The organism is Streptomyces sp. NPDC000345, assembly GCF_042898825.1.
GTDB lineage: Bacteria > Actinomycetota > Actinomycetes > Streptomycetales > Streptomycetaceae > Streptomyces.
This window is the reverse complement of record NZ_JBIAZE010000003.1, coordinates 506,360-562,985: the sequence shown is the minus strand read 5'-3', so window position 1 is coordinate 562,985 and position 56,626 is coordinate 506,360. Positions and strand designations below refer to the sequence as shown.

The window sequence follows — 56,626 nt, the reverse complement described above, 5'->3', positions numbered from 1 at the left end:
GTAGCGCCGCCGGCCGTACAGCGCCACCACGGCGGCGGCGACGAGGAACAGGGCGGCCCCGGCCAGGACCCCGATCCGGCGGCCGGTGAGTCCGGCCGGCAGCACACCGACCCCCGCCGCGAACACCCCGCACCACCACAGCGGCGCGGCCCCGGCCCGTACGACGACGGCCACCCGAGCCAGCCCCTGACCTCCGCGTGCCACGTCCGCCTCCTCGTCACTCCGGCACTGTTCTGATGACGGTTCAGACTAGTGAGCGAACGTGAGACGAATCTGAAAAAACGGCCCTACTCGACGAACAGCCCCCGTGCCGCCGCCCGCGCGTCGAACTCCTCCAGCCGGGCCTGCGCCTCGGGCAGGTCGTCGCACATCGCCTCCAGCAGGACCCGGCCCAGCAGCATCGGCGCGCAGGCCGTGTCGAATGCGAGCCCGGTGCCGACGGCGGCCGGCAGCAGCAGGTCGGAGACCTTGGCGACCGGCGCGAACGCGGAGTCGGCGACCGTGACGACGGTCAGCCCGGCCTCCTTGGCGTAGGCCAGCGTGTCCAGGACCTCGCGCGGATGCCGGGGCAGGGCGAAGCACAGCAGCGCGGTGGCGCCCGCGCGCACGGCGGCGTCGATCCGGTCCTGGATCATGGTGCCGCCCTCGTCGAGCAGCCGTACGTCCGGGTGGACCTTGGCGGCGAAGTACGAGAAGCCGTACGCCTGGGAGGCGGCGGCGCGCAGTCCGAGCACCGGCAACGGGCGGGAGGCGGCCAGCAGACGGCCGGCCCTGCGCACCGGGCGCGGGTCGGCGAGCAGCTCGGCGAGGTGCCTCAGGTTCTCGATCTCGGCCTCGACGGCCTGCTGGTAGGCGTTGTACGACGCCGCGCCGGCCGGCTGTTCGGCGGGCGCGACCTCGCGCAGGTGCCTGCGCAGGGCGGGGTAGCCGTCGAAGCCGAGCGCGACGGCGAACCGGGTCACGGAGGGCTGGCTGACCCCGGCCAGCTCGGCCAGCTCCACGCTGGACAGGAACGGCACGTCGGCGGCGCGACGCACCATGCTGTGGGCGATGCGCCGCTGGGTCGGCGTCAGCCGGTGCCCCTCGAAGAGCGCCTGCAGCCGTCCGGCGGGAGTGTCCGCCACACCCGTGTCGCCCATGTCGGTCTCCGCGCTCATGCCGCGCTCCCCCTCCAGATGTCCGTGAACCGTTCCGGCGGCCCGGGCCGCCGTGCGGCGGCGACGCGTGCGCAGCCGATCACGAGACGGTACGCGCCGCCCGCGTGCGGTGGCCCACTCCAGCGGAGTATTCAGTCTCCAAGAACTCTGCATGACCCTATGCAGGCAGGCAAGCCCCGAGGGCACGGCACGGCCCCGCGCCGCTCGGGTCCCTCGCGGCGAACCCGACCCCGAAGAGGGGGGATATCCCCAGTGCGAGGGGTCCGCCCGCTCCTTACCGTTGAGGTCCTGACGGGACGGGAGACCACCATGGACGCGCGCGACATCGACCTGAAGAAGGAACTCGACGCCACCCTGCAGACCCGCAGGGAGCTGGGCGAGGAGTACGAGTCCGCGCTGGTGGACTCCTTCCTGGAGAAGGTCGACCAGCGCATCGACGCGGCGGTCGAGCGCCGGGTGCGCCGGGGGTTCGCGGAGGCGCAGACGGCGACCGCCCGCGACGCCCGCTCGCCGAGGGCCACGGACTCCTGGGGCGAGCGCTTCGGCTTCGGCATCGTCTCGCTGGTGCTGGCGGTCCCGCTGTCCGCGATCGGCGCGGGCACCGCGCATCTGCCCGGCCTGATCGTCTCCTGGGTGGGCATCGTCGGCGTCAACGCCGTCCAGGCCGCCCGCAGCCACCCCGGCCTCTTCGGCGGCCGCCGCCGCTCCCCGAAGGACGGCGACTGGAAGGACTGACGGGCACCGGCTGACTCCCGGGGGCCTTCGCCGTCTCAGCCGCGGAACGTGCCGGTCTCGTCGGCGAAGTCCGCGAAGTCCAGGTTGGCGATGGAGAGGTTCGCGGACACCTCGGGGAACCAGGCGGGCACCGGGGACTGGCATCGGGGCCGGGGAAGTCCGGCCGGGGAGCTCAGGCCGGGGAAGTCCGGGCCGGGGAGGCCCGCCCGGGGAGTCGGGCCGGAAGGAACCTATGCGCGGGGACCGCCGCACCCCCGTTGCCGGGGGGCGGGACGACGGCGGTCCCCGCGAGGGACGCGGGCCGGGTCAGGCCGGGCTTGCGCGTCCGTGGCGCCTGTGGAGGTCCGGGAGCCGCTCCGGAGGTCCGTGACGCCGTTTCGGTTGCCGGCCGGGGCGGGGAGCCGCTCCCGCCCTGCCGACACCCACTAATGTGCCGGACGCGTGTTAAGCGAGTGCTGCGCGGACGTGACACGCTCGTACCACTTCCGCGAAGTCCACCACTTCGGTAGGCAAGCGGAAGTTCGGCGGCCGGACGGGCGGTTCACGGGAAGTTTCCCGGGGGTTTCGGCCCCGGACGCCGGCAGGTCACACCCACGCTCCGGGCCCCGGACCGCGTCCCCCGCCGCGCGCCCGCGCGCCGTCGAGGTGCCGGCTACTTGCCGCCCTTGGCCAGGAAGGCCAGCAGGTCCTGGCGGCTGACGACCCCGGTCGGCTTGCCCTCGACGAGCACGATCGCCGCGTCCGCGCTGCCGAGCACCGACATCAGGTCGCCGACCGGCTCACCGGAGCCGACCTGCGGCAGCGGGGCGGACATGTGCTTCTCCAGCGGGTCGGAGAGGGAGGCCCGCTGGGTGAACAGCGCGTCCAGCAGCTCCCGTTCGACGACCGAGCCCACGACCTCCGCCGCCATGACGTCCGGGTGACCGGCGCCCGGCTTCACGATCGGCATCTGCGAGACGCCGTACTCGCGCAGCACCTCGATGGCCTGCCCGACCGTTTCGTCCGGGTGCATGTGGACGAGGGACGGCATGGCGCCGTGCTCCTTGTCGTTGAGGACGTCGGCGACGCGGGCGCTGGGGCCCTCGTCCTCCAGGAAGCCGTAGTCGGCCATCCACTCGTCGTTGAAGATCTTGGAGAGGTAGCCGCGGCCGCTGTCGGGGAGCAGGACCACCACGACGTCGTCGGGGCCGAGCCGCTCGGCGACCCGCAGGGCGGCCACGACGGCCATGCCGCAGGAGCCGCCCACCAGCAGGCCCTCCTCCTTCGCGAGCCGGCGGGTCATCTGGAAGGAGTCCTTGTCGGACACCGCGACGATCTCGTCGGCGACGGTCCGGTCGTAGGCGGTCGGCCAGAAGTCCTCACCGACGCCCTCGACCAGGTACGGCCGCCCGGAACCGCCGGAGTAGACGGAGCCCTCGGGGTCGGCACCGATCACCTGCACCCTGCCGTCGCTGACGTCCTTCAGATAGCGCCCGGTGCCGGAGATCGTGCCGCCGGTGCCCACGCCCGCCACGAAGTGGGTGATCCGCCCCTCCGTCTGCTCCCACAGCTCGGGGCCCGTGGAGTGGTAGTGGGAGAGGGGGTTGTTGGGGTTGGAGTACTGGTCGGGCTTCCACGCGCCCGGCGTCTCGCGCACCAGCCGGTCGGAGACGTTGTAGTAGGAGTCCGGGTGCTCCGGGTCCACGGCGGTGGGGCAGACGACGACCTCCGCGCCGTACGCCCGCAGGACGTTGATCTTGTCCGTCGACACCTTGTCGGGGCACACGAAGATGCACTTGTACCCCTTCTGCTGCGCCACGATGGCCAGCCCTACGCCGGTGTTCCCGCTGGTCGGCTCGACGATCGTGCCGCCCGGCCTGAGCTCCCCGCTCTTCTCGGCGGCCTCGATCATGCGCAGGGCGATGCGGTCCTTCACGGAACCACCCGGGTTGAAGTACTCCACCTTGGCCAGGACGGTCGCCCGGATGCCCTTGGTCACGCTGTTGAGCTTCACCAGCGGGGTGTTGCCGACGAGGCTGATCATCGAGTCGTGGAATCGCACCGTTGTCTCCGGTTGCTTGCAAAAACAGTGGTCGTAGTGGTGACGCCAGCCTACGGCCCGGCCGCGAGGTTCACTCCCCGTCGAGATTGGGCGACGGTCCGTACGGGGCAAGGAGTGGGTGTACGGACACGAGGAGGTGGCGTCGAGGCATGACGAGCATGTCGAGGGCGAGAGTGGCCCGGCGCATCGCGGCCGGCGCGGCCTACGGCGGCGGCGGTATCGGCCTGGCCGGGGCGGCGGCGGTGGGGCTGCTGCTGGCGGAGGCGCACATGGCCCGGCGTCACGTGAACGGCATCGGCGAGCATCCCCGGGTCCCGCACGCGGACGGCCGCTACGGACGCGCCTACGACGCTCCCGGCACCCCGGCCGCGGAGCCCCTGCGCCTGGTGCTGCTGGGCGACTCCACGGCGGCGGGCCAGGGGGTCCACCGCTCCGGCCAGACGCCGGGCGCGCTGCTGGCGTCCGGGCTCGCGGCGGTGGCGGAACGCCCGGTCGATCTCCGCAACGTGGCGCTTCCCGGCGCCCAGTCCGACGATCTCGACCGTCAGGTGGCGCTGGTGCTGGGCACCTTCGACCAGGTGCCCGACGTCTGCGTGATCATGATCGGGGCGAACGACGTCACGCACCGCATGCCGCCGACGCGCTCGGTGCGCCATCTGTCCGCGGCGGTACGACGGCTGCGGACGGCCGGCACGGAGGTGGTGGTCGGCACCTGCCCCGACCTCGGCACGATCGAGCCGGTCCCGCAGCCCCTGCGCTGGCTGGCCCGCAGAGCCTCCCGCCAGCTGGCGGCCGCCCAGACGATCGGCGTGATCGAACAGGGCGGCCGCACCGTGTCGCTGGGCGATCTCCTCGGCCCCGAGTTCGAGGCGAACCCCCGCGAGCTGTTCGGGCCCGACCACTACCACCCCTCGGCGGAGGGGTACGCGACGGCGGCCATGGCGGTGCTCCCGACCGTGTGCGCCGCGCTGGGACTGTGGCCCGCGGAGGAGGAGCGCCCGGACGTCTCCCGCCGCGAGGGCTTCCTGCCGGTGGCACAGGCGGCTGCGGAGGCGGCCTCGGAGGCCGGTACGGAGGTCACGGCGGCCATGCCGACGGGCCCGCGCGGCCCCTGGGCCCTCCTCAAGCGCCGACGCCGCCGCAGGGTCCCCGAGCCGGAGCCGGCCTCGGTCCCGCAGTCACCGTGAGGGGCGCGCCCGGGCGGCCTGGAGGGCGCCGTCCGGGGATCGCGGGCAGGATGGAGAAGTGCCCGGCAACGGCCGCGGCGCGGCAAGAGGTGCGCGAGGGGCGAGGTGCGTGATGGGCGAGGTACGGGTCTCACCGCCGGTCTCCGAGGTCCACGTGTCGCTCGGCGACGAGATCGTGGTGCAGCTGCCGGAGAACGCCACCACCGGCTATCTCTGGTCGGTCCAGCGGGTCGACGGCGCCCTGCAGGTGACCGGGGACGCGTACGAGGCGCCGGGACAGCCGTTGCCCGGGGCCGGCGGGAAGCGGCTCGTGCGCATCCGGCCGACCGCGGTCGGCGAGGCGTCGGTGGGGCTGGTGCTGAAGCGGCCCTGGGAGGATCACGTCGAGGACCGGGTCAGTGTCCGGGTCTCCGTGGGCGGCTGAGGCACCGCGGGTTCGGGCATGCGGAGCCGCGGGCACGGAAAGGCCCTGCGGCGGAGGGGAACACGGGCAGGGCCGCCCCGTCGGGGTCGGCCCTGCCGAATGCGCGGCGGATTCACCACAGGTAGATCTCGTGGACCGTCCCGTCCGCCTCCTCGCGGAAGCTGATCGGCCGTCCCGTCTCACGGGCCTGGGACGCCAGCGTGGTCAGCGCCGTGAACGCGGCGTCCGAGCCGTTGTAGATCTTCTTCCACACACCGCCCTTGACGTGCAGGTGCGCGTTGCGGGGCTGGTCCATGCACCACATGCCGTCGACCATGACGTTCTGGGTCCACACGCCGGTGACGGACCCGCCCGCCTGCATGGCCTGGATGGCCTGGATGGCCTGTTCGGTCGCCCTGGCGTCGGGGTGGACCAGGGGCCGGGCCTCACCGACGGCCGTCTCCTCGAAGCGGACCGCCATGGCGTCGGCCTTCGGCTTGCCGAACTCGGTGACCGGGATCGCCGAGAGGCCGACCTCCACGCCCGGAGGCGGCATGACCGGCTTGCCGACACCGCCGCCGTCCATGGGGGCGGTCCTCGCGCCGTAACCCGTGCGTGCCCTGGTGGTGGAGGGCGCTTCCAGCGTGCTCGTCTGCTGTGGACTCATCGTGTACCACTCCTGCTGTCGCGTACGGTCTCGTTGCTCGTCGGGGGGTGTCACCAGGCGTAGACCTGGCGGACGCTGCCGCTGTCCTCGAACAGGCCCACCTTGGTTCCGGCGGACTTGGAGGCGGCGAGTTCGGCGAGCATCGCCGAGTCGGTCGCGGCCACGTTGCCGCCGAGGCTCAGCCAGCCGCGGAGCTCTCCGTAGGCCCACACGTTGGCGTCCGCCTCGTTGCTCCACAGGCCGAGGATGCGCTGGTCGGCGAGCCAGGCACGGAGGCTGACGCCCTGGACGCCGCAGGTGTGCCAGCTCTCGATGCCGCACTCCCCGTAGCCGATCCGGAAGAAGCCCTGCTCACCCCAGTCGAGGCCCCAGCTGTTCTTGGCGATCCAGCAGGACTGGGCGTCGTCGTAGCCGACCAGGCAGACGCAGTGACCACCGGCGAGCTCGCCGCTCTGATGCCGGTAGACACCGCCCCCGTAGCTGAAGAAGTCCTGGTAGACCTCGAAGCAGGCGACGACGGAGCCGTAGGTGGCGATGTTGCGCTTGATCGCCACGGGGTCGTTGGTGTCGTTCGTCCAGTTCACGACGTTGGCGCGGCGGTTGGGCCAGTCCGGGTTGAGCTTGCTCCCGTCCTGGTTCTGCGGCGTGTAGGGGAAGTAGTCGTCGAAGGTGATCCCCGCGTCGCGGGCCTTCTCCAGCAGCGGTTCCGGGAGCCAGCCGGTCTCGCACGTCCTCCCCTCCGCGCGGCCGTGCACGAAGAACGCGTGCGCCTCGGAGAAGTCGGCCGGCAGGTAGGGCGCGCGGTCGATGTAGCGGACCACGTGCTCCATGGTCGCCACCGTGCCGAACGCCACACAGGAACCGCAGGTCCCCTGGTCCTTCACGGGCGTCGTGTAGTCCAGGCCTCCGATGTTGCGGAGGTCGAACGCCGCGGGCAGGTCCGCCGCCTGGGACGCGGCTGCCTGCGCGGCCTCTATGTGCTGGTCCCGGGCCGCCATGAGCTCGGTGTGCTCGGCCTCGTCGATCGGCACACCGAGCCGCTTGACGCGCTGCTCCTCGGTCAGCCGGGTGATGGAGTTGCTGGTCGACCGCCAGGGGTTGCCGGCGTTCTCCAGGGTCGCTCGGAGTTCTGCGAGGTCGATGGGTTCGTTCACAGGCATGCGAACGCCTCTCGTGCGTCGGGGAAGATGGGGCGAAGCGGGCCCGAGAAGTGGGGCGGGCCGGGGCCGTCCCGCAGGGCGGCTCGGCGGCTTCGCCAACGGGCACCAGTGGACACTCCGGCGTGGGGGTTCGCCACTCGGGGCGACGGCGCGGACGCGTTCCGACACGCGTCCGGCGTGCGGCCCGCCCGTTCACACGGGCGCACACCACGCGCCGGGCACGTGGTGTGCGCTGTTACGCCGTCGGGACGATGGCGACTCGCTCAGCTCCGTCCCGTGAGCCCCGCCGGGCCGGCGCCGGACAGCTCGAGCTGACCGGCGACGGCGGCCGGGAGCGCGGTGACAGCTCTGGTGGGCGGGTTGAGGTTGACGGTTCCGGAACGGACCTTGACCGTGCTGACCACCCGGCTCTCGGTGTTGCCGATCAGCAGGCAGGAGTCGAACGCCTCCGCGGTGACGTAGATCCGGGGGCCGTTCTCGTCGGTCCACAGGGTGCCGTCGGCGGCTTCCCCGTAGATGTACGACCAGGTGTTGTTGGTGTCGAGGACGTACGCCTCGCCGCCGGGCGGGATGTTCCACCAGCCGCGCGTCCCCCAGCTCCCGTACTCGGCACAGGTGTCGGGGCTGTAGAAGAGGATGCAGGTGGAGACGGTCAGGTGGTACCGGTTGCGGATGCGGAGTTCCATGGTCAGCGCCTTCCTTCCTGGAACCGGACGCGGAGCGGCCTGTGGTCGAAGGGCTCGCCGTCGGACGGGAGTTGATGGTTCGTCACCCCGTCGGCGGCGGTCCCCCGGGACGCCGACGGGGTGACGCCGAAGGCGGACGTGGGGTCCGTCGGCCGTGGCTCACCGGCTCCCTGCTGCCCCTGGAACCGCCGGCGCAGCGGTGTGAGGTCGAGGGGCTCGTCGTCCGGCGGAAGCTGTTCGTCCGTCGGTACGGCGGAACCCTTGGCGGCCCCTGGGGAGGGGCCGGCGTCCTGCGGGGACTCGCCGCCCTGGGCCGCGTGGAACGCCGCCCACAGGTCGGTGTCGGTCCGCTGGGAGGCGGCTTCGAGATCGAAGTCGCCGGTGGGGTCGGGCTGCTTTCGCAGCGCGGAGTCGCTCATTTTTCCTCCCTGTGTCCGACGGGGGCGTCGCACGCCGCCGAGGGCGGTACGGGAAAGGAGAGGAGAGGAATCGCTGACGGACAGACGAACGCCGTCAGGCGGAGACGGGGCGCGTCAGCACCACGGGTGGAAACACGCGCCACATGGGAATCAAACGCACCACTCATCATGATAAGCCGGTCATCTCCACCCGGCACCAGCGGGAGAAGGGCCAAGCAAGCGCTTAGAAAGTGCGGCCAGGGTCACATGGCAACCATCGTGACCGCGGCCATACGGCCGGGTAACTTCCCAAGCAGTCCTGCCCGTAGAGCCCCCAAGAACCCGGGACTCACCCGTACGCCAATGGAGCCGTGATGCCCGAAGCCGTCATCGTCTCGACCGCCCGCTCCCCGATCGGCCGTGCCGTCAAGGGCTCACTGAAGGACCTGCGCCCGGACGACCTCACCGCCACGATCATCCAGGCCGCCCTGGCGAAGGTCCCCGAACTGGACCCGAGGGACATCGACGACCTGATGCTGGGCTGCGGCCTCCCGGGCGGCGAGCAGGGCTACAACCTCGGCCGGATCGTCGCGGTGCAGATGGGCATGGACCACCTGCCCGGCTGCACGATCACCCGCTACTGTTCCTCGTCCCTCCAGACCAGCCGCATGGCGCTGCACGCCATCAAGGCCGGTGAGGGCGACGTCTTCATCTCGGCCGGTGTCGAGACGGTCTCCCGGTACGCCAAGGGCAGCTCCGACGGCCTCCCGGACACGACGAACCCGCTGTTCGCCGAGGCACAGGCCCGCACCGCCGCCACGGCCGCGTCGGAGGGGTCCACCTGGCACGACCCGCGCGAGGACGGCCTGCTCCCCGACCCCTACATCGCGATGGGGCAGACCGCGGAGAACCTGGCCCGGTCCAAGGGCATCACCCGCCAGGACATGGACGAGTTCGGCGTCCGCTCGCAGAACCTCGCCGAGGAAGCCATCAAGAACGGCTTCTGGGAGCGCGAGATCACCCCGGTGACCCTTCCCGACGGCACGGTCGTCAGCAAGGACGACGGGCCGCGCGCCGGCGTCACCCTGGACGCCGTCCAGGGCCTGAAGCCGGTCTTCCGCCCGGACGGACTCGTCACCGCCGGCAACTGCTGCCCGCTCAACGACGGCGCCGCCGCGGTCGTCATCATGTCCGACACCAAGGCCCGCGAGCTGGGCCTGACCCCGCTCGCCCGCATCGTGTCCACCGGTGTTTCCGGCCTCTCCCCCGAGATCATGGGCCTCGGCCCGGTCGAGGCGAGCAAGCAGGCCCTCCAGCGCGCCGGTCTCACCATCGACGACATCGACCTGGTCGAGATCAACGAGGCCTTCGCCGCGCAGGTGATCCCCTCCTACCGCGAGCTCGGCATCGACCTCGACAAGCTGAACGTCAACGGCGGCGCCATCGCCATCGGCCACCCCTTCGGCATGACGGGCGCCCGCATCACCGGCACGCTGATCAACTCCCTCCAGTTCCACGACAAGCAGTTCGGCCTGGAGACGATGTGCGTCGGCGGCGGCCAGGGCATGGCGATGGTCATCGAGCGGCTGAGCTGACCGCCCGCCGAACGCTCGCCGAGCGCCCCTGCGTAACCGTTTCGGCACCTGCCGTCACGTCATGGCCCGGAGTCCGGGAAACACCTGGACTCCGGGCCGTTTTGTGATCCAATCTCCCCCAGGATGTGACCTATCTCCCTTGCTCGGGGATTTACGCAGCTCAGCGCCTTTCAGCACCAAACCCCAGGCTCCATATCCTGTCCGTTTCGTGATGTTACGCACTGACAGCTGGATAGTCCGCCCTTCAAGCTGATGTAGGAAGTCGGGGGTCGACTTTGAACCGGGAGTACGTCAGTGAGCGCCATGCCGATCGCCTTGCTGGTCACCACGGCCGCCACGGGCGCCGTGGGCGTCGCCGTCCTGCGCACCCTCATGCAGCTGCGCCGGCAGGTCGCCGCCCTGCACACCCAGCTCGCCGAGAACCACGCGACTGAGACACGGGGCTTCGTGCCGGCCGCCCGCACCGCGGCCGACACCGCCGAGATACGCGCCGCCGTCGCCGAGGCGCTCGCGGAGGAGCGGGAGCGGGAACTGGCCGAGGCGCGCGCCTTCTGGGCCGCCCAGGAGGCCCGTGACGCCTCCGACGCCCCCTCCCTGCTGGGTCTGCCGGACAGCGAGCTGTTCCTGCCGCGCCAGGCCGACTTCGCGGGCCTGGAGCCGCTCGAGCCGGTGGCCGAACCGACCTCGGACGCCGACGAGTTCGCCGGGGAGTCGCCCGAACTGGCCGCGGCCCGCCGCCGCCACCCGTCCCACCCGGACTTCGTACCGGTCCAGTCACCGGTCGTGAACGACCACGAGCGCACGGTCGCCGCGCTCGAGGAGCTGGCCGCGTCCCGGGTCGAGCTGACCGACGTGCGCCCCGGCCCGCTCGGCACCCTCGACGTGTACGTCTTCGCCGACGGCACCACCTTGTGCATGACGCCCGGCCACCGGGAGACCGCGGACCGCCTCAGCGCCGCCCTGACGGCCGGCGAGACCCCGTTCCTGCTGGGCGGCTCGGGCATCTCGGGCGCCTACACGCTGACGTTCGCGTGCGGCGAGGAGAACGTCTACATCCTGGCGGACCGGGTCATAGCCTCCCTCTGAGCCGGCTCCGCACCGGCCTCAGACCCCCGCCCGCTTCTGCGCCTCCTCCACCAACCGCACGGCCTCACCGACCTCGGCCTCACTGGTCAGCACCACGGCCAGATCATGCACGGCCACGGTGATCTGATCAGCGGCGGCGAACATCCCGGCGTCGGGCATCTCGCGCGGCTCCACCCCGGGTTCCTCGACGCGCTGCGCCCATCGGGCCAGCTCACGGGCCAGGCCCAGCGCCTCGGCGGCTGCTCCCCGCTGCAGCCGGCTCTGCGGGGCGGCACGCAGACGATCGGCGAAGTGATCCACCGCACGGGTCAGGGACGTCGTATCAACCACGCCGTGAGCGTACGCGTCGCACCGGGACTGTTGCCAACGGGCGAACGCTCAGGCACCGTGACCTGAAGGACCGGCTTACATCCCCTTTGCAACCGGAGGCGCCGATGTCCCATGTCCTCTCCGAGGAGACCCACCGCAACATGCTCGCCCGCATCCCGCACTGCACCGGTCGTGAAGTCTCCGACTGGCTGCGTACCGTCGACGAAGGCCCCGCTCTCCGCTTCGAGGAGAAGGTCAGCTGGCTGCGCCATGAGTACGACCTCGCGTACGGCCACGCCAAGGCGATCATCCACGAGTACGAACTGAGGAGGGCAGCGCGCAAATTCCTGTAGGGCGCGCGGACGACGAAGGGCCCCGGCCGAGGCCGGGGCCCTTCCGTGCTCGCGTCGCGCGCTAGTCGTTGCTGTTCAGGATCGCCAGGAGCCGCAGGAACTCCATGTAGATCCACACCAGCGTCAGCGTGAGGCCGAAGGCGGCGAGCCAGGCCTCCTCGCGCGGGGCGCCGTAGGTGATGCCGTCCTCGACCTGCTTGAAGTCCAGGGCGAGGAAGCAGGCACCGAGGATGATGCCGATGACGCCGAAGACGATGCCGAGGGCGCCGCTGCGGAAGCCGAGGCCGTCACCGCCGCCGAAGACGGTGAACAGCAGGTTCACGGCCATCAGCAGGACGAAGCCGAGCGCGGCGGCCATGACGAAGCCGTAGAAGCGGCGGTTGACGCGGATCCAGCCCGCCTTGTACGCCACGAGCACACCGGCGAAGACCGCCATCGTGCCCATGACCGCCTGGGCGACCACGCCGTCCGCGATGTACGTGGACACCGCCGACGAGATCACGCCGAGGAAGACGCCCTCGAGGGCGGCGTACGACAGGATCAGCGCGGGGGACGGGCGGCGCTTGAAGGACTGCACCAGGGCCAGCACCATCGCGACCAGACCGGCGCCGACGGCGATGCCGTAGGACTTGCCGAGGTTGGCCTCGTCGACGGGCAGCAGCAGCCAGGACAGGACCGCCGTGAGGACCACGGTGCCGAGCGTGGTCGCGGTGCGCGCGACGACGTCGTCCATGGTCATGGCGCCGGGGGTGACCGGGGCCTGGGGCGGCGCGCCCTGCTGGAGGCCCTGCTGGGCGTAGGGGTTCTGCGCGTAGGGGTTGCCCGCCTGCTGAGCGTAGGGGTTGCCCTGCGCGTACGGGTTGGCCTGCGTGCCGACAGCGGGTCCCCCGGCCTGCGGCGCCGCGTTGAAGCCCGCGTAGCCGTTGTCGCGGCTGAACCCCCGTCGCGAGAAGACCGGGTTTCTGCTCCTCATTTCACTCCTCCATGGCCACACAGCGCGGCCTTGGCGTCAAGAGTAATAGGTAGGCAAAGGATTGACCCTAGTGCTTGAGAAGGATCTTTCCCTCGTCGTGCTGCGCAACACGCTACGTGGCGTCCTGATTCCCGGTACCGGACGCCCTCATTCATGACCAAGCTGGGACATGGCCGGAACCGGCCGGAGACCGGACGGTCGATCACCCGAACGAGAAGCCGGTGTACGCCTCGGCCAGGTCGGTCTCGGCGGCGCGCGAGGAGGCGATCCGCTCCAGCCGGGCCAGCTGGAGCCGGTCCTCGAAGGGGGTGGCGTCGGGCGCGCGGTGCAGCAGGGTCGTCATGTCGTAGGAGAACCGCTCGGCCTGCCAGACGCGGCGCAGACAGGTCGCCGAGTAGGCGTCGAGCAGTTCGGCCGAACCGGTCTCCCTCCGGTGCGTCAGGGCCCGCGCGAACGTCACCACGTCCCCCACGGCCAGGTTGAGCCCCTTCGCCCCCGTCGGCGGGACGATGTGGGCCGCGTCCCCGGCGAGGAAGAGCCGGCCGTGCCGCATGGGCTCGTGGACGTAGGAGCGCATGGGGGTGACCGACTTCTGGGTGATGGGGCCGCGCCGCAGCGTCCAGTCGTCGTCGGTCTCGAAGCGGCGCTCCAGCTCGTCCCAGATCTCCTCGTCGCCCCACGCCCCGGCGTCGGTGCCCTCGGGCACCTGGAGGTAGAGGCGGGAGACGGACGGCGAGCGCATGGACAGCAGGGCGAAGCCCCGGTCGTGGCGGGCGTAGACCAGCTCGTCGTGCGAGGGCGGCACGTCGGCGAGGATGCCCAGCCAGCCGAAGGGGTACGTCCGTTCGAACACCCGGGTCAGCTCGTCCGGGACCGCCTTCCGGGAGACCCCCCAGAAGCCGTCGCAGCCGACGACGTACTCGCACTCCAGGACGTCCTCGACGCCCTCGTGCCGGAAGCGGACGCGCGGGCTGTCGGTCTCCGCCCCCTCCACGGCCAGGGCCTCCGCCTCGAAGAGCAGCGGGCCGCCCTCCTTCAGCTGGAGGGCGATGAGGTCCTTGCACACCTCGGTCTGGGCGTAGACCATCACGGACCGGCCGCCGGTCAGGGCGGGGAAGTCGACACGGTGGCGCTTCCTGTCGAAGCGCAGCTCGATGCCGTCGTGGCGCAGCCCCTCCCGGTCCATGCGCTCGGCGGCGCCGGCCGCGCGCAGCACGTCGACCGTGCCCTGCTCCAGGATCCCGGCGCGCTGGCGGTGCTCGACGTAGGCCCGGTCGCGGCTCTCCAGGACGACCGAGTCGATGCCGGCGTTGTGGAGCAGTCGGGCGAGGAGGAGGCCGGCCGGGCCGGCGCCGATGATGCCGACGGTGGTGCGCATCGGGCGTTCCCTTCGTGTTCGCATAGTGAAGTTTTCTTCACTCTTGCCATGCGTGAGTCTGCGCCCGGGCTCATCCGGTGTCAACGGTCGGGGTGTGGCGTCAACGCCTCAATGGAGCATGCAGCGATCGCCGAGGCGTCGGAAGTGCCCAGAGCCGGACTTGAACCGGCACGCCCGCGAAGGGGCAGCGAGGTTTAAGCTCGCCGTGTCTGCATTCCACCATCTGGGCAGGCCTTGGGCTCCGCGTTGAGCTTCCGACCCTATCGGGATCCGTCCCCCGAACAGCCGAAGAGCAGACCGATGTTGTCTTATTTTATTGAGGTCTGAGGGAGCATCAGCACCTGGAACTGGCCATCCGCACTTGCCAGTAGCCTGGCGCGCGACCACCGCGCGCGTATGCGGAATGACGGAATTTCACCGTACGAACGAGGGTGCTCCACCGGTTCTTGACGAACCGTCCCTCAGGGGACGGGGTCATCCCCAGGTATGACACGGCGGTCCGGGGTCCGCCCCGAGTCTGCCTTCAGAACCGGAACAGCGACTGACTACAACCCCGCGCCCTGCCGGAATGCTGGTTCACGTCCCCCAGACCAGACCACCGTCCCGTCAGGAGCGCGTTTCCGTGACCACCAGCCCCCTCGCCGAACGGACCACCGCCGTGGCCGCACGCGCCACGGACCTGTCGAAGATCTACGGGCAGGGCGAGACCCAGGTGGTCGCCCTGGACCGCGTCTCCGTCGACTTCCGGCAGGCCGAGTTCACCGCGATCATGGGCCCCTCCGGGTCCGGCAAGTCCACGCTGATGCACTGCGTGGCCGGCCTCGACACCTTCTCGTCCGGTTCCGTGCGCATCGGCGACACCGAGCTCGGCTCGCTGAAGGACAAGCAGCTCACCAAGCTCCGCCGGGACAAGATCGGGTTCATCTTCCAGGCGTTCAACCTGCTGCCGACGCTGACAGCGCTGGAGAACATCACCCTTCCGATGGACATCGCGGGGCGTAAACCGGACAAGCAGTGGCTGGACACCGTGATCCAGATGGTGGGCCTCAAGGACCGGCTGAGCCACCGCCCCGCTCAGCTCTCCGGCGGCCAGCAGCAGCGCGTCGCCGTCGCCCGCGCCCTGGCCTCCAGGCCCGACATCATCTTCGGCGACGAGCCGACCGGGAACCTCGACTCGCGCTCCGGCGCCGAGGTGCTGGGCTTCCTGCGCAACTCCGTGCGGGAGCTGGGCCAGACGGTGGTGATGGTGACCCACGACCCGGTGGCGGCGGCGTACGCGGACCGGGTGGTGTTCCTCGCGGACGGACGGATCGTCGACGAGGTGTACGGGCCGACGGCGGATGCGGTGCTCGACCGGATGAAGCAGTTCGACGCCAAGGGCCGCACCAGCTGACGTCCGGTCACCGACCTTCGGAGTAGACACCCTCATGTTCCGCACCGCCCTGCGCACCGTCCTCGCGCACAAGGCCCGGCTCCTGATGACCGTTCTCGCCGTGATGCTCGGCGTGGCCTTCGTCTCCGGGACCCTCGTCTTCACCAACACCATCTCCGACGCCTTCCAGAAGAGCTCCGCCAAGGGCTTCGACCAGGTCGACGTCGCCGTCACCGCCGAGGTCCAGGAGGACGTCGGCGACCGCATCGTCAAAACGCCCGAACTGACCGAGGCGCTGCGCGAGAAGAGCGCGAAGGTGCCCGGCGCGGCCTCCGCCGTGGGCGTCGTGAGCGGCTTCACGGCCATCGCCGACAAGGACGGCAAGCTCGTCGGCGGCGGCTTCCAGTCGCAGGGCGGCAACTACTGGGGCGCCGAGGACGCCCGGTACCCGCTGAAGGAGGGCGCCGCCCCGCGGGGGAAGGACGAGGTCGTCATCGACTCCGAGACCGCCCGGCGGGCCGGCTACGAGGTCGGCGACACCGTACGGATCTCGGTCGACGGGCCGGTCCTCACCCCGAAGATCACCGGCATCTTCACCACGGACGACGGCAACGTGGCCGCGGGCGGCAGCCTCGCCCTGTTCGACACGGCGAGCGCGCAGCAGCTGTTCGGCAAGGCCGGCACGTACGACGAGATCGACGTGAAGGCCGCCGCCGGCACCTCGCAGACCGCGCTGAAGGCCGCCCTGGACGCCGCCCTGCCCCGGGGCGAGGTGGAGACCACCACGGGCGAGCGGCTCGCCGCCGACCAGGCCGAGATGATCTCCGCCTCGATGAGCGGACTGAAGCAGGGCCTGCTGGTCTTCGCCGGGATCGCGCTGTTCGTCGGCACCTTCATCATCGCCAACACCTTCACCATGCTGGTCGCCCAGCGCACCAAGGAACTCGCGCTGCTGCGCGCCGTGGGCGCCTCGCGCCGGCAGGTGACGCGGTCGGTGCTGATCGAGGCGTTCGTGGTGGGCGTGGTGGCCGGCGTGACGGGTCTGGTGGCCGGTATCGGCATCGGCGCGGGACTGCGGTCGCTCATGAACACGCTCGGCGCGACCGTCCCCGACGGCCCGCTGGTGATCTCGCCGGGCACGGTCGGGGCCTCCCTCGCGGTCGGTGTCGTCATCACCATGCTGGCCGCGTGGCTGCCGGGCCGCCGGGCCGCGAAGATCCCGCCGGTCGCGGCGATGAGCAGCGTGCACGCCAAGGCGACCACCAGGTCGCTGGTGCTGCGCAACACGCTGGGCGCGCTGTTCTCCGCGGCGGGCGTCGCGGTGGTCCTGACGGCGACGACGATGGAGGGCTCCGACGGCCAGGCCCCCATGGGTCTCGGCGCGGTTCTGCTGATCATCGGCGTGTTCATCCTGACCCCGCTGCTGTCCCGCCCGCTGATCGCGGGCGCGGCACCGGTCCTGCGGATCTTCGGGGTCTCCGGCAAGCTGGCCCGGCAGAACTCGGTGCGCAACCCGCGCCGTACGGCCGCCACCGCCTCGGCGCTGATGATCGGCCTCACGCTGATCACCGGTATGACGGTGATGGCGGGCAGCCTGCAGAAGTCGATCGACAAGATGGCGTCCTCGGCGATCCGCGCCGACTACGTGGTGTCGATGGCGAACGGCAACGGGCTCTCCCCCGACGTCGAGAAGAAGCTGAAGTCCACCGACGGCGTGACCGCCACGAGCCCGATGCGCAACGCGCCCGGCCGTGTCGAAGGCACCACCGAGTACCTCACCGGTGTCAACGGCGCCGCGTTCGGCGAGCTGACCGACCTCCCGGTCGAGGACGGCACCTTCGAGGTGGACGGCGCGCGGGTCGTCGTGGACGAGGACACGGCCAGGTCCCACGGCTGGAAGGCAGGTTCGGACTTCACCGTCTCCTACGAGGACGGCGAGAAGCAGCGGCTGACGGTCGCCGGCGTGTACGAGGCCAACGAGCTGATCGGGGGCATCCTGCTGGACAGCGCCGCGCTCTCCCCGCACCAGGAGGACCCGGCCGACATGCAGGTCATGGTCAAGACCTCCGGCGGTGCCTCGGACGCGACCAAGGACCGGCTGGAGAAGGCCCTCGGCTCCAACCCGGCCATCAAGGTGCAGAGCAGGAAGGACCTGTCCGACAGCATCGCGCAGATGTTCACGCTGATGCTGAACATGCTCTACGGCCTGCTGGCCATGGCCGTGATCGTCGCGGTCCTCGGCGTGATCAACACCCTGGCCATGTCGGTCTTCGAGCGCTCGCAGGAGATCGGCATGCTGCGGGCGATCGGCCTGGACCGCCGCTCGGTCAAGCGGATGGTCCGTCTGGAGTCCCTGGTCATCTCCCTCTTCGGCGGGGTGCTCGGCATCGGCCTGGGCGTGTTCTTCGGCTGGGCGGCCGGTGAGCTGCTCGGCACGAAGATGGCGACGTACGAACTCGTCCTGCCGTGGGGCCGGATGGCCCTGTTCCTGCTGCTGGCCGCCGGCGTGGGCGTCCTGGCGGCGCTGTGGCCGGCGCGGCGGGCGGCCCGGCTGAACATGCTGGCGGCGATCAAGTCGGAGTAGCCGGCGTCCGGTCGGGGCCCCGTGTCATGGGACGCGGGGCCCCTTTTCCGTGTGCTCAGTTCCAGGTACGGCTGCGCAGGGGCATCCCGGAGTCCCCGGGCTCGGCTGTCCGGACGGCGAGGACCTGGTTGACGCCGATGCGGTTGCGTTCGAAGGCGACGGCGGAGGCGGCCATGTACAGCCGCCAGACACGGGCCCGTCCGGGGCTGGTGAGCCGGACGGCGCGCGCCCAGTCGTCCTCCAGCCGGGCCACCCAGCGGCGCAGGGTGAGGGCGTAGTGCTCACGGATCGACTCGACGTCACGGACCTCGAAGCCGGCGCGTTCGAGCTGGGTGACGGTGGTGCCCAGGGGCGCCAGCTCGCCGTCGGGGAAGACGTAGGCGTCGATGAACTCGTCGACGTGATAGGTGGATTCGTCGCGCTGGGGCCGGCGGGCGATCTGGTGGTTGAGCAGCCGCCCGCCGGGCGTGAGGAGCTCGCGCAGGACGGTCGCGTACTCCAGGTACTTCTCGGCCCCCACGTGTTCGGCCATGCCGATGGAGGAGATCGCGTCGTAGGGACCGTCGCCGACGTCCCGGTAGTCCTGCACCCGGATCTCGACCCGGTCGGTGAGACCGGCGTCGGCGACGCGTTTGCGGGCGTAGGCCGCCTGCTCCTGCGAGAGGGTGATGCCGACGACGCCCACCCCGTGCTCGCGGGCCGCGTGGACGGCCAGGGATCCCCAGCCGCAGCCGACGTCGAGGAGCCGCCGGCCGGGGGTCAGGCCGAGCTTGCGGCAGACGAGTTCGAGCTTGTCCCGCTGGGCCTGTTCGAGGCTGCTGTCGGGGCCGGGCCAGTAGGCGCAGGAGTACACCATGGACGGGCCGAGGACGATCTCGTAGAAGTCGTTGCCGACGTCGTAGTGGTGGCTGACGGCCCGTCGGTCGGTGTGGCGGGTGTGGAGGTGTCCGGTGCGGCGCACCTCCTCCTCGGGCGGCACGGGCGGCAGCGGGGGTCCCGCCATCTTCAGCAACCCGCGGACGGCCGCACGGAACTGGGGGTCGCGCAGGGCCTGGGCGAGGCCTCGGGCGTCCTCGTCCCGTTCCCAGAGGAGCCCTGAAAGAAGGCCGAGGGTGACGTAGAGATCGCCCTCGACGTCCAGGTCGCCTGCGACCCAGGCGCGGGCGAGGCCCAGTTCGCCCGGTTTGAAGAGCAGACGGCGCAGGGCTCTTCGGTTGCGCACCACCACGGTGGGCGCGTCGGGCGGGCCCGCCTGCGAACCGTCCCAGGCGCGCACGCGCACCGGGAGCGGGACTCCCAGCAGCTGTTCGACGAGGGCGTGGAGCCGCGGCGCGGCATGGGTCATGGAGCACACCTCCGTGACGGTGATCCCGGACTGTCCTGACTCCACGTAAACACCTTGCGGGCCTGGACGCAGTCCCCCACGCGCGTCATGGCTGGGCAAACTCCGCGGACGTCACCAGGGGGCCGAGCCGTCCGGAACAGCCGTAGGGGCCGCCCGCACCACGGATGGCGGACGGCCCCTACGGGGTGTGCTGTCAGGCGGAGATCAGGAGGCGTTGGCCTTCTCGTTCTCCGGCTTCGCCCCGGCCGCGGCCGGGGCGGGGGCCGGCTTGGCGGCCTCGTAGAACTCCTCGCGCGGGTTCTCCATGGCGCCGAGGGCGACGACCTCGCGCTTGAGGAACATGCCGAGCGTCCAGTCGGCGAAGACGCGGATCTTGCGGTTCCAGGTCGGCATCGCCAGACCGTGGTAGCCACGGTGCATGTACCAGGCGAGACGGCCCTTGAGCTTGATCTTCATCTTGCCCATGACGATCATCGCGACGCCCTTGTGGAGGCCGAGGCCCGCCACCGCACCCTTGTTGGAGTGCGCGTACTCCTTCTGCGGGAAGCCCCGCATGCCGGAGACCACGTTGTCGCCGAGGACCTTGGCCTGGCGCAGCGCGTGCTGGGCGTTCGGCGGGCACCAGGCGTTCTCGACGCCGGCCTTGCGGGCGGCGACGTCCGGGACCTGGGCGTTGTCGCCGGCGGCCCAGATGTAGTCGGTGCCGGTGACCTGGAGGGTCGGCTGGGCGTCCACGTGGCCGCGGGGGCCGAGCGGGAGGCCGTAGCGGGCCAGGACCGGGTTGGGCTTGACGCCGGCGGTCCACACGATCGTGTTGGAGTCGACCTCGAGGCCGTTCTTCAGGACGACGTGGCCGTCCACGCAGGAGTCCATGGAGGTGGAGAGGTAGATCTCCACACCGCGGCTCTCCAGGTGCGCCTTGCCGTACTGGCCGAGCTTCGGGCCGACCTCCGGCAGGATCTTGTCGGCGGCGTCGACGAGGATGAAGCGCATGTCCTCGCGGGACACGTTCTTGTAGTACTTGGCCGCGTCGCGGGCCATGTCCTCGACCTCACCGATGGTCTCCGCACCGGCGAAGCCGCCGCCGATGAAGACGAAGGTGAGCGCCTTGCGGCGGATCTCCTCGTCGGTGGTGGAGTCGGCCTTGTCGAGCTGCTCGAGGACGTGGTTGCGCAGGCCGATGGCCTCCTCGATGCCCTTCATACCGATGCCCTGCTCGGCGAGGCCGGGGATCGGGAAGGTGCGGGAGACCGCGCCGAGCGCGATCACCAGGTAGTCGAAAGGCAGCTCGTACGCCTCGCCGACCAGCGGGGCGATCGTGGCGACCTTGCGGTCCTGGTCGATGGTGGTGACCCGGCCGGTGAGGACCTCCGCCTTCGGCAGCACGCGTCGCAGCGGGACGACGACGTGGCGCGGGGAGATGTTGCCGGCGGCGGTTTCGGGGAGGAAGGGCTGGTAGGTCATGTACGACCGGGGGTCGACGACCGTGACGGTCGCCTCGCCGTAGCGCATCTTCTTGAGGATGCGCCGAGCTGCGTACAGGCCTACGTACCCACCGCCTACTACGAGGATCCTGGGACGCTCCGTGGTGCTCATGGCATCGAGTATCCACCCGCCTGAGGGGGGTCGCTCGTGCGCCCCTTCACAAGCTTCCGGAGGGTGTGTGCTATCCTCCGCGGCCCGCGTGATCCACGTCATGGCGCGGAGGGGGAACCTGCGTGTAGGGCGGGGCGTTGTCAATGCCGCGTGAGCTGCCTCTCCGGGTGATGAGGGGTGGGGTGAGGGGTCCGAAACACGCCCTGGGAACACCTCCGCGAAACGTCCGTGCGCGCCTCTTTTGAACACGTTCACACGGGTGCCGGCCCCCCGGAAGGGTCAACCGGGCCACGTTCGTCCTCCGACAGGGCCGAATTCCTTGTGAAGAACTTCACGAACTTTTCCGACGGGGCGTCGCCGAGGGGCCCGGGAAGGCCCCTCGACGCTGCTCAAACGGGCATCCTGCCTGCTCAGCAGAGTGCAACTAGCGCCCGGGCACGGGTCGTGCGGCGTCCGGCGGAGCCCTGCGGAGGGGCTGAGCGGGGCGCAGTCGGGCGGAGTCGGGCGGAGTCAGGCGGAGTCAGGCGGAGGAGCCCGCCACCGACCACGCGATGCCGTCCAGGATGTCGTGCTCGCTCACGACGACCTCCTCCGCGCCGATCCGCTCCATGATCGCCAGCAGTACGAGGGCGCCCGCCGCGATCACGTCCACCCGGCCCGGGTGCATCGACGGGACCGCCGCGCGCTCGGCGTGCGTGGAGCGCAGCAGCCACTCGGTGATCTCGCGGACCCTGTCGTGCGAGATGCGCGAGTGGTGGATGGCCGCCGAGTCGTACGCGGGGAGGTTCTGGGCGATCGCCGAGACCGTGGTCACGGACCCCGCGAGGCCCACCAGCGTGTGCGCCTCGCGCAGCGGGACCGTCTCCTCGGCGAGGTCCAGGGCAGCCTCGACGTCGGCGCGCAGGGCCGCGATCTGCTCCGGCGCCGGCGGGTCGGTGACCTTTCCGTCCACGACCAGGTGGCGCTCGGTCATCCGCACACAGCCGACGTCCACCGAGCGGGCCGCGCCCACGTGCTCGTCGCCGACCACGAACTCCGTGGAGCCGCCGCCGATGTCCACCACCAGGTAGGGCCGGGTGAGGTCCGCGCGGCCCTTCAGTTCCTTCGTGGCGCCGGTGAAGGAGAACTCGGCCTCCTGCTCGCCGCTGATGACCTCGGGCTCGACGCCCAGGATGTCCAGCACGCCCCGCACGAACTCGTCGCGGTTCTCGGCGTCCCGGGAGGCGGAGGTGGCCACGAAGCGCAGCCGCTCCGCGCCGAGCTCCTTGATCACCGCCGCGTACTCGCGGCAGGCGGCGAAGGTCCGCTCCAGCGCCTCGGGCGCCAGCCGGCCGGTGCGGTCGACGCCCTGGCCGAGGCGGACGATCGTCATCCGGCGGTCCAGTTCGACCAGTTCACCGGTCTCGGGGTCGGCGTCGGCGACGAGGAGGCGGATCGAGTTCGTCCCGCAGTCGACGGCTGCGACCCGGGTCACCGCTCGTCTCCCTCGACCGGCCCGAAGGCGAGGTGACCGGCGCCGTCCTCGGACGTCTCCACCTGCCGGCCCTCGCCGGAGGGCGTCCCGGGAAGCGTCACGCACGCCCCCTTGCGCCACCACTGCGGCAGCAGGGCGAGCGCCTCGTCGCCGAGCGGGTTCACACCCGGGCCCGCCGCCAGGGAGTGCGCCACGAGCACGTGCAGGCACTTCACGCGGTCCGGCATGCCGCCCGCGCTCGGGAAGCCCGTCAGCTCCTCGATCTCGTCCCGGCGCCGGATGTAGTCCTCGTGCGCGGCACGGTAGGCGGCGGCCAGCTCCGGGTCGGTGCCCAGCCGTTCGGTCATCTCCTTCATCACGCCGTTCGCCTCGAGGGTGCCGATGGCGGAGTTCGCCTTGGGGCACGTGAGGTAGTACAGCGTCGGGAAGGGGGTGCCGTCGGGCAGGCGGGGGGCCGTCTCGACGACGTCCGGCTGGCCGCACGGGCACCGGTGCGCGATCGCGCGCAGCCCGCGCGGCGGTCGGCCGAGCTGCTGCTTGAAGGCCTCGACGTCCGCGTCGGTGGGCTCGGTGCGCGGGGTGGTCGGCGGGGGCTTTTCCATACCTGTCTTTCTACCTGCACGGTGTCACTGGTCGGACGCGTCGGACTTGTCGACGCCGTCCCACACGTTCGAGTACCAGGGGCGGTCGGCCGCCCCGTGGTCGGCGCGGGTCTTGGTGGCCGCGTCCGGGTCGATCACGACAAAGCCGGTCTCCCCCGGCATCACATAGTGCAGCCGCTCCCGGATCTGCTGCTCGGCGTACGCGTCGTCCTGCCAGCGCGCCTTGAGGTCGCGCAGTTGCTCGACCCGCTCGCGGGCCTGCTCCCTCTCCCGCTCCAGGTCGGCGATCTCGGCACGCTGGGAGACGTACTGCCGCATCGGGTAGGCCAGGGCCACGATCAGGGTGCACAGGACCAGCGCGAGGAGCGCGGCGCGGCCGGTGAGGCGGGAGCGGCGGGCCTGTCGCCTGGTCTGGGAGCGGTAGACCCGGGCCGCGGTCTGCTCGCCGAGCAGCCGCAGTCTGGTCGCGGTGGAGAAACGGTCCCGGTCCTTCACGGCCATCGGCTCTGCGCCTCCCCTTTCCACACACGCGTACGTCCCCGCACACGGTACGGGACCGAGTACGGGGACGTACGTACGACTGGCTCGCGCCGACCCCGCTCGGGTCGGGCCGGGGGACCTCCACGGCCCCCCGCCGGGCCTACTGGTTCGCGGAGCGGAACCGCGGGAAGGCGCTGCGGCCGGCGTACACCGCCGCGTCGTCGAGGATCTCCTCGATGCGCAGCAGCTGGTTGTACTTGGCGACGCGCTCGGAGCGGGCCGGGGCGCCGGTCTTGATCTGGCCGCAGTTGGTGGCGACGGCCAGGTCGGCGATGGTGACGTCCTCGGTCTCGCCGGAGCGGTGCGACATCATGCACTTGAAGCCGTTGCGCTGGGCCAGCTCGACGGCGTCCAGGGTCTCGGTGAGCGAACCGATCTGGTTCACCTTCACCAGCAGCGCGTTGGCCGCGCCCTCCTCGATACCGCGGGCCAGACGCTCGGGGTTGGTGACGAACAGGTCGTCACCGACGAGCTGGACCTTGTCACCGAGCTTGTCGGTGATGGTCTTCCAGCCCTCCCAGTCGTCCTCGAACAGCGGGTCCTCGATGGACACGAGCGGATACGCCGCGACGAGCTCGGCGTAGTACTCGGTCATCTCGGCGGCGGAGCGGTCCTTGCCCTCGAAGGTGTAGGAGCCGTCCTTGTAGAACTCGGAGGCGGCGACGTCGAGCGCGAGGGCGATCTGCTCGCCGGGGGTGTAGCCGGCTTCCTTGATGGCCTCGAGGATGAGGTCGAGGGCCTCGCGGTTGGAGCCGAGGTTCGGGGCGAAGCCGCCCTCGTCGCCGAGACCGGTGGACAGGCCCTTCGACTTCAGGACCTTCTTGAGGGTGTGGTAGACCTCGGTGCCCCAGCGCAGGGCCTCGGAGAAGGACTCCGCGCCGATCGGGGCGATCATGAACTCCTGGATGTCCACGTTGGAGTCGGCGTGCGAGCCGCCGTTCAGGATGTTCATCATCGGCACCGGCAGCAGGTGCGCGTTGGGGCCGCCCAGGTAGCGGAAGAGCGGGAGGTCGCTGGCCTCGGAGGCGGCGTGGGCGACGGCGAGCGAGACGCCGAGGATGGCGTTGGCACCGAGGGAGCCCTTGTTGTCGGTGGCGTCCAGGTCGAACATGGCCTGGTCGATCAGGCGCTGCTCGGTGGCGTCGTAGCCGACCAGCTCCGGGCCGATCTGCTCGATGACGGCGAGGACGGCCTTCTCGACACCCTTGCCCTGGTAGCGGCCCGGGTCACCGTCGCGGAGCTCGATGGCCTCGAAGGCGCCGGTGGAGGCGCCGGAGGGAACGGCGGCACGACCCGTGCTGCCGTCGTCGAGGCCGACCTCGACCTCGACCGTGGGGTTGCCTCGGGAGTCCAGGATTTCCCGGGCTACGACGACGTCGATGGACGGCACGAGCATCTCCTTCTTGGGATGTGACGCTGGTTGTGCGGGGCCCGCGGGCCATGTCGGCCTTTGGTGAGCCTTGCGACTAGAGCCTAACCGCCCCGGGGCCGTCGGCAGCCGACCGACCGTCCCGTGGACAGACTGACCGTACACATTGTTCCTGGCCGGAACAAAGACCGGGGACGGAACTCGGGCGAACAGATGGCGAAGAACGGCCGGAGGGCAGAAAAAAACCCCGCCCCGGTGCGTACGGGGGAACACGCACCGGAGCGGGGAGCCCGTGGGGACGGGGGTGACCCTCACGAGGCCTTCAGTGTGCGGGCCTCGGTTGTGAGGATGCTGTGGGCCGGCCAGGAGCCAGGTGTCACTTCAGGTGCAGCTGCTGGCCCGGGTAGATGAGGTCGGCGTCCTCGACGATGTCCTTGTTCAGCTGGAACAGCTTCTGCCAGCCGCCCTTGACCTTGTGCTTCTCGGCGATGGTGCTGAGGGTGTCGCCCTTGACGACCTTGTACTCGCCGTCACCCTTCTTGACCTTCTTGCCGGTCGGGGTGGTGACCGTCTTGGAGGCGGCGGGGCGCTCGGCGGAGCGGGAGGCGCTCTGCTGCTCGGTCGAGCGCGTGGTGGTGCCGCTGCCGGAGGAGGAGCCGGTGGAGCCGCTCGAGGAGGAGCCCGTGGAGCCGCCACCCGAGTACGGAGTGTTGGACAGACCGGTGCCGCAGACCGGCCAGGCACCCTTGCCCTGGCCCGCGAGGACCTTCTCGGCGATGGTGATCTGCTGTTCCTTGCTGGCGAGGTCGGCGCGCGCGGCGTAGGCGGTGCCGCCGTACGCGGCCCAGGTGGAGGCCGAGAACTGCAGGCCGCCGTAGTAGCCGTTGCCGGTGTTGATGGACCAGTTGCCGCCGGACTCGCACTGAGCGACCGCGTCCCATTCGGAAGCGGTGGCGGCGGAGGCGTTGCCGGCCGCCATCAGCGGGGCGGCGATGGCGACACCGGTGACGCCGGCGAGTGCGGCGGCGCGGGTGGCCTTGTTCGGACGACGGTGCTTGCCCTTGCCGGAAAACAGCATGGATCGATCCCCTCACCGACGCCTGCGAGGTGAGCTGTCGGGTTCGGGCCGGTTGAGTTGCCCGGCCACGCACCTCACGGTGCGCGGCTTCACCCCGAGCCGGTTCCGGCGGTCATCCGCCGGGTCCGGCACTTACCTTGGGTCCCCCGCTCCTGCCTACGGCGCTTGACGCGACGACTGTTCCCGGGGTGCCGCTGGCAGGATTCGGCGTTGCGGCGGCCGGGGCTCGGGTTGCCGAGCGGTCATGACCGTAGACACGGGATCCGGGGAATTTCAAAGACGATCACGACTTCTGAGACTCATCCCACACTTTCACCAAAGCGGACATTAGCCACGAAGTGGGACGTGAACTCCCGGTGTTTTTCTGGGTGTTCCAGCCCTATTCGACCCCGGTGTCCAGGGTCTGACCGGGGGTGATGTCGCTCGGGTCGGGACCGATGACGTCCTTGTTCTCGGCGTAGAGCGCACGCCATCCCCCGTCGACACCAAGGGAGTCGGCGATGGTGATGAGCGAGTCACCCTCCTGGACGACGTAGGTGGACGCGGCGTGCCGGCCGGAGGAGGCGGTCCTCGTGCCGCCCGCGGCACTCTCGTCGGCGGTGGTGCCGCGATGGCGGCCGGAGCCGAGCGAGCCGGTGTCGACGAGGCTCCAAGAACCCTCCGCCTGCACCGTATTGTCCGAGTCGTCCCCTTCCGGGGTCGCTGTGGGCGAGCTGTCGGCGCCCTGTGAGCCCTCCGAGCCGCCGCCCGAAGTGTCGGACTTGCCGGAGTCGTTCGCCGCGGAGGACGAAGAGGACGAAGGGGACTCCGAGGCCGAACCAGCCCCATCACCGGAGGAGTCGGACGGACTCTCGCCGGAGTCGCCGGAACCGGCCGAGCCGTTGGAGTCGCCGGACTTCCCGGAATCGGACGATCCCTTGGACAGGTCGGACAATCCGGAGGACACGGACGAGTCGGACTCGCCGCCGGCGACTCCGGTGTCCACTCCGACCGCGCCGCTCTCCTTGGTGAGCCCGGACGTCAGGGCACAGGTGCCCCAGGCGCCGACACCCTCCTCCGCGAGGAGCTGCTGGGCCACGGCTATCTGCTGGTTGCGGCTGGCCAGGTCCGGGCTGGCGGCGTAGTCGAGTCCGCCGTACGCCTCCCAGTCCTCCTGACTGAGGCCCAGACCGCCGTACTCGCCGTCACCCCGGTCGGCGCTCCAGGAACCGCCGGTCTCGCACTGCGCCACCTTGTCCCAGACTGCGCCTTCTGCGGCGCTCGCGCCGCCGGCCGCGAACAGCGGGATGGCGATGGCGGAGCCGGTCACTCCGGCCGCGACGAGGAGGGCCGGGGCCTGACGGGGGCGACGGTGACGACCGTTCCCGGAGAGCATGCGGGGGCCTTTCTTTGGACAGCGGCAAACGGCGCGGCGTGCGAGTGAGCACACACGGGTTCGCCGCGCTAGCGAGTGAACGTATCGGCAGACGATCACTTGTCACAAGTTAATGCCGCGCAGATCACGTGAAGATCACAGACTTGAGGGTTGGTCACCTTTGTTACGCGAGACGGTCACAATCCGGCTGACCCACGATCAGATGGCGATCAGCCACTGGTCAGTCACGGACCGGAGTGAACTCCACGGGCAAGGTGCGCAGTCCGCGCATGATGAGCCCGCCACGCCACCTCAAGTCGGCCGGGTCCGCGGCGAGTCGGAGGTCGGGGAGACGGGTGAGGAGGGTGGCCAGGGCGGTCTGGCCCTCGAGACGGGCGAGGGGGGCGCCCAGGCAGTAGTGGATGCCGTGGCCGTAGCCGAGGTGCTGGTTGTCGCGCCGGGAGAGGTCGAGGGTGTCGGGGTCGGTGAAGCGGGCGGGGTCGCGGTCGGCGGCGGCGAGGACGACGAGGACGGGGTCGCCGGGGGCGATGTCCTGCCCGCCGAGGGTGAGGGGTTCGGTGGCGAACCGCCAGGTGGCGAGTTCGACGGGGCCGTCGTAGCGGAGCAGTTCCTCGACGCCGGTCTCCAGGAGCCCGTGTTCGCCCCGGGCCAGGGACTGCTGGAGCCGGTCTCGCTGGCCGCGGTGGGTGAGGAGGGCGTAGGTGCCGTTGCCGATGAGGTTGACGGTCGTCTCGAAGCCGGCGAAGAGAAGGATGAAGGCCATGGCCGCGGCCTCGTTCTCGGTGAGGTGCTCGCCGTGGTCGAAGGCGCGGATGAGACCGGAGATGAGGTCCTCGCCCGGGACAGGTTCCGCGGGGAGCTCCGCGCGCTTGCGGTGGATGAGCTCCAGCAGATAGCCGCGCATCTTCTTCACCGACCGCGCGACACCGCCCCGGGGGCCCTTGCCATGACGGATCATCATGCCCGCCCAGTCCCGGAAGTCGTCCTGGTCCTCGCGGGGGACGCCGAGGAGGTCGCAGATGGCGTAGATGGGCAGGGGGAAGGCGAAGTCGTGGATCAGGTCGGCCTCGCCCTTCCCGGCGAACCGGTCGATGAGCTGGTCGGTCAGCTCCTGCACCCGGGGCGCGAACTCGGCGACCCGGCGCGGTGTGAACGCCTTGCTGACCAGCCGCCGCAGCCGGGTGTGGTCCGGCGGGTCGATGTTCAGCAGGTGCGTCATCAGCTCGGCCTTGCGCTCACCGGGGATGCCGGTCTTCCCCTTGGCGTGCGCGGGCTCGTCGTGATGCGCGGGGTTCTTGGAGAGCCGCTGGTCGGCCAGGGCCTGCTTCGCGTCGGGGTATCGGGTGACCAGCCAGGCCTCCACGCCGCTGGGCAGCCGGGTCCGGTGCACGGGGGCGTGCTCGCGGAGCCAGGCGTAGGCGGGGTAGGGGTCGGTGGCGAACTCCCAGGTGAAGAGTTCCGGGGCCGGCGGGGTGCGGGTCGGGGGGTGGGGCTGGTCGGTCACGCATTGACGGTAACCGGGATCGCCCCGCGCACCGGACTCCGGCCCGTCCTCACCGCGGGCCCGCCGTCCTATCCCCGCACCCCCTCGGCGCCGCGTATCGCGTCCCGGTAGGCCCGGGCGGCCGCCCGCAGTGCCGCCTCCGGGTCGACGCCCTCCGACTCGGCTCGGGCGGCCAGTGCCAGCAGCTCGTAGCCGATGCCCTCCGCCGCGGGCAGCGGTACCTCCAGACCCGCCGAGCGCACACGGGACGCCAGTTTGGCGGCCAGCGCCAGCCCCGGCTGGTGCAGAGGGATGCCGTCGGTGACCGACTCGCGGCGCTTCTCCACCGCCTTCGTGCGGAGCCAGTGTTCCTTGACCTCTTCGGGGGTGGTGGCCGTGGCGTCGCCGAAGACATGGGGGTGGCGGTGGATGAGCTTGGTGACGATCGTCGCCGCCACGTCGTCGATGGAGAAGGGGGACTCCTCGTCCTCCTCGGCGATGCGGGCGTGGAAGACGACCTGGAGCAGGACGTCGCCCAGTTCCTCGCGGAGTTCGTCGCGGTCGCCGTCCTCGATGGCCTCGACGAGTTCGTAGGCCTCCTCGATGCCGTACTTCGCGAGGCCCTTGTGGGTCTGCCGGGAGGACCAGGGGCACTCCTCCCGGATGCGGTCCATCACCTGGATCAGGTCGAGGAGGCGGGCCCCGGGCAGGTCGTAGGAGGCGGGAAGCAGTTCCAGCTCGGGCATCGGGACCCTGCCCGAGCCGGCCAGGCGGGCGAGGCCGTCCGTCAGGTCCGGTTCGCCCTCGCCGGTCGCGACGACGACCACCGTGCGGCCGCCGGCGCAGGCGGCGACCAGGTCCTCGGCGGATATCGACGTCTCGTCCACCGCTGTGCCGGCCTCGCGCAGGTACGGCAGCTGCGGATGGGCGCCGTCGGCACACAGGACGCGGTCCGCGGTGCGCAGGGCCTGCCAGGCGGGCCAGGACAGCAGGCCTGGGGCGACCCGGTGGCTGGTGGTGAGCAGGATGACTCGGCCGGGGTCGGAGGGGCCTTCGGGAGTCTCGCTCGTCGCGCTCGTTGCGTTCACACCCCGAACGTAACCCACTCCCGGCGGCCGCCTCGATCGGTTGTCCACAGGCGGGGGTGACCGGTCATGTCGTCACACCGAAGGCGGGATGCCGGGCTCACCGCCGACGCCACGTCGCCAGTCGCCACGTCGTCACGTCGTCTGCTGGGCCCCCGCCGACGTGACCTCCCGTACCCACGGCGTCTTCACGTCCACGCGGCTGACCTTCTGGACGTCCCAGCTGCCGTAGCGCGGGTTGACGTCGACGTCGAGCGTCTTCGCCGTGCCGGACAGGGCGCTCCAGAAGGCGGGCTCGCTGGTGGTGGTGCCGAGCTTGGTGGCGAGCTTCTGGGCCTCCAGCTGGAGGCGGAGGTTCTCGTCGATGCGCTGCGGCGGGATGCCGTACTGCTGGAGCCACGAGGTCTCCAGGCCCTGGACGCCACCCGCCTGCTGCTCCAGTCCGGCCCGCGCCTGCTGGACCTCCCGGCGGCTGACGGTGATCCCCGCGTCCGCGGCCGCGCGGTCCAGCACCCGGTCCACGACCATGCCGTGCAGGATGTCGCGGGTGAGGGCGCCGGTCTGGGCGACGACCTGCGCGTACTGGGCGTCGTCGGCGACGGCGGCCCGCTGGGCCGTGCGCACCTCGTCCACCCGGCTCTCCAGCTGCGCGACGGTGATCCGCTGGCCGCCGACGACGGCCGCCGCGCCGGGATGCGCGTCGTTCCCGCAGGCGGTGAGAAGGGGAGCCGCCATGATCGCGGCGGACAGCAGGAACGCGGTGCGACGACGGCGGCGGTGCAAGGGAACCTCCCGGTCGGAGATTGTGCGACGGTGCACAAAGTCTTGCGGTGATCGATGGTAGGCAGTGGCGGGCCTGGGGCCAACCCATTCGACCAACGATTCACCAGGACTTCGGGCACCGCCTCGCCCGTGGTCCGTCCGCTCGTCGGTGCGAGAGGTCAGCCCCGCCCGCCGACGGGGCGCCCGCGTGCGCTCCGGCACGCGGCGCCCGCGAGGAGGAGGTCCGCCTCCTCAGCCGACGAGGGCGACCGGGGCGTCCCACGCGTCGCGGTCCACCGTGATGGTGTAACCGCCGCGGGTCTCCTTGCTGTTGACGAGGTACTGGTGACCGCGGCTGTGGTCGGTGTACTGCGTGGAGCCCCACGGCCAGTCGGTGGTCGTGGTGTTCTGCTTGTCCCACAGCGCGTACCACAGGTTGCCCGGCAGGTCCGTCTTGTCGGTGGCGGTGGCGATCGCCTTGGCGCTGGAGCTGCTGAAGCCGTAGTAACCGGCGCGGTAGACCTTGGCGCGCAGGGTCTTGGTGAAGGAGCGGACGTAGGCGAGGACGGCGTCGTTGCACGCCTTGTTCGTGATGTCGTACGCCTCCATGTCGAGGTAGACCGGGCTGCCGGCCTTCATGCCGAGCGCGGAGGCCTTGGCGACGGCGTCCGCCGCGTCCGTGGCGCCCAGGGAGGTGGCCGTGGAGGCGGTGATCTTCTCGGGGCTGGAGCCGGTCTGGCAGGGCGGCTGGGCGCCGACGTAGATCGGGATGAGCTTCCAGCCGAGCGCGTCGACCGACTTCACCCAGGAGGCGGTGAGGTTGGGCTGGTTGCAGCCGCGGTTCTTGCCGCCGACGTAGACGGCGGCCCCGCTGTAGAAGCCGTCGGCCTTCCAGGCCTTCATCGCGGCCAGGGAGGGCGCGGCGCAGGTGTCGAAGGCACGGCCCGTGTACGTCTTCTGCGCGGGCCAGGTGGTGGCCGCCATCGAGGTCTGCGCGGCGATCCCGGCCCCCGCGAGGACAGCCGCCCCGGCCACACCCCAGGTGATGTATCTGCGCTTTCTGGACTGCCGGTGCTCGGCCATCCCCACCCCACCGTTCGTTCATCTGTGCGTATGTATGTGCGAAGCGGATCGCACCGTAGCGTGCGGCACCCCTGTGATCGCACAACACATGATCCCCATAGCGACAAGATTCGCTCATGTCACAGTAAAGAAAGGGAGGTCCGGGACTGCCCGGCCGTGGCCTACCCTTGCCCCTGGACGACCTGGGGGCGGGATGAGGATGGCGACGACGACAACGACGGGCGCGCAGAAGCGGCTCGAGGGCGGCTGGTTCCAGCGGCTGGCCTGGGCCGCCCTGGGGTGGTTCTCCCTGGGCCTGCTGGTGTGGGTGCCCTTCTTCTACGTGGCGCTGCGCCGCGGCCGCCCCTCCGACTGGGGAGCGTTCGCGTCGTTCGCGCTGTACGAGGTCGTGACCCTGCCGTGGGCGGTGAACTCGAACGACGGCGACGGTGACCCCTTCCTCGGCATCGCCGCGGTGGTGACGCTGCTGGTGGCCACCGTGCTGCTGCTCTTCGCGCTGTTCGACAAGAAGACCCGGCCGGTGCCGGCCATGCCGGCGTACGGACAGCCCCCGTATCAGCAGGGATATCCGTACGGGCGGTAGGGCAGCGGCCCCGTGCCGGGGACCGTCACAGGGCGTGCCGCATCCATACGTTCGGCTCGACGTACACCGCGTAGTCCCGGTCCGGCTCGCACCGCACCGGTACCAGCGCGCCGGGCACCTCGACGTCGCCCCGGGTGTCGAAGGGCAGCCCGGTCCAGCGGCGCCACTCGGCCAGTGAGGCCGACACCGTCATCGACGCCGGCGCCACCCGCTCGATGCGCGCCCCGGCCCGCGCGTGCACCCGCAGCCACGGGTCGCACGGCAGCCCGTCCTCCCGCACCCGGTGCGCGTACTCCTCGATCGGGGCGTGCGGCTCCAGATGCTTGGCGTTCGGCCGGACGGGCGCGACGACCTCGCTGAACCCCTTCGCCCTTGCGCTGTCCCGCATCGCCGACAGCATCAGCCCGGACAGGCCCAGGCCCTGGGCGTGCGGGGCGACCACGATCGAGACCGCGCTCACCGTGTCCGGCCGTGCCCCGCGCCGCCGGTCGGTGAAGGCCCACACCAGTACCTGGTCCCATCCCCGCGCCGGCAGCTCTTCCCGCCCCTCGGTGTGCAGGACGAACGGCACGCTGTAGGCATGCGCGACGATCGCACCCCCCTCGTCCTGCGCGAACAGGACGTACTCCGGGAACTCGACGGGGATCCGCGGGTAGTGCGCGTTGCCGACGGGGTCCTGGGTCGTGAACTCCGCCCAGGTGTCGGGCATGTCCTGCACCGGGCCGAGCATCTCGGGACGGTCGGCGAGGCTGGAGACCTTGAACGTCATGGGGTCACCGTAGGCAGGACGAAGCCCAGGTGGGAAAGGGTTTTCGAAGCGGTGCGGCAGGCCCGGGCCGGCGGTCGTGGCCGGGACCCGGCCCGGACGGGCCTCAGTCCGCGTGGAAGCGCTCCGGTGCCTTCGTCGGGTTGCCGCCCGTGGGGAGCTTCTGGTCCGGGCAGGAGGAGAGGACCTTCTCCATCGCGGACTTCTCCGCCGCGGTGACCCACAGGCCGTACTTCTTCTTCACGGCGACCTGGGCCGCGACATAGGTGCACCGGTAGGCCTTGTTGGGCGGCAGCCAGGTCGCCGTGTCGCCGTCGCCCTTGGAACGGTTGGTGCTCGCGTCGACCGCCAGCAGGTTGAGGGGATCGTTGGCGAGGGCGATCCGCTTGCTCGCGTCCCAGTACTTGGCGCCCTTCTGCCAGGCGTCGGACAGCGCGACGACATGGTCTATGTCGACCTTGCTGGCGCCGCGCCGGTAGGTGACGTCCTTGCCGGAGTACGGGTCCGACTCCAGCACGCCGTAGGACACCTTGCAGGTGCCTCCGGTGAACCTCACCTCCTCCAGGTCGCGTTTGAGGATGTCGTCGCGGGTGTCGCAGCCGTTGGAATCCGTGTCCGCCCACGCGGTGCCGAACCTGTCCCGCTCGTAGCCGGTCTTGGGCGCGCGGCCCTTCACCGTGAGCGAGCCGGCGGCCGCGAGAGCCGCTCCGCCGCTCGCCCTCGGTCCCGAGCCGGCATCCGCACCGGATCCGAGCCCGGATCCTGCGGTCTGGCCGGTGCAGCCGGCCACCGCCGCGCACATCAGCATGGCGGCGGTCGCCGCTCCACCCCTCAGACGCATCCCGCGCGCCCCTCCCCTTGCCTGCCGCTGCCACCCCGCACAGGGCGGTTTCCCCGGCGGACGCTGGTGCACACCGTACCGACGGGGCGTGCGGCGGCGTCCGGGAGGTCCAGACCACCAGGGCCTCAAGTGGGCATCTGCCGCATCTCGGGAATATCGTCGGTGATGAGTCACCTCCGGAAGGAGCTCTCGATGGGCATCCTCGACAGGTTCAGGCACCACTCCAAGGCGAAGGACACCTCCGACGCCGCGGAACGGAAGGTCAACGAGAGAACGGGCGACAAGTACCAGAGCCAGGTCGACGACGCCCAGCAGCGGATCGAGGGCACGCTCGGCATGGACCGCGAACGGCCCGACCGGCCCGAGGGGCAGTAGCCCGGTACCGGGCCCCGCACACCACGGTGAAGAAGAAGCCGTCCGCGCCGCCTCACCTCCCGCGGGCGGCTTCCCCCGTGAACACGCCCCGGGCTTCGGCGCCTCCCACGTCGGGCTCCGCCGCCGGGGGCCGAGGGCCGGGCGGTCGGTGTGCCGCTCCACGCGGCGCGGATCCCGGCCCGCCTCCGTCGCCGTACCGTCCGGCGTGACCAGGTCCCTTGCGACCGGGCGCTCCCGCGCCGCCTGCCACTCCTCGGCGGCTGGCCGCGGCTTCCGAAGCGCTGGACGGACGCGGCGCCCGTCGCGGCGAAGGACACCAGCGCCTCGGCGGGTCCAGGCCGGCGATCAGTACGACGGTGAGAGGACCGTCACCGCGGTGCGCGCAGGGTCGTGACCGCATGCCAGAGCTGGAGGCGGGGGCTCGGCCGGCCACGCCGGCGCGGCGTCGGCCGCTGTGAGCGGTCGGCCCGCCGTGTCCGCCGCCTCGGCGGCGCGCCGGGACTGGGCGGCCGCCTCCGCCGGCCCGGCATGGTCGACCCGGTCGCCCGCGGCAAGGTCCGACGCTCCCCTCCCTGAGCCGGGCCAGCGTCTCGCGGACCGCCCTCGTCACGGGCGCCGGACCGGTACCGGCCGCGGCGCGGTTCGCGGCACGGCGCGCGGCGGCACGTGTCCGAGGCCGCGTCGCCGAAGGCCACCGGCGGACAGGTCCGGCCGGTGGCCCGGCGGTATCCCGCGCGAGGGCGGGAGCCGTCCTACGAGCCCAGTACCGACGCCAGGAACTCGCCGACCCAGCCCAGCAGTTCCCGCCCGACCAGCGGCCTGCCGCCGACCTTCGCGGTCTTCGGGCGCGGCACGAGGATCTGATGGACCGCCGGCTTGATGACGGAACCGGGGTACAGGCGCTTCAGGCGCAGCTCCTGCGACTCCCTCAACTCCACCGGCGCGAAACGGATGTTGGTGCCCTGCAGGACGATCTCACCGACACCGCACGCGCGGGCCAGCATGCGCAGGCCCGCCACCAGCAGCAGGTTCTCCACCGGTTCGGGCAGCTTGCCGTAGCGGTCGACGAGCTCCTCGCGCACGGCCTTGACGTCCTCCTCCGAGTTGGCGGAGGCGATGGCCCGGTAGGCCTGCAGACGCAGCCGCTCGCCGGGCGCGTAGTCGTGCGGGACGTGCGCGTCGACGGGCAGCTCGATCTTGACCTCGAGCGGCGGCTCCTCCTCGATCCCGCCGGTCTCCAGCTGACGCCGGTAGTCCGCGACGGCCTCGCCGACCATCCGCACGTACAGGTCGAAGCCGACGCCCGCGATGTGGCCGGACTGTTCGCCGCCGAGGAGGTTGCCCGCGCCGCGGATCTCCAGGTCCTTCATCGCCACGTACATGCCCGCGCCCATCTCCGTGTGCTGGGCGATGGTGGCGAGGCGCTCGTGGGCGGTCTCCGTCAGAGGCTTCTCCGGCGGGTAGAGGAAGTAGGCGTAGCCGCGCTCGCGGCCCCGGCCGACACGGCCGCGCAGCTGGTGCAGCTGGGACAGGCCGAAGGTGTCGCCGCGCTCCACGATCAGGGTGTTGGCGTTGGAGATGTCGATGCCGGACTCGACGATCGTCGTCGAGACGAGCACGTCGAACTTCTTCTCCCAGAAGTCCACGACGACCTGTTCGAGCGCGGACTCCGACATCTGGCCGTGGGCGGTGGCGATGCGCGCCTCCGGCACGAACTCGCGCAGCCGGGCGGCCGCGCGGTCGATCGACTCGACCCGGTTGTGGATGTAGAAGACCTGGCCCTCACGGAGGAGTTCACGGCGGATGGCGGCGCCGATCTGCTTCTGCTCGTACGGCCCGACGAAGGTGAGCACCGGGTGGCGCTCCTCCGGCGGGGTCGTGATCGTCGACATCTCGCGGATGCCGGTGACCGCCATCTCCAGGGTGCGCGGGATGGGGGTCGCGGACATGGTCAGCACGTCGACGTTCGCGCGGAGCTTCTTCAGCTGCTCCTTGTGCTCGACGCCGAAGCGCTGCTCCTCGTCGACGATGACCAGCCCGAGGTCCTTGAACCTGGTCTCCGAGGAGAACAGGCGGTGGGTGCCGATGACGACGTCCACCGAGCCCTCGCGCAGTCCCTCCAGAACGGCCTTGGCCTCCGTGTCGGTCTGGAAGCGGGACAGGGCCCTCACGTTCACCGGGAATTGCGCGTACCGCTCGGAGAAGGTGCCGAAGTGCTGCTGCACCAGGAGCGTCGTCGGGACCAGCACGGCGACCTGCTTGCCGTCCTGGACCGCCTTGAAGGCGGCGCGGACCGCGATCTCCGTCTTGCCGTACCCGACGTCGCCGCAGATCAGGCGGTCCATCGGGACCGTCTTCTCCATGTCGTCCTTGACCTCGGCGATGGTGGTGAGCTGGTCGGGGGTCTCCGCGTACGGGAAGGCGTCCTCCAGCTCGCGCTGCCACGGGGTGTCCGCGCCGAAGGCGTGCCCCGGCGCCGCCATGCGGGCGCTGTACAGCTTGATCAGGTCGGCGGCGATCTCCTTGACGGCCTTCTTCGCGCGCGCCTTGGTCTTCGTCCAGTCCGCGCCGCCCAGCCGGTGCAGCGTGGGCGCCTCGCCTCCGACGTACTTGGTGATCTGCTCCAGCTGGTCGGTGGGGATGTAGAGGCGGTCGCCGGGCTGGCCGCGCTTGGCGGGGGCGTACTCCACGACCAGGTACTCGCGGGTGGCGCCCTGCACCGTGCGCTGCACCATCTCGATGTAGCGGCCCACGCCGTGCTGCTCGTGGACGATGTAGTCGCCCGCCTCCAGGGTGAGCGGGTCGATGGTCTTCCGGCGCCGCGCCGGCATGCGCGCGCCGTCCTTGCCGGCCGCCTTCTGGCCCGACAGGTCGGTCTCGGTGAGGACGGCGAGGCGGAGCACCGGGTCGACGAAGCCGTAGTCGATCGAGCCGCAGGAGACGTGGACGAGGGAAGGGCTCAGGTCGGTGAGGTCGATGTCCAGGCGGGCCGCGACGCCCTCGCCGCCGAGCACCTCGACGGTGCGGGCGGCCGGGCCGTGGCCCTCGGTGACGAAGACGACGCGCCAGCCGTCGGCGAGCCAGCCCTTGGTGTCGGCGAGGGCCTTCGCGGTGTCGCCGCGATAGGTCTCCGGGGCGTGCATGCCGAGCTGGAGGGTGTCCGCCTCCAGTTCGAGGTCCGCGGCGAACGGCGACACCGACCACCACATCATGTCCAGCTCGCGCGCCCGGTCGCGGACGTCCGCGATCGACCACAGGGAGGCCGCGCCGACGTCGATGGGCGCCTCGCCGCCGCCGGCCGTGGCCGCCCAGGACGCCTGCAGGAACTCCTGCGAGGTGGCCACCAGGTCCGCGGCACGCGTGCGTACCCGCTCCGGGTCGCACACGACGGCCATCGCGCCCTTGGGGAGGACGTCGATCAGCAGCTCCATGTCGTCGACCAGGACCGGGGCGAGGGACTCCATGCCCTCCACGGCGATCCCCTCGGCGATCTTGCCGAGCAGCTCGCCCAGCTCGGGGTGCTCCTCGGCGAGGGCACGCGCGCGTGAGCGGACCTCGTCGGTGAGGAGGAGCTCGCGGCACGGGGGTGCCCACAGGCCGTGTTGGGCGACCTCCAGGGAACGCTGGTCGGCGACCTTGAAGTAGCGGATCTCCTCGACGTCGTCGCCCCAGAACTCGATGCGCAGGGGATGTTCCTCGGTGGGCGGGAACACGTCCAGGATGCCGCCGCGTACGGCGAACTCGCCGCGCTTCTCGACGAGCTCCACGCGCGCGTAGGCGGCGGCCGCGAGGGCCGCGACGGTGTCGCCGAGGTCGGCCTGCTGGCCGGTGCGCAGGGCCACCGGCTCCAGGTCGCCGAGGCCCTTGACCTGCGGCTGGAGCACGGAGCGTACGGGCGCCACGACCACCGAGACCGGGCCCGTCTCGGGGTCGTCGGGGCGGGGGTGGGACAGGCGGCGCAGGACGGCGAGGCGGCGGCCGACGGTGTCGCTGCGGGGGCTGAGCCGCTCGTGCGGGAGCGTCTCCCAGGAGGGGTACTCGACGACGCCGTCCGCGGGGAGCAGGGAGCGCAGGGCGGCTGCCAGGTCCTCGGCCTCGCGGCCGGTGGCCGTCACCGCGAGGACCGGGCGGCCGGTCTCGCGGGCCAGTGCGGCGATGGCGAAGGGGCGGGCCGCCGGGGGGCCGACCAGGTCGATGTGCATGCGGTTGCCGTCTGCGGCCGCGGGGATCGCTTCCGCGAGGGCGGTGTCCTTGACGACGGCGTCGAGCAGACCGTGCAGGCTCATGAGGGGGGCTTTCGTCCGAGGGTCGGGGGCTTCGGGTCCGGGGTACCTGGTCCGGGGTGGGCAACGCGAAGGGCCCGACGCGTGTCACGGGCCGGGGGTGTCCAGAGTACGACGGGGCGATGCGGTTCGCCGGGGGCTGTGGACAACCCTCGGGATGCGCGGGGCGCGAATCGAACGTTTCCTCGCCCCCGCCGCCCTTACCCTTCCCATCCCCAGGGGCTCCGCCCCTGCCCCCGGCAAAGCTTCGCCCCAGCACCCCGCTGGTGGCTACCGCCCCTCAACCTCCGCGGCGCTCCACCCTCGCACCCCGGGGCTGCCGCCCCCGACCCCGCCGGGGGCTCCGCCCCTGGCCCCCTGCGGGGCTCCTCCCCCGCACCCCACTGGGAGTTGCCGCCCACCCCTGCGAAGCTCCGCCCCAGCACCCCGCCGGAGGCTGCCGCCCACCCCCGCGAAGCTCCACCCCCGCACCCCACCGGGACTCCCGCCTCTCAACCCCGCGCTCCTCCACCCCCGCACCCCACCGGGACTCCCGCCTCTCAACCCCGCGCTCCTCCACCCCCGCGCCCCCGGGACTCCCGCCCCCGACCCCGCCGAGGGCTCCACCCCTGCACCCCTGCGGGCTCCGCCCCAGCACCCACTGGGGGCCGCCGCCCCCTCAACCCCCTCGAAGCTCCACCCCCGGCCCCCTGCGGGCCTCCGCCCCAGACCCGCCGGGGCTCCGCCGCCGACCTCTGTGGGGCTCCGCCTCCCACCCCACCGAGGGCTGCCGCACGGCAACCCCCCGCGCCGCCCGCCCCAACACCCCCCGCGGCCACCGCCCCTGCCCCCGCCAGCGGCTCCACCCCTGGACTCCCAGGGACTGCTGCCCCAGTCTCCGCCGGGGGTTGCGGCCCCCCCCCAGCCCCCCGGACCCCCGCTTCGGCCTCGACGGCCTCGTCCTCGGGCGCCGGACGGGCCGGGTTCGGTGACCGGTGTCGGGAGGGGGCGTTCCCTGCGGGTGGGTGGGGGCGCGCCGGGGTTCCAGGGGTCATGCCGTTGTGGTGCCGTGCCGGCGCCCCCGGGACGCACCGCACCCCACCCCCACGAACGCCCGCGGACCCGGCGCCGAGTAGCCCCCCGTGGCTTCTCGGTGTCGGGTCCGGGGTGGGGTGGGGTGGGGTGGGGTGCGGGGGAAGTGGTCAGTCGGTCGCTATGGCGTTGAGGACGTTCATGCGGCCGGCGCGGAAGGCGGGGATCAGGGCGGCGAACAGGCCCACGAAGGCCGAGCCGATGAACACGCCGGTGATGGTCGGCCAGGGGATCTCGAGGACGCCGAAGCCCTCGAGGGCGAGGAGCTGCTGGGCGGTGGCGCCCCAGCCCATGCCGAGGCCCAGGCCTAGGAGGGCGCCGAAGACGGCGATGACCACCGACTCCATGCGGATCATGCGGCGCAGCTGGCGGCGGGAGAGGCCGATCGCCCGCATCAGTCCGATCTCCCTCGTGCGTTCGACGACCGACAGGGCCAGCGTGTTCACCACGCCCAGGATCGCGACCACGATCGCCAGTGCCAGGAGGCCGTAGATCAGGTTGAGGAGCTGGCCGATCTGGTCCTTCAGTGCCTCCTTGTAGTCGGTCTGGTCGCGGACCGTGTACTGGGGATAGTCGTGCAGGGCGGACTTGAGTGCCTTGTAGGCGGCGTCCTGCCGGCCGTCCTTCGCCGTGGCGAACACCAGCTGGTCCAGCGGCATCCGGTCGGCGGGGACGTACCGGGCGACGGTCGCGATCGAGGCGTACATCGCGCCCTTGTCGATGGCGACGTCGTCGCTGGTGATCGCGCGCACCGTGAGCGTCGCCGTGGTGCCGTCCTTGAAGGCGACGTCGACCTTGGAGCCGAGCTCGATGCCGTGGTCCTCGGCGAAGCCCTCGAAGACGGACATCGAGTCGGGGCGGTAGGCGTCCGCGAGGTCGCCGGCCACCGTCTCGGTGCGCAGGTCGGTGGCGTACGTCGGGTCGGCCGCGTTGATCGTCTCCTTCCTGGACGTCTTGCCGTCGGGGGTCTTCAGGTCGGCGTCCAGGACCTTGTACTCGGTGACGCGCTCCAGGCCCGGGGTGGACTTCACGGCCTGCACGGCCTGCTCGGTGATCTGCTGGCCGCGGTCGTTCTGGATGATGAAGTCGGTGCCGACGGACTTGTCGAGCTGGTCGGTGGCCGAGGCCACCATGGACGAGCCGACGACCGACAGACAGGCGACCAGCGCCAGGCCGATCATCAGGGCGGCGCCCGTGGCGCCGGTGCGGCGCGGGTTGCGCAGGGCGTTGCGTTCCGCCATGCGGCCGACCGGGCCGAAGGCCCTCAGCAGGACCGCGCCGAGGACACGGACCACCCCTTTGGCCAGCAGTGGGCCGATCACCACGAAGCCGATCAGGCTCAGCACCACGCCGAGGCCCAGCCACATCGAGCCCTCGCCCGCCTGGTCGGCCGCCGTCGCCGCGTACAGGCCGTAGCCGCCGCCGGCGGTCAGCAGCAGCCCCAGGACGGCCCGTACGACACCGGCCCTGGCGTCGGCCGGGGCGCCCGCGTCGCGCAGGGCGGCCATCGGGGAGACCTTGCCGGCGCGGCGGGCCGGGAGGTAGGCAGCCAGGACGGTGACGACGACGCCGAGGACCATGCCGATGACCGGGGTCGTCCAGGCCACCGTCAGATCGTCGGTGGACAGGTTCATGCCGGTCATGCCCATGAGCTTCATCAGGCCGATCGCGAGGCCGACGCCCGCGCCGACGCCGAGGACCGAGCCGACGACGCCGAGAAGCAGCGCCTCGGCCAGGACCGAGCGGTTGACCTGCCCGCGGGACGAGCCGATGGCCCGCATCAGGCCGATCTCACGGGTGCGCTGGGCGACCAGCATCGAGAAGGTGTTGATGATCAGGAAGATGCCGACGAGGAAGGCGATCCCGGCGAAGCCGAGCATCGCGTACTTCATGACGTTCATGAACTCGCCGACGTCCGCGCGGTTGGCGTCGGCGGTCTCCTTGGCGGTCTGCACCTTGTAGTCGGTGCCGAGCTGCGCCAGCACGTTCTTCTTCAGCTGCGCGTCACTCACTCCGGACGCCGCCGTGACGTTGACGTTGGTGTAGACGTCCGGCTCGCCGACCAGGGTCTGCTGAGCCGTCCTGGTGTCCAGGTAGAAGATCGCCGCGCCGGGGTTGGTGACGGTGAAGGTGGCGATGCCGGAGATCCGCGCGGTGTGCGTGCCGACCGCGCTGATCACGCCGATCTCGTCGCCGAGCCTCAGGTGGTGCTTGTCGGCGGTGTCCGCGTCCACCATGACCTGGCCGGAGCCCTTCGGCGCCGTACCGGAGGTGATCTCCATGGTGCGGGCCTCGTTGGCGTTCCAGCTGCCGACGATGGTCGGCGCGCCGCTGGACGGCGACAGGTTGTCCTTGTCGGCGTCGACGACGGTCACCGCGCTGGAGAAGACGGACCCCTCCGCCGCCTGCACGCCCCGCGCCTCGCGCACCTTGCCGAGCACGGAGGCCGGCATGACCGGCGGCTTGCCGTTGCCCGAGGTGGTCTCACCGGTGTCCGAGGCGCCCTTGGCGCTCACCGTGACGTCGGAGGAGGTGGCGGCGAACAGCTTGTCGAAGGTGGTGTTCATGGTGTCGGTGAACACGAGCGTGCCGCAGACGAACGCCACCGACAGCAGGACCGCGACGGCCGACAGGGCCATCCGTCCCTTGTGCGCGAAGAAGTTGCGCATCGAGGTCTTCAAGACGGTCATGACGTACGCCCCCGCGCGTCGAAGTCCTTCATGCGGTCCAGGACGGTGTCGGCGGTCGGCTTGAACATCTCGTCGACGATCCGGCCGTCGGCGAGATACAGCACCCGGTCCGCGTACGAGGCCGCCACCGGGTCGTGCGTGACCATCACGATCGTCTGGCCCAGCTCGTCCACCGAGCGGCGCAGGAAGCCCAGCACCTCGGCGCCCGCGCGCGAGTCGAGGTTTCCGGTCGGCTCGTCACCGAAGATGATCTCGGGCCGGGCCGCCAGGGCGCGGGCCACGGCGACGCGCTGCTGCTGGCCGCCGGAGAGCTGCGTGGGGCGGTGCTTGAGCCGGCCGGCGAGGCCGACGGTCTCCACGACCCGGTCCAGCCACGCCTTGTCGGGCCTGCGGCCCCCGATGTCCATGGGCAGCGTGATGTTCTCGATCGCGTTCAGCGTCGGCAGCAGGTTGAACGCCTGGAAGATGAACCCGATCCGGTCCCGGCGCAGCTGCGTGAGCTTCTTGTCCTTCAGGCCGGTGATCTCGGTGTCGTCCAGGTAGATCTGGCCGCTCGTCACCGTGTCGAGACCGGCGAGGCAGTGCATCAGCGTGGACTTGCCGGACCCCGAGGGGCCCATGATCGCGGTGAACTGGCCGCGGGCGATGTCCACGTCGACGTGGTCGAGGGCGACGACACGGGTCTCGCCGGACCCGTACGCCTTGACGACCTGCCGCGCCCGCGCGGCAACGGCCGTACGCCCTCCAGTGCCCCCGTGCCTGGGAATGGTCACAGCCGAAGTCACGGTAAGTCTCCTATGTCGGAAGTCATGGGTCGCGCTCCACCGCGGTGGGTGAGTGGGGAGGAGCGCTACGTCGAAGAGTCTGGCGGCGGGAGGGGGTCCGGCGCGCTGGTGCCGGGACCCGTCTTTCCGGGGGGTTAACCCCACCCTCCGCCGCTGGGGCTGGCCACCCCCAGCGGCGTAAAGCCAGGTTAAGAAAGCCCCCCGGCCTCTCTCGTCCTCCGCCGGAACGAACCCTCCCCGAGACGTAGTACGGAGGTACCCCTAGGGGCACTCCACCGCCGGGTGGAGCTCCTCTCGGGGTCGGCTCCACCCTCCGGCCCGGTCAGGCTCCACCCTCACGCCGCGTGAAGGTCAAGTCCGCCGCCGGGCCGGGGCGGTGTCCCGTCGCCCGCAGGCCGCCTCTCCCCTGGGCCGCGGCCGGATGGGAAGCTGTCGTGCGGCGGATGGTTGCAAGGGACACGGAAGAGTCGGGGAGGGCATCCGGTGGGGGACACGAGACCCGCGACACTCAAGGCCGCGGGGCAGCGCACGGGCGCGCACAGGAGAGGCGCGGTCGTGGCCGCGCTGATGCTCTCCATGGCGCTGGCCGCCCTCGACTCCACCGTCGTCTCCACGGCCGTGCCGCAGATCGTCGGCGACCTGGGCGGGTTCGCGGTCTTCTCGTGGCTGTTCTCCGGCTATCTGCTCGCCGTGACGGTCACACTGCCCGTCTACGGCAAGCTCTCCGACACCTTCGGCCGCAAGCCGGTGCTGGTGGCGGGCGCCTCGCTGTTCCTGCTCGGCTCGCTGCTGTGCGCGCTGGCCTGGAACATGGGGGCCCTCATCGCCTTTCGCATCGTGCAGGGCCTGGGCGGCGGGGCGCTGCAGGGCACGGTGCAGACGCTGGCCGCGGATCTGTACCCGCTGAAGGAGCGGCCGAGGATCCAGTCGAAGCTGTCCACGGTGTGGGCGGTCTCGGCGGTCGCGGGCCCGGCGCTGGGCGGGGTGCTCGCGGCGTACGCGGACTGGCGCTGGATCTTCCTGGTCAACCTGCCCGTCGGGGCGGTGGCGTTGTGGCTGATCGTCCGTCATCTGCACGAGCCGCGGCGGGCGGCAGGGCCGGAGGCCGCCCGCGCGCGGGTCGACTGGGCGGGCGCGGCGGCCGTGTTCGCCTGCGGTGGGGTGCTGCTGACGGCGCTGGTGCAGGGCGGGGTGGCCTGGCCGTGGCTGTCGGGGCCGTCGCTCGGCCTGTTCGGTACGGGCCTGGCGCTGGCCGGGCTCGTCGTCGCCGTCGAGCGCCGGGCGGCCCAGCCGGTCATCCCCGGCTGGGTGTGGCGCCGGCGTACGATCGCGGCCGTCAACCTGGCGCTGGGGGCGCTGGGTCTGCTGATGGTGGCGCCCTCGGTGTTCCTGCCGACGTACGCCCAGTCGGTGCTGGGTCTCGGGCCGGTGGCCGCCGGTTTCGTGCTCTCCGTGTGGACCCTGAGCTGGCCGCTGTCCGCCGCCCTCAGTCAGCACGTCTACCGGCGCATCGGCTTCCGGGACACCGCGCTGCTGGGCATCGGCGTGGCCGCGCTGGTGCTGCTGGCGTTCCCGTTCCTGCCGTATCCGGGCGAGGCCTGGCAGCCGACGCTGCTGATGCTGCTGCTCGGTGCCGCGCTGGGGCTCTTCCAGCTGCCGCTGATCGTGGGGGTGCAGTCGACGGTCGGCTGGTCGGAGCGCGGCACGACGACGGCGTCCGTGCTGTTCTGCCGGCAGACCGGGCAGACGGTCGGCGCGTCGGTGTTCGGCGCGGTCGCCAACGGGGTGCTGGCCGCCCGTCCGGGCGGCGCGGGCGATCTGGACTCGGTCACCCGCGCACTCGACGCCGGTACGGCGCCCGAGACCGTGCGGCGCGCCGTGGCGAGCGCCGTGCACGCCGTGTACCTGGGCGCGTCCTGCGCCGCCGCGCTCGCCTTCGTGGTGCTGCTGTGCGTGGCGCCACGACGCTTCCCGGTACGGGGGGACGACGAGGACGTGTCACATGAGGGGCGGGGTTAACGCGGGTAACACCGCAGGTCAGCGGGCGAATCGTACAGCAAGCGCATACCGACCGACCAGTTCGGTGAAAAGGCTTCGCACACGCAGTACTCCCAAGTAACGTGCGTGGCTCGCACCCCCCCCACTCCCTGCGGTCCCCCGCCACGGACCCGAGCCACGCAAGGAGCACGGGATGTCACACGACCCGTCCCGCCCGCACCCCCACCCGCCCCGACCCCCGCACACCCGCCCACCCGGGTCCCCGTACCCGCCGCCGTCCGGCCCGACCTACCCCTGGCAGCCGCAGGCCGCGGCGCCCGCCCCGGCCCGCCCGCGCCCCGACCACCACACCCCGCTGGGGCACCACAGCGACCTGCGGACCCTGCGCGGCGCCTACCGCCGCCAGCGGCGCGTGGCCACCCTCACCGCGCTCGGCTACTTCGTGGTGTTCCTGATCCTGTCCGCGTTCGCCCCGTCCCTGATGACGGCCACCGTCACCACCGGACTGCCCGCCGGACTGCTCCTCGCGCTGATCCAGCTCCCCGTCACCGGCGTGGCGATCGCCGTCTACGAACGGACGGCCCGGCGCCGGGTCGACCCGCTCGCCGACCGCATCCGCAGACTGTCGGAGATCGACGCGAAGCGGGGTGGCACACGATGACCACCCACCAGGCCGCCTCCCTCACCGAGTTCAACGGCGACGCACAGACCATGTCCCTCGTCGCCTTCACCGCCGTCGCCACCGTCACCCTGCTGCTGTGCGTGATGACCGGCCCCGACCGCGACGACCTCGACGAGTTCTACACCGGCTACCGCTCCCTCTCCCCGCTGCGCAACGGCCTCGCCATCGCCGGCGACTACATCTCGGCCGCCACCGTCCTGGGCACCGGCGGAGTCATCGCCCTGTGCGGCTACGACGGTGTCGTCCTCGCCCTCAGCACGGCCCTGTCGCTCATGCTGCTGATGTTCCTGCTGGCCGAACCCCTGCGCAACGCCGGCCGGTTCACCATGGGCGACGCACTGGCCCGCCGGACGCCCGGCCGCGCCGTACGGATCACCGCCTGCGCCGTCACCCTCGCGGCCCTGCTGCCGATGATGCTCGTGCAGCTCGCGGGCACCGGTCAGCTCCTGGCGTTCATCCTGGGGTTCTCCGGCGACGCCGTGAAGACCGGCTGTGTCGTGATCATGGGCGCGCTGATGATCAGCTACGCGGCGATCGGCGGCATGAAGGGCACCGCCCTCATCCAGATCCTCAAGATCGTCACGCTGCTCGGCTCCGGCGCCGTCGTCGCCCTCGTCGTCCTCGGCCGCTTCGACTGGAACCCGGGCGCCCTGTTCGACGCGGCCGCCCAGGGCAGCGGTGTCGGCGACGCCTTCCTGCGCTCCGGCCTGGAGTTCGCCGGCGGCCCGTACCCGCGCCTCGACATGATCACGTCCCAGCTGTCGGTGGTGCTGGGCGGCGCCTGCCTGCCCCACATCACCATGCGCATGTACACCGCCTCCAACGCCCGCCAGGTACGCCGCTCGCTCTCCTGGGCGGTCTCGGGCGTCGCCGTGTTCGTGCTGGTCATCACGGTCGTCGGATTCGGCGCCACGGCCCTGATCGGCCGCGCGGTGATCGCCGGGGCGGACCCCCAGGGCAACACCGCCTACCTGCTGGGCTCACGGGCCGCCCTCGGCGCGGACGTCTCCCTGGCGGAGACCCTGCTGTTCACGACGGTCACCACGGCCATCTTCCTGACCGTCCTCGCCTCCGTCGCCGGAATGATCCTCGCGTGCGCCAACTCCCTCGCCCACGACGTCTTCGCCGCACGCGCGCGTGAGACCTCACCGCGCCGCGAGATGCTGGTGGCCCGCCTGTCCGCACTGGCCGTCGGCGCGCCGACGATCCTGCTGGCCACCCAGATCCAGCACCGCAGCCTGCAGCCCCTGGTCACCTTCTCCTTCTGCCTGGGCGCCTCCGCGCTGGCCCCGGCCCTCGTCTACAGCCTCTTCTGGCGCCGCTACACCCGCACCGGCCTGCTGTGCACCCTCATCGGCGGCACCCTGTCCGTCCTGCTCCTCATGCCGGGCACGAACCTGGTCTCCGGCTCGCCCGTCGCCGCGTTCCCCGAGGCCGACTTCAACTGGTTCCCCTTCACCACCACCGGCATCCTCACCGTCCCCCTCGGCTTCGCCTTCGGCTGGCTGGGCACCCTGGCCTCGGGCCGCAGCGGCTCCGAGGAACAACGCCGCCAGTACGAGGCCGTGGAGGGATGGATCCTGGCGGGAGCGGTACGGAAGGAGAACTGACGACACTTCACGCCGCGGCGGGCACGGGGAAACCGGCGGTCACTCCGCCGGGCGCCCCGTGAGCGCCTGGAGGCTCTCCTGCACCTGGTCCATGTGCGCCCGCACCTCGTCCGAGTCCTCGCTGTGCTTGCGCAGCACCCGTTCCGTCTCCTGGGCGACGCGGTCCGCCCGCAGCTGGGCCTCGGCGAGGATCTGGGCGCCGCGCGCGCGGGCCTCCTCCTCTCTGCGCCGGGTCATCTCCTCGGCCTCCACGAGGTCTTGCTGCGCCTGGGCCAGAGCCTCCTCGGCGCGCGCCACCGCCCGCGCGTGCTCCGCCTCGAACTCGGCGACACGTTCGGCCGCCTCGCGGTCCGCCGCGGCCATCAGTTCGGCGTGCACCTTCTTCGGATCGACGATCAGGCCGGCGGTGCGCTGGCGCACCTCACGCAGTTCGTCGAGCGCCTCGCCACGGAACTCCTTCACCTTGCGCCGGGCGGTGACCCTGATCCCCTGCGCCTCGGCACGCGCGGCGAGCAGCCGCTTCTCGGCGTGCTCCGTGGCCTCCGTGCGCGTCGCCTCCGCCTGCTTCTCCGCCTTCTCGCGCAGCTGGGCGGCGTACGCCTCGGCCTGCGCGACCTCCTCCTCCGCGTCCCGCCGGGCCCGGTCACGCACCTCCGCCGCTTCCTCCTGGGCGAGCTCGAACACCTGCCGTGCGCGCTCCCCGAGACTGTCGTACGACTGCGGCTGGATGCCCGTGACGGCCTCCCGCAGCCGTCTGGCCTCCACCACCATGTCCTTGGCCAGCACCGTGAGCCGGGTGACCCGGTCCCAGGCGGCGTCGCGTTCGGAGGAGAGCGCGGCGATGAACGTGTCGACTTCTTTGGGCCGGTAGCCGCGCCCGAGAACGGTCACGAACCCCGGCGATGACACCCGTGCGCTGCTCATGCTGTAGCCCCTCTCCACCAGACGGACGCGAAATGATGATTTCCCGCCTATCTTGATGTATCGGACTTAAGTGTTCATAACGCGACACTCCGGGCACAGGTGGCGGTCGACGGGGCACACAAAAGGGCCGGGCCGGTCATACGACCGGCCCGGCCCCGGACACACCGCACGTCAGCGACGCACCCGCCTCACAGCAGCCCGTCCCACATCTGCTCCAGCAGCACCGACCACCAGCTCTCCGGCGAACCCAGCGCCGCCGGATCCAGCGAAACCAACTGGGCCTGGAAGTCGACGGTCCAGCGACCCGCCTGCTCCTGGTTCAGACCGAACCGCAGCCGCCACATCCGCCCCAGCAGCGCGAGACACCGCGCGAACTCCGGCAGACCCGTGTTCACGAACTGCGGCGGCACGGACCCACCGCCCGGCCCCGCCTCCACCGGCACCGCGACGATGTTCGCCGTCCCGTACTGCACACAGATCGCCTTGCCGAAGTCACTGCCCATGACGAGATACGAGCCCGCGTCCGGCGCCGGCTGCACACCCCGCTCCGCCGCCAGCTCCGCCAGCGTCGGCACCGGCCGCCCCGGCTGGGCCTGCGCCCAGAAGAACGGCCCCATGTCCATCGGCAGACCGGCCACCACCAGCGTCTGCGCCACGACCGGCGGCACACCCTGCCGCGACACCGCGGCCTGCTCGAACCGGAAGACCCCAGGCCCGAACGCCGCACCCAGCTCCTGCGCGATCCCCTCCGGCGGAACCGGCGGAACCGGCTGCACCGGCGGCAACGGCGCCCGCACCGGCGCCGGCCGCGCGGGACCGTCGGCCACCTGGTGCAACTCGCCCTGATGCACCAGCAACTGCTGCATCCCCTGCTGCCGGCTCGCATGATCCGTGCCGTACGGCGCGATGCTCGTGATCCGCGCCTGCGGCCACTGCTCCCGGATCATCCGCGCGCAGTACGCGCCCGGCAGCTCGCACGACTCCAGCTCGGTGTGCAGCTCCAGCACCTGGTCCAGCGGCACGTTCATCGCCCGCAGCTCATGGAAGATCTGCCACTCCGGATGCGGCGTGCCCGGCGCCGAACGCCGGATCACCTGCTGCTCCGACCCGTCCTGCGCCCGGTAGCGCAACACGGCCTGATAGCCGGGCCCGACGGTCGGCTGACCCGGGGGCTGCTGCGGATACCCGTACGCCGGCGGCTGCCCGGCCCCGGGCACACCCGGCGGCGGCATCGCACCCGGCGGCATGCCGTGCGGGGCGCCGGGAGCCATACCGGGAACACCCGGAGCACCCGGAGCCATACCGGGTACGCCAGGCGCGCCGGGCGCGTTGGGCACTCCCGGGGCGGACGGCGGCGGAGGCGCGCCGGGGGCACCCACCGGGGGCCCGGCCAGCACGGTCTGCGCATGGTGAGCGGCGCCCGGGGCGCCTCCCGCGGCACCGGGCCCGCCGGGCACACCCGGGACCTGCGGTGCACCGGGGGCACCCGGAGGCTGCGGGGCGCCGGGAACACCGGGAGGCTGCGGCGCGCCCCCGGCTCCGCCGGGCCCACCCGGGCCCGTACGCCCGGGATCGGCGAGCATCGTCGCGGCGTGGTGAACCGCACCGGGCGGAGTCCCGCCCGGCGTATTCGGCCCAGCCGGCGTGTGCGGCCCACCGGGAGCACCCGGCGCACCCGGCGCACCCGGCGTGTTCGGGGCACCCGGTCCACCTGGACCCCCCGGGCCGTCCGGCCCGAGGGCCGACACCAACTGCGTAGGCACATAACCACCCGCCGCGGCACCGGGCGCCCCCGGACCGGGCGGCGAAGGCGCGGCGCCCGGCCGGGCACCCGGCGCTCCGGGCGCACCCGGCGGGGGCGGCGGCGTCGCCCCACCGCGCGCACGACGCGGGGGCGGAGCCGCCTTGCTGGTCGCGGCGTCGGCGATGTCACCGGCGTTCGGCGCGAGCGGCCGCCCCGGCGCACCGGACCCCTGCGAAGAGTCGTACGACGGCGCACCCTGCGCAGGCGGAGGGGTGGCCCCCTGCCCGGCACCCGGCGCACCGGGGCCCTGCGGATAGCCGTACGAAGACCCCGCCGGCCCCTGCGGCGGAGGCGGAGGCGCAGCCCCCTGCCCAGCGGCAGGACCACCCGCCGCACCGGACCCACCCGGACCCTGCGGATAGCCGTACGAAGACCCCGCCGGCCCCTGCGGCGGAGGCGGAGGCGCAGCCCCCTGCCCAGCGGCAGGACCACCCGCCGCACCGGACCCACCCGGACCCTGCGGATAGCCGTACGAAGACCCCGCCGGCCCCTGCGGCGGCGGATGCGGCGTGTTCCCCGGCGCGCCACCGGCACCCGCGGCGCCCCCGGGACCCTCCGCGCTCGCCCCGCCTGCCGCACCCGACTCGTCCAGCGCCGGAGCGACCGCCGTCGGCGGAAGCCGGCTGCCGCCCTTCATCAGCGCTGTCTTGGCGTCCGGCAGCCCGGCGGGCGGCGGCACCGGATCGTCGGAACCGCTCAGCGGCGGCGCGAAGACCGTCGCGGGCAGCGGTACGGAACGGTCGTCCCCGGCATCGCCGTTGGTGTCCGTCCCCGCCCAGGGCGTCGCCCCGGCAGCACCGTTGGTGTCCGTACCCGTCCACGGCGTCGCCCCGGCAGGCCTCGCCGCCCCACCGGCACCAGGCCCCGTCGGCACCCCCGCCTGCGTCTGCGGCAGCCCGCTCCCCGGCACCCCGGCCTGCGTCCGCGGAAGCGAGGGATCAGGCGTCACGTCCCCGCCCGCCCCCGCCGGCACATCAGCACCGGCACGGGCACCGTGAGCGCCCGAAGCGGCGGCACCCGCCGCGGCCCCCGCACCCGCGTCGGCCCCGGCCCCGGCACCCCGCCGCTCCCCGATACCCAACTTGTCCGCCGCCTCCTGCAACCACTCCGGCGGCGACAACAAGAACGACGTCTGATTCAGATCCACCCGAGCCGCCGGCGCCGGCACCGCGTCCCGCGGCTCGTCCGGACGCCCGTACTCCTCCTCATAACGACGGATCACCTCACCCACCGGCAACGCCGGCCACAACGTGGCCTCCCCGCTGTCCCGGGCGATCACCAGCCGCTGCGCACCCCCGTCCGACCGCGGCCCCTCCGCACGGTCCTCCGCCCACACCACGAACCCGAGCTCGAACTCCCGCACCCGCACCTCCCGATGCTGGTACGCCGGAACATCCCCGTTGATCCACTCTTCGGCGCGCTCCTGCGCCTGCGCGAACGTCACCATCGCCAGCTCACTCCCCCGCACCCGCGGACGCCACGGGCACCGCACGCGCGAACCCGCCGTCCACCATCAGATTCGCCACCGTCTCCAACTCCGGCGGATCACCGGCCAGCCGGGACAGGAACACGTCGAAGTCCTCCCCGCACGGCAGCAGCAGCCGCCGCGTACGCTCCGCCGGCGGCCACGAAGGATCGACGTCCCGGACGTCGTCGTAAGCGCAGAACCACACCGAACCGACCCGCTCGCCCTTCACCTTCACAGCCAGCAGCCCGCCCTGCACGAACCCGACGCCCAGATAGTCCTTCGTCAGATGGTCGCGCAGACACTTGTTGACATACACCAGATCATTGACCGCCGCCTCGTCCCGCACCGTGAAGAACGGCTGGTCCACCAGCAACCCCAACTCCGCGTCCAACGCCGCACCCACCGGAGCACACCCGCCCGCGGCCTTCAGGAACGACCGGTACGCCCCCGGCAACCGGTACCCCAGATCCTCCTCGACCCCCTGCACCTGCTGCTCCGACACCGCCACACCCGACTTCGGCAGCCCGAAATGCGCCGGACGCGTCTCCTGCAACGGCCGCGTCCCCCGCTTCGACTGATCCACCACCGACGTCGCCAGACCACCGTGATGCCGCAACAACGCCTTCACCTCGACCGGCACCAGCTCCAGCCGCCGCGAACCCACCACGTGATGCCACGTCCAGCCGTGCGGCGTCGCCACATTCGGAACCGTGTCCCACAACTCGTGCCCCGACGCCGCAAGCGCCGCGTTCGCCGACACATAGTCCGTCAACCGCAACTCGTCGACCCCGAAACCCTCCGGCGGCTCCGCGATCTCCGCCGCGGCCCGCGCATACGGCGAGAAGTCCGGGTACCCCCGCTCATCCACCCGCACCCCCCTCGGGTGCCGCGCGGCACGCACCGGATCCGGGAAGTGCACGACCTGCCCGGCATAGGCCGCGTTCGGCGGCGCGGCCTGTCCCCCAGCCTGGCGGCCGGGAGGTGCCCCCAGCCCGAGCCGACTCGTCGTCATGGCGGTTGCCCCCTGCGGCACTCTGGTACGGCCCGCAGCGGCCGGTTCCGCTTCCGGACCCGACCCACCACGCCCCGTATCGACTGTCTCCAACGGTTCTCCAACACGCGCCCACCGCGCGCATCACGGTGCCGACAGCCTATGCGGTACGACGACACGGGTCACCGGGCCTCCGCTTCCAGGCCCCCACATCCGTGACCAGCCGTCACCCCACCCTTACGGACCGCCCAAACCCGGGCGTGTCGCACCGCCCCAGCTTCCGCACCCGCCACGCCATTTGGCACCCTGTGACGTCCGAGGGCATGCTCGGGAGGGGATGACGATCATGAACGCAACGCAAACGGGGCAGCACAACGGGCCGCAAACGGCCCCCACCGGCGACCCCCGCATCGGCTGGTCCGCCACCGAGACCCCCCACGCCCCCACTCTCCGTCACCGCCGCGACGGCATACTCCCCACCATCGCCGCCGCACTCTCCGTCCGCGGCGCCACCCTCACCAGCACCGCCGCCCGCGGCGACCAGCCCCCACCCCTGCACCCCCTCGTCCAGGACTTCCTCGACACCCTCACCAGCGCCCAGCGCGACCGCTTCACCGGCCGCTGCGCCGAAGCACTCCTCATCTCACGCCACCTCACCGCCGCCGACGCCGCCCGCAGCAGACGCGCCGCCCGCAAACCCATGACCAACGGCGAAGCCCGCAAAGCCCTCAAACAAGCCAAACTCACCACCCGCCGCATCCGCGAGGACGGCGACCCCCTGCACGGCGGCTTCGCCACACCCTGCCGCGCCTGCACCGCCCTCAGCGCCCACTTCGGCGTCCGCATCGTCGACCCGGAAGCGACCGGCTGACCCCACGGCCGCCCCACCAGCACACCCGCACCGTCGACGAACGAAGGCAGATGCACCCCGAACAGCGCACCTCCACCACCCGCTTCCCCGTCCCCGTCGACGCCGCCCTGCGCGCCGCCGGCTGGCACCCCGGACGCTGGGACATCAAACAAGCCGAAATCTGGGCCGACACCCTCCGCGACCACACCTCACCCGCCGGCCACCGCCACGCCGTCTTCCCCGCCGCCGTCGAAGCCTGGGCCGAATTCGGCGGCCTCACCATCACCCCCACCGGACCCGGCCGCCAGATCGCCCCCACCCCCCTCCACCTCGACCCCCTCCACGGCCTCCACATGGCCCGCACCCTCGCCGACCTCGGCCGCGCCCTCGACACCGACGTCAGCCCCCTCGGCACCGAGACCGACACCCACTCCCTCCTCGCCATAGACGCCCACGGCCGCGTCTACGCCCTCGACCACACCGGCGACTGGTACCTCGGCCCCGACATGGACCAAGCCCTCGGCGCCCTCGTCTCCGGCATCGAACCCGTACGCCTCACAGCAGGCTGACCCACCCCCGGAAACACCCCTACGACGCCGGAATCACCGCCGACACCCGGAAACCCCCCGCCTCCGTGGGCCCCGACACGAACACCCCGCCCAACGCCACCACCCGCTCCTTCATCCCCACCAGCCCGTTACCCCCCGACGGCAACCCCGCCGACGACGACCCCGCCTCCGACGGCGGCTCGTTCTCCACCTGCATCGCGATCTCCGCCACCCGATGCGCCAACCGCACATGCGTCTTCGCGCCCGCCGCATGCTTGTGCACGTTCGTCAGCGCCTCCTGCACCACCCGGAACGCCGTCTGCTCCACCTCCGCCGCATACGACCGCACCTCCCCCTCCACCGACAGATCCACCACCATCCCCGCAGCCGCCGACTGCCCGATCAACTCCTCCAGCTCCTCCAGACACGGCCCCTCCCCCGACTCCTCCACCACCCGCGAGGCCGCAGCCGCCGCAGCCACCCCCACCACCGCCAACGGCACCGACGCCCGCTCCTGCCCGCCCCCGCTCCTGAGCACCCCGAGCATCTCCCGCAACTCCGTCAACGCCTGCCGCCCCATGTCCCCCACCAACGCGGCATTCCGGACGGCCTTCTCCGGATCCTTCCGGGCCACCGCCTGCAACGCGGCCGCATGCACCACCATCAGACTCACCCGATGCGCGACCACGTCATGCATCTCCCGCGCGATCCGCGTCCGCTCCTCACCCCGCGCCCACTCGGCCCGCTCCTCCGCCCGCTCGGCGAGCAACTGCAACTCCCGCTCGAGACTGTCCGCCCGCTCCCGCAGACTCTCCATGAGCCGCCGCCGGGCACCCACATAGAGACCGAGCAGCACGGGCGGCGCGGTCAGCCCCAGCGACATCACGATCGCGGCGAACGGAATGAACCAGTCCCCCACCGTCAGACGGCCCTGATCCATGCTCTGCCGCACCCGCACGAACGTCACGATCAACGTCCCCACCAACTGCATCCCGGCGAGCGAGGCGATGATCCGCCGCGGCATCTCGGACGCGGCGAGCGTGTACAGCCCGACGATCCCCATCAGGAAGCCCATCTGGGCCGGCGTGATCGCGATGGCCACCAGCACGACGGCGATCGGCCACTGCCGCCGCACGAGCAGCACCGACCCCGCGAACAGGCCGAAGACGACCCCAGCCTCCACCGGAATCCCCGCGTCCCGCGCGAAGGGAGCCCCCTCCATCGCGCACTCCACCGCGGACACGGCGGCAAGGCTCATATCGAACGCGGCACTGCGCCACCTGGCCCACCACAACGGCCCCCTCAGGTCCGCCGTGGTCTCTTCCCCCGTCGTGGTCATGCCTCCAGCCTACGGGCGCCGCCCCCAGCGTTTCCGGCGACTTTCGACGACCCGATCCCGGCACTTTCCCTCGAACAGGTGAACCCCGGCCGTTCAACCTCGGAAGCCCGCATTCCGCCTGGACGGTATGCGCATGGCACATTCACTCGGCAAGTACGCGGACTTCGAGGTGCTGCGGGAGCGGGCGGTCGCCCTACGGCGGGCGGGCTGCAGCCTTCGGCAGATCCGGGACGAACTGAAGATCCACAACAACGACATCCTCAACAGGCTGGTGAAGGGAGAGCCACCGCCGGAGTGGACCAAGCGCCCGAACGCCAAGGACGACCTCAGGGCCAGGGCCCGGGAGCTACGGCTGCAGGGCTGGACGTACGACCGGATCCAGGTGGAGCTGGGCTGCTCGAGGAGCTCGATCTCACTGTGGGTACGGGATCTGCCGAGGCCGGAGCGGAGGCGGACTCCCGCGGAGGCTTCAGCGATCGCCAGGCGGGGGTGGGAGGCCACACTGCGGCTGCGCGACGAGGAACGGCAACGAACCAAGAGAGCCGCACAACAGTCGATCGGAGACCTGTCCCCCCGAGAACTGTTTCTCGTGGGCGTGAGCCTCTATTGGGCAGAAGGCGGAAAGGACAAGCCGTACGCGCGCCGAGAAAGGGTCGCCTTCGTCAACAGCGACCCCGGCATGATCCAGGTCTTCCTGGCCTGGCTCACCCTCATCGGCGTCGAGCGCGAGCGGCTGCGCTTCACCGTGATGATCCACGAGAACGCGGACGTGACGGGCGCCGAGGAGTATTGGGCCAACCTCATCGAGGCCGACCGCACCGCGTTCACCAGGACGACCCTGAAGAGACACAACCCCAAGACGGTCCGGAAGAACGTCGGCGACAGCTATCGAGGCTGCCTCGTGGTCAAAGTCCTCAAGGGTGCCGACTTGTACCGTCGCATCGAGGGCTCCTGGTACGGCATAGTGGAGTCCGCGCGCGAAGCCGATCAACAAAATCGGACATAGCGCGCACATCATCCCGGATCGTCTAAGGGCAGGACAAACGGTTTTGGTCCGTTGAATGAGGGTTCGAATCCTTCTCCGGGAGCCCACGACACACAAGACCTCGGTTCGGGCCCTGACAGCACTGTCAGGGCCCACT

The 56,626-nt window shown here is 71.6% G+C and carries 48 protein-coding genes, 2 tRNA genes, 1 pseudogene and 1 riboswitch (1 of these 52 only partly in view); of the genes and pseudogenes, 17 read left to right on the top strand and 34 right to left on the bottom strand.

Features of this window, described 5'->3' with window-relative positions; translation table 11 throughout:
* Together ACFY30_RS10065 and ACFY30_RS10060 are read right to left on the bottom strand one after the other, a co-directional pair.
* Window positions 1–204, bottom strand: partial view of a hypothetical protein gene (locus ACFY30_RS10065; RefSeq protein WP_390844661.1) — the beginning only. Its footprint begins 381 nt before the window's first position; the window shows 204 of its 585 coding nt (coding positions 1–204); the start codon lies at window positions 202–204; its stop codon lies beyond the left edge, outside the window.
* A gap of 83 nt (window positions 205–287) precedes the next feature.
* The gene (locus ACFY30_RS10060) at window positions 288–1,157 is read right to left on the bottom strand and encodes a MurR/RpiR family transcriptional regulator (RefSeq protein ID WP_390844660.1); all 870 of its coding nucleotides are present in this window, start codon (window positions 1,155–1,157) and stop codon (window positions 288–290) included.
* 309 nt (window positions 1,158–1,466) lie between these two features.
* On the opposite strand from ACFY30_RS10060, the gene ACFY30_RS10055 reads away from it, so the two are divergent.
* Window positions 1,467–1,892, top strand: coding sequence for a hypothetical protein (locus ACFY30_RS10055; protein WP_390844659.1), 426 nt, complete (start codon window positions 1,467–1,469; stop codon window positions 1,890–1,892).
* Window positions 1,893–1,927: 35 nt separating this feature from the next.
* On the opposite strand, the gene ACFY30_RS10050 is transcribed toward ACFY30_RS10055, so the two are convergent.
* Window positions 1,928–2,023 carry a DUF6924 domain-containing protein gene (locus tag ACFY30_RS10050; RefSeq protein WP_390844658.1) on the bottom strand — a complete coding sequence of 32 codons (96 nt, stop codon included), beginning with the start codon at window positions 2,021–2,023 and terminating at the stop codon, window positions 1,928–1,930.
* A 521-nt stretch (window positions 2,024–2,544) separates the two neighbouring features.
* Window positions 2,545–3,933, bottom strand: a complete 1,389-nt coding sequence (locus ACFY30_RS10045) for a cystathionine beta-synthase (RefSeq protein WP_390844657.1) — start codon at window positions 3,931–3,933, stop codon at window positions 2,545–2,547.
* A 149-nt stretch (window positions 3,934–4,082) separates the two neighbouring features.
* Between ACFY30_RS10045 and ACFY30_RS10040 the strand changes: the two genes are divergently transcribed.
* Window positions 4,083–5,120 carry an SGNH/GDSL hydrolase family protein gene (locus ACFY30_RS10040; protein ID WP_390844656.1) on the top strand — a complete coding sequence of 346 codons (1,038 nt, stop codon included), beginning with the start codon at window positions 4,083–4,085 and terminating at the stop codon, window positions 5,118–5,120.
* Between the two features lie 112 nt (window positions 5,121–5,232).
* The gene (locus ACFY30_RS10035; protein ID WP_390844655.1) at window positions 5,233–5,544 is read left to right on the top strand and encodes a protease inhibitor I42 family protein; all 312 of its coding nucleotides are present in this window, start codon (window positions 5,233–5,235) and stop codon (window positions 5,542–5,544) included.
* Between the two features lie 112 nt (window positions 5,545–5,656).
* Here the strand turns inward: ACFY30_RS10035 and ACFY30_RS10030 are convergent, their stop codons facing one another.
* From ACFY30_RS10030 to ACFY30_RS10015, 4 genes are all read right to left on the bottom strand, one after another.
* Window positions 5,657–6,190: a hypothetical protein gene (locus tag ACFY30_RS10030; protein WP_390844654.1), complete on the bottom strand. Its 534-nt coding sequence runs from the start codon at window positions 6,188–6,190 to the stop codon at window positions 5,657–5,659.
* A 50-nt stretch (window positions 6,191–6,240) separates the two neighbouring features.
* Entirely contained in the window at window positions 6,241–7,350 is a 1,110-nt protein-coding gene (locus tag ACFY30_RS10025; RefSeq protein WP_390844653.1) for a C1 family peptidase, read from the bottom strand.
* Window positions 7,351–7,613: 263 nt separating this feature from the next.
* On the bottom strand, window positions 7,614–8,036 hold the full coding sequence (locus ACFY30_RS10020; RefSeq protein ID WP_390844652.1) for a hypothetical protein: 423 nt from the start codon (window positions 8,034–8,036) through the stop codon (window positions 7,614–7,616).
* Window positions 8,037–8,038: 2 nt separating this feature from the next.
* Complete coding sequence (locus ACFY30_RS10015) at window positions 8,039–8,455, bottom strand: hypothetical protein (RefSeq protein WP_390844651.1); 417 nt, start codon at window positions 8,453–8,455, stop codon at window positions 8,039–8,041.
* Between the two features lie 353 nt (window positions 8,456–8,808).
* Between ACFY30_RS10015 and ACFY30_RS10010 the strand changes: the two genes are divergently transcribed.
* Together ACFY30_RS10010 and ACFY30_RS10005 are read left to right on the top strand one after the other, a co-directional pair.
* Window positions 8,809–10,029: an acetyl-CoA C-acetyltransferase gene (locus tag ACFY30_RS10010; RefSeq protein ID WP_390844650.1), complete on the top strand. Its 1,221-nt coding sequence runs from the start codon at window positions 8,809–8,811 to the stop codon at window positions 10,027–10,029.
* Between the two features lie 303 nt (window positions 10,030–10,332).
* Complete coding sequence (locus tag ACFY30_RS10005; RefSeq protein ID WP_390844739.1) at window positions 10,333–11,115, top strand: hypothetical protein; 783 nt, start codon at window positions 10,333–10,335, stop codon at window positions 11,113–11,115.
* Between the two features lie 18 nt (window positions 11,116–11,133).
* Here ACFY30_RS10005 and ACFY30_RS10000 read toward each other — a convergent pair whose 3' ends face one another.
* Window positions 11,134–11,445 (bottom strand): hypothetical protein, encoded by a 312-nt coding sequence (locus tag ACFY30_RS10000; RefSeq protein ID WP_390824434.1) that lies wholly within the window; start codon window positions 11,443–11,445, stop codon window positions 11,134–11,136.
* Window positions 11,446–11,549: 104 nt separating this feature from the next.
* On the opposite strand from ACFY30_RS10000, the gene ACFY30_RS09995 reads away from it, so the two are divergent.
* A complete protein-coding gene (locus tag ACFY30_RS09995) occupies window positions 11,550–11,777 on the top strand; it encodes a DUF4287 domain-containing protein (RefSeq protein WP_390659054.1) in 228 nt (75 codons plus the stop codon).
* A gap of 61 nt (window positions 11,778–11,838) precedes the next feature.
* Here the strand turns inward: ACFY30_RS09995 and ACFY30_RS09990 are convergent, their stop codons facing one another.
* From ACFY30_RS09990 to ACFY30_RS09980, 3 genes are all read right to left on the bottom strand, one after another.
* Complete coding sequence (locus ACFY30_RS09990; RefSeq protein ID WP_390844649.1) at window positions 11,839–12,750, bottom strand: Bax inhibitor-1/YccA family protein; 912 nt, start codon at window positions 12,748–12,750, stop codon at window positions 11,839–11,841.
* Window positions 12,751–12,952: 202 nt separating this feature from the next.
* Window positions 12,953–14,128 (bottom strand): 4-hydroxybenzoate 3-monooxygenase, encoded by a 1,176-nt coding sequence (locus ACFY30_RS09985; protein ID WP_390844648.1) that lies wholly within the window; start codon window positions 14,126–14,128, stop codon window positions 12,953–12,955.
* A 145-nt stretch (window positions 14,129–14,273) separates the two neighbouring features.
* A tRNA-Leu gene (locus tag ACFY30_RS09980) sits at window positions 14,274–14,357 on the bottom strand.
* 393 nt (window positions 14,358–14,750) lie between these two features.
* Here ACFY30_RS09980 and ACFY30_RS09975 point away from each other — a divergent pair.
* Together ACFY30_RS09975 and ACFY30_RS09970 are read left to right on the top strand one after the other, a co-directional pair.
* Window positions 14,751–15,521, top strand: a complete 771-nt coding sequence (locus ACFY30_RS09975; RefSeq protein WP_390844647.1) for an ABC transporter ATP-binding protein — start codon at window positions 14,751–14,753, stop codon at window positions 15,519–15,521.
* Between the two features lie 34 nt (window positions 15,522–15,555).
* Window positions 15,556–18,084, top strand: a complete 2,529-nt coding sequence (locus tag ACFY30_RS09970; RefSeq protein WP_390844646.1) for an ABC transporter permease — start codon at window positions 15,556–15,558, stop codon at window positions 18,082–18,084.
* Between the two features lie 55 nt (window positions 18,085–18,139).
* On the opposite strand, the gene ACFY30_RS09965 is transcribed toward ACFY30_RS09970, so the two are convergent.
* The 12 genes from ACFY30_RS09965 to ACFY30_RS09910 all read right to left on the bottom strand — a co-directional run bounded on the left by ACFY30_RS09965 (window position 18,140) and on the right by ACFY30_RS09910 (window position 31,876).
* Window positions 18,140–19,429 carry a class I SAM-dependent methyltransferase gene (locus tag ACFY30_RS09965; protein WP_390844738.1) on the bottom strand — a complete coding sequence of 430 codons (1,290 nt, stop codon included), beginning with the start codon at window positions 19,427–19,429 and terminating at the stop codon, window positions 18,140–18,142.
* 204 nt (window positions 19,430–19,633) lie between these two features.
* Window positions 19,634–21,025 (bottom strand): NAD(P)/FAD-dependent oxidoreductase, encoded by a 1,392-nt coding sequence (locus ACFY30_RS09960; protein WP_390844645.1) that lies wholly within the window; start codon window positions 21,023–21,025, stop codon window positions 19,634–19,636.
* A 520-nt stretch (window positions 21,026–21,545) separates the two neighbouring features.
* Window positions 21,546–22,499 carry an exopolyphosphatase gene (locus ACFY30_RS09955; protein ID WP_390844644.1) on the bottom strand — a complete coding sequence of 318 codons (954 nt, stop codon included), beginning with the start codon at window positions 22,497–22,499 and terminating at the stop codon, window positions 21,546–21,548.
* Window positions 22,496–23,101, bottom strand: coding sequence for a DUF501 domain-containing protein (locus ACFY30_RS09950; protein WP_390844643.1), 606 nt, complete (start codon window positions 23,099–23,101; stop codon window positions 22,496–22,498). The genes ACFY30_RS09955 and ACFY30_RS09950 overlap by 4 nt, the downstream gene beginning before the upstream one ends.
* A 24-nt stretch (window positions 23,102–23,125) precedes the next feature.
* Window positions 23,126–23,602 (bottom strand): septum formation initiator family protein, encoded by a 477-nt coding sequence (locus tag ACFY30_RS09945; protein WP_390844642.1) that lies wholly within the window; start codon window positions 23,600–23,602, stop codon window positions 23,126–23,128.
* A 139-nt stretch (window positions 23,603–23,741) separates the two neighbouring features.
* Window positions 23,742–25,031, bottom strand: coding sequence for a phosphopyruvate hydratase (gene eno, locus ACFY30_RS09940; protein WP_390659064.1), 1,290 nt, complete (start codon window positions 25,029–25,031; stop codon window positions 23,742–23,744).
* Between the two features lie 355 nt (window positions 25,032–25,386).
* Window positions 25,387–26,088 (bottom strand): transglycosylase family protein, encoded by a 702-nt coding sequence (locus tag ACFY30_RS09935; RefSeq protein WP_390844641.1) that lies wholly within the window; start codon window positions 26,086–26,088, stop codon window positions 25,387–25,389.
* Window positions 26,089–26,092: 4 nt separating this feature from the next.
* Window positions 26,093–26,262: riboswitch (cyclic di-AMP (ydaO/yuaA leader) on the bottom strand.
* 205 nt (window positions 26,263–26,467) lie between these two features.
* A complete protein-coding gene (locus ACFY30_RS09930; protein WP_390844640.1) occupies window positions 26,468–27,463 on the bottom strand; it encodes a transglycosylase family protein in 996 nt (331 codons plus the stop codon).
* 220 nt (window positions 27,464–27,683) lie between these two features.
* Window positions 27,684–28,967: a cytochrome P450 gene (locus ACFY30_RS09925; RefSeq protein ID WP_390844639.1), complete on the bottom strand. Its 1,284-nt coding sequence runs from the start codon at window positions 28,965–28,967 to the stop codon at window positions 27,684–27,686.
* Window positions 28,968–29,035: 68 nt separating this feature from the next.
* Window positions 29,036–30,034 (bottom strand): nucleoside triphosphate pyrophosphohydrolase, encoded by a 999-nt coding sequence (locus tag ACFY30_RS09920; RefSeq protein ID WP_390844638.1) that lies wholly within the window; start codon window positions 30,032–30,034, stop codon window positions 29,036–29,038.
* Window positions 30,035–30,166: 132 nt separating this feature from the next.
* On the bottom strand, window positions 30,167–30,814 hold the full coding sequence (locus tag ACFY30_RS09915) for a SurA N-terminal domain-containing protein (protein ID WP_390844637.1): 648 nt from the start codon (window positions 30,812–30,814) through the stop codon (window positions 30,167–30,169).
* Window positions 30,815–31,045: 231 nt separating this feature from the next.
* A complete protein-coding gene (locus ACFY30_RS09910; RefSeq protein WP_390844636.1) occupies window positions 31,046–31,876 on the bottom strand; it encodes a glycoside hydrolase domain-containing protein in 831 nt (276 codons plus the stop codon).
* Between the two features lie 199 nt (window positions 31,877–32,075).
* Here ACFY30_RS09910 and ACFY30_RS09905 point away from each other — a divergent pair, with 199 nt between their 5' ends.
* Entirely contained in the window at window positions 32,076–32,459 is a 384-nt protein-coding gene (locus ACFY30_RS09905; protein ID WP_390844635.1) for a hypothetical protein, read from the top strand.
* Between the two features lie 25 nt (window positions 32,460–32,484).
* Here ACFY30_RS09905 and ACFY30_RS09900 read toward each other — a convergent pair whose 3' ends face one another.
* Window positions 32,485–33,228: an N-acetyltransferase gene (locus ACFY30_RS09900; protein WP_390844634.1), complete on the bottom strand. Its 744-nt coding sequence runs from the start codon at window positions 33,226–33,228 to the stop codon at window positions 32,485–32,487.
* A gap of 103 nt (window positions 33,229–33,331) precedes the next feature.
* Complete coding sequence (locus ACFY30_RS09895) at window positions 33,332–34,066, bottom strand: HNH endonuclease family protein (RefSeq protein ID WP_390844633.1); 735 nt, start codon at window positions 34,064–34,066, stop codon at window positions 33,332–33,334.
* Between the two features lie 192 nt (window positions 34,067–34,258).
* Here ACFY30_RS09895 and ACFY30_RS09890 point away from each other — a divergent pair, with 192 nt between their 5' ends.
* Window positions 34,259–34,441 carry an antitoxin gene (locus ACFY30_RS09890; RefSeq protein WP_390659486.1) on the top strand — a complete coding sequence of 61 codons (183 nt, stop codon included), beginning with the start codon at window positions 34,259–34,261 and terminating at the stop codon, window positions 34,439–34,441.
* A gap of 345 nt (window positions 34,442–34,786) precedes the next feature.
* Here ACFY30_RS09890 and ACFY30_RS09885 read toward each other — a convergent pair.
* The 4 genes and pseudogenes from ACFY30_RS09885 to ACFY30_RS09870 form a co-directional block, all read right to left on the bottom strand.
* Window positions 34,787–34,957, bottom strand: a pseudogene (locus ACFY30_RS09885) (hypothetical protein); the annotation flags it as partial.
* 236 nt (window positions 34,958–35,193) lie between these two features.
* Window positions 35,194–38,727 carry a transcription-repair coupling factor gene (gene mfd / locus ACFY30_RS09880; protein ID WP_390844632.1) on the bottom strand — a complete coding sequence of 1,178 codons (3,534 nt, stop codon included), beginning with the start codon at window positions 38,725–38,727 and terminating at the stop codon, window positions 35,194–35,196.
* A 1,178-nt stretch (window positions 38,728–39,905) separates the two neighbouring features.
* The gene (locus tag ACFY30_RS09875; protein WP_390844631.1) at window positions 39,906–42,485 is read right to left on the bottom strand and encodes an ABC transporter permease; all 2,580 of its coding nucleotides are present in this window, start codon (window positions 42,483–42,485) and stop codon (window positions 39,906–39,908) included.
* Window positions 42,482–43,270 (bottom strand): ABC transporter ATP-binding protein, encoded by a 789-nt coding sequence (locus tag ACFY30_RS09870; RefSeq protein WP_390844630.1) that lies wholly within the window; start codon window positions 43,268–43,270, stop codon window positions 42,482–42,484. Before ACFY30_RS09870 ends, ACFY30_RS09875 begins: the two co-directional genes overlap by 4 nt.
* Before the next feature lie 483 nt (window positions 43,271–43,753).
* On the opposite strand from ACFY30_RS09870, the gene ACFY30_RS09865 reads away from it, so the two are divergent.
* The 3 genes from ACFY30_RS09865 to ACFY30_RS09855 all read left to right on the top strand — a co-directional run bounded on the left by ACFY30_RS09865 (window position 43,754) and on the right by ACFY30_RS09855 (window position 47,560).
* A complete protein-coding gene (locus ACFY30_RS09865) occupies window positions 43,754–45,289 on the top strand; it encodes an MFS transporter (RefSeq protein ID WP_390844629.1) in 1,536 nt (511 codons plus the stop codon).
* 172 nt (window positions 45,290–45,461) lie between these two features.
* On the top strand, window positions 45,462–45,929 hold the full coding sequence (locus tag ACFY30_RS09860) for a DUF485 domain-containing protein (protein ID WP_390844628.1): 468 nt from the start codon (window positions 45,462–45,464) through the stop codon (window positions 45,927–45,929).
* Window positions 45,926–47,560, top strand: coding sequence for a cation acetate symporter (locus ACFY30_RS09855; RefSeq protein ID WP_390844627.1), 1,635 nt, complete (start codon window positions 45,926–45,928; stop codon window positions 47,558–47,560). The genes ACFY30_RS09860 and ACFY30_RS09855 overlap by 4 nt, the downstream gene beginning before the upstream one ends.
* Before the next feature lie 39 nt (window positions 47,561–47,599).
* Here ACFY30_RS09855 and ACFY30_RS09850 read toward each other — a convergent pair whose 3' ends face one another.
* The 3 genes from ACFY30_RS09850 to ACFY30_RS09840 all read right to left on the bottom strand — a co-directional run bounded on the left by ACFY30_RS09850 (window position 47,600) and on the right by ACFY30_RS09840 (window position 52,768).
* Entirely contained in the window at window positions 47,600–48,484 is an 885-nt protein-coding gene (locus ACFY30_RS09850) for a cellulose-binding protein (RefSeq protein WP_390844626.1), read from the bottom strand.
* Between the two features lie 188 nt (window positions 48,485–48,672).
* A complete protein-coding gene (locus tag ACFY30_RS09845) occupies window positions 48,673–51,735 on the bottom strand; it encodes an SUKH-4 family immunity protein (RefSeq protein ID WP_390844625.1) in 3,063 nt (1,020 codons plus the stop codon).
* Between the two features lie 7 nt (window positions 51,736–51,742).
* Window positions 51,743–52,768 carry an SMI1/KNR4 family protein gene (locus ACFY30_RS09840; protein WP_390844624.1) on the bottom strand — a complete coding sequence of 342 codons (1,026 nt, stop codon included), beginning with the start codon at window positions 52,766–52,768 and terminating at the stop codon, window positions 51,743–51,745.
* Between the two features lie 316 nt (window positions 52,769–53,084).
* Here ACFY30_RS09840 and ACFY30_RS09835 point away from each other — a divergent pair, with 316 nt between their 5' ends.
* Together ACFY30_RS09835 and ACFY30_RS09830 are read left to right on the top strand one after the other, a co-directional pair.
* Entirely contained in the window at window positions 53,085–53,618 is a 534-nt protein-coding gene (locus tag ACFY30_RS09835) for a YwqJ-related putative deaminase (protein ID WP_390844623.1), read from the top strand.
* A gap of 50 nt (window positions 53,619–53,668) precedes the next feature.
* A complete protein-coding gene (locus ACFY30_RS09830; RefSeq protein WP_390844622.1) occupies window positions 53,669–54,166 on the top strand; it encodes an SUKH-3 domain-containing protein in 498 nt (165 codons plus the stop codon).
* A gap of 19 nt (window positions 54,167–54,185) precedes the next feature.
* On the opposite strand, the gene ACFY30_RS09825 is transcribed toward ACFY30_RS09830, so the two are convergent.
* Window positions 54,186–55,484, bottom strand: a complete 1,299-nt coding sequence (locus tag ACFY30_RS09825) for a sensor histidine kinase (RefSeq protein WP_390844621.1) — start codon at window positions 55,482–55,484, stop codon at window positions 54,186–54,188.
* Window positions 55,485–55,617: 133 nt separating this feature from the next.
* Here ACFY30_RS09825 and ACFY30_RS09820 point away from each other — a divergent pair, with 133 nt between their 5' ends.
* Both ACFY30_RS09820 and ACFY30_RS09815 read left to right on the top strand, forming a co-directional pair.
* Window positions 55,618–56,490 (top strand): hypothetical protein, encoded by an 873-nt coding sequence (locus ACFY30_RS09820; protein WP_390844620.1) that lies wholly within the window; start codon window positions 55,618–55,620, stop codon window positions 56,488–56,490.
* Between the two features lie 11 nt (window positions 56,491–56,501).
* Window positions 56,502–56,572 (top strand) — tRNA-Gln (locus tag ACFY30_RS09815).
* The last annotated feature ends 54 nt before the right edge of the window (window positions 56,573–56,626 follow it).

Coding starts and splice junctions, on each gene's coding strand:
- ACFY30_RS10060 (WP_390844660.1), bottom strand. CDS start 1,157: ATGAGCGCGGAGACCGACATGGGCGACACGGGTGTGGCGGACACTCCC.
- ACFY30_RS10055 (WP_390844659.1), top strand. CDS start 1,467: ATGGACGCGCGCGACATCGACCTGAAGAAGGAACTCGACGCCACCCTG.
- ACFY30_RS10040 (WP_390844656.1), top strand. CDS start 4,083: ATGACGAGCATGTCGAGGGCGAGAGTGGCCCGGCGCATCGCGGCCGGC.
- ACFY30_RS10035 (WP_390844655.1), top strand. CDS start 5,233: ATGGGCGAGGTACGGGTCTCACCGCCGGTCTCCGAGGTCCACGTGTCG.
- ACFY30_RS10030 (WP_390844654.1), bottom strand. CDS start 6,190: ATGAGTCCACAGCAGACGAGCACGCTGGAAGCGCCCTCCACCACCAGG.
- ACFY30_RS10025 (WP_390844653.1), bottom strand. CDS start 7,350: ATGCCTGTGAACGAACCCATCGACCTCGCAGAACTCCGAGCGACCCTG.
- ACFY30_RS10020 (WP_390844652.1), bottom strand. CDS start 8,036: ATGGAACTCCGCATCCGCAACCGGTACCACCTGACCGTCTCCACCTGC.
- ACFY30_RS10015 (WP_390844651.1), bottom strand. CDS start 8,455: ATGAGCGACTCCGCGCTGCGAAAGCAGCCCGACCCCACCGGCGACTTC.
- ACFY30_RS10010 (WP_390844650.1), top strand. CDS start 8,809: ATGCCCGAAGCCGTCATCGTCTCGACCGCCCGCTCCCCGATCGGCCGT.
- ACFY30_RS10005 (WP_390844739.1), top strand. CDS start 10,333: ATGCCGATCGCCTTGCTGGTCACCACGGCCGCCACGGGCGCCGTGGGC.
- ACFY30_RS09995 (WP_390659054.1), top strand. CDS start 11,550: ATGTCCCATGTCCTCTCCGAGGAGACCCACCGCAACATGCTCGCCCGC.
- ACFY30_RS09990 (WP_390844649.1), bottom strand. CDS start 12,750: ATGAGGAGCAGAAACCCGGTCTTCTCGCGACGGGGGTTCAGCCGCGAC.
- ACFY30_RS09985 (WP_390844648.1), bottom strand. CDS start 14,128: ATGCGCACCACCGTCGGCATCATCGGCGCCGGCCCGGCCGGCCTCCTC.
- ACFY30_RS09970 (WP_390844646.1), top strand. CDS start 15,556: ATGTTCCGCACCGCCCTGCGCACCGTCCTCGCGCACAAGGCCCGGCTC.
- ACFY30_RS09965 (WP_390844738.1), bottom strand. CDS start 19,429: ATGACCCATGCCGCGCCGCGGCTCCACGCCCTCGTCGAACAGCTGCTG.
- ACFY30_RS09960 (WP_390844645.1), bottom strand. CDS start 21,025: ATGAGCACCACGGAGCGTCCCAGGATCCTCGTAGTAGGCGGTGGGTAC.
- ACFY30_RS09950 (WP_390844643.1), bottom strand. CDS start 23,101: ATGGAAAAGCCCCCGCCGACCACCCCGCGCACCGAGCCCACCGACGCG.
- ACFY30_RS09945 (WP_390844642.1), bottom strand. CDS start 23,602: ATGGCCGTGAAGGACCGGGACCGTTTCTCCACCGCGACCAGACTGCGG.
- ACFY30_RS09935 (WP_390844641.1), bottom strand. CDS start 26,088: ATGCTGTTTTCCGGCAAGGGCAAGCACCGTCGTCCGAACAAGGCCACC.
- ACFY30_RS09930 (WP_390844640.1), bottom strand. CDS start 27,463: ATGCTCTCCGGGAACGGTCGTCACCGTCGCCCCCGTCAGGCCCCGGCC.
- ACFY30_RS09910 (WP_390844636.1), bottom strand. CDS start 31,876: ATGGCCGAGCACCGGCAGTCCAGAAAGCGCAGATACATCACCTGGGGT.
- ACFY30_RS09905 (WP_390844635.1), top strand. CDS start 32,076: ATGGCGACGACGACAACGACGGGCGCGCAGAAGCGGCTCGAGGGCGGC.
- ACFY30_RS09900 (WP_390844634.1), bottom strand. CDS start 33,228: ATGACGTTCAAGGTCTCCAGCCTCGCCGACCGTCCCGAGATGCTCGGC.
- ACFY30_RS09895 (WP_390844633.1), bottom strand. CDS start 34,066: ATGCGTCTGAGGGGTGGAGCGGCGACCGCCGCCATGCTGATGTGCGCG.
- ACFY30_RS09890 (WP_390659486.1), top strand. CDS start 34,259: ATGGGCATCCTCGACAGGTTCAGGCACCACTCCAAGGCGAAGGACACC.
- mfd (WP_390844632.1), bottom strand. CDS start 38,727: ATGAGCCTGCACGGTCTGCTCGACGCCGTCGTCAAGGACACCGCCCTC.
- ACFY30_RS09875 (WP_390844631.1), bottom strand. CDS start 42,485: ATGACCGTCTTGAAGACCTCGATGCGCAACTTCTTCGCGCACAAGGGA.
- ACFY30_RS09860 (WP_390844628.1), top strand. CDS start 45,462: ATGTCACACGACCCGTCCCGCCCGCACCCCCACCCGCCCCGACCCCCG.
- ACFY30_RS09855 (WP_390844627.1), top strand. CDS start 45,926: ATGACCACCCACCAGGCCGCCTCCCTCACCGAGTTCAACGGCGACGCA.
- ACFY30_RS09850 (WP_390844626.1), bottom strand. CDS start 48,484: ATGAGCAGCGCACGGGTGTCATCGCCGGGGTTCGTGACCGTTCTCGGG.
- ACFY30_RS09845 (WP_390844625.1), bottom strand. CDS start 51,735: ATGGTGACGTTCGCGCAGGCGCAGGAGCGCGCCGAAGAGTGGATCAAC.
- ACFY30_RS09840 (WP_390844624.1), bottom strand. CDS start 52,768: ATGACGACGAGTCGGCTCGGGCTGGGGGCACCTCCCGGCCGCCAGGCT.
- ACFY30_RS09835 (WP_390844623.1), top strand. CDS start 53,085: ATGACGATCATGAACGCAACGCAAACGGGGCAGCACAACGGGCCGCAA.
- ACFY30_RS09830 (WP_390844622.1), top strand. CDS start 53,669: ATGCACCCCGAACAGCGCACCTCCACCACCCGCTTCCCCGTCCCCGTC.
- ACFY30_RS09825 (WP_390844621.1), bottom strand. CDS start 55,484: ATGACCACGACGGGGGAAGAGACCACGGCGGACCTGAGGGGGCCGTTG.
- ACFY30_RS09820 (WP_390844620.1), top strand. CDS start 55,618: ATGGCACATTCACTCGGCAAGTACGCGGACTTCGAGGTGCTGCGGGAG.